53 protein-coding genes and 3 riboswitches (1 of these 56 running past the window's edge) are annotated in these 57671 nt (G+C 72.6%); of the genes, 29 read left to right on the top strand and 24 right to left on the bottom strand.

The window, feature by feature from the left end:
- Window positions 1-1494, top strand: the 3' portion of a protein-coding gene (locus RR3_RS18735; protein WP_048772142.1) for a vitamin B12-dependent ribonucleotide reductase. 1146 nt of this gene lie to the left of the window's left edge; the window shows 1494 of its 2640 coding nt (coding positions 1147-2640); its start codon lies off the left edge, out of view; its stop codon occupies window positions 1492-1494.
- Between the two features lie 27 nt (window positions 1495-1521).
- Here RR3_RS18735 and RR3_RS18730 read toward each other — a convergent pair whose 3' ends face one another.
- Window positions 1522-1902 (bottom strand): VOC family protein, encoded by a 381-nt coding sequence (locus tag RR3_RS18730; RefSeq protein WP_010593174.1) that lies wholly within the window; start codon window positions 1900-1902, stop codon window positions 1522-1524.
- Window positions 1903-1987: 85 nt separating this feature from the next.
- On the opposite strand from RR3_RS18730, the gene RR3_RS18725 reads away from it, so the two are divergent.
- Both RR3_RS18725 and RR3_RS18720 read left to right on the top strand, forming a co-directional pair.
- Window positions 1988-2368 carry a nuclear transport factor 2 family protein gene (locus RR3_RS18725; protein WP_006945477.1) on the top strand — a complete coding sequence of 127 codons (381 nt, stop codon included), beginning with the start codon at window positions 1988-1990 and terminating at the stop codon, window positions 2366-2368.
- Window positions 2369-2457: 89 nt separating this feature from the next.
- The gene (locus tag RR3_RS18720) at window positions 2458-3555 is read left to right on the top strand and encodes a CaiB/BaiF CoA transferase family protein (RefSeq protein ID WP_010593175.1); all 1098 of its coding nucleotides are present in this window, start codon (window positions 2458-2460) and stop codon (window positions 3553-3555) included.
- A 70-nt stretch (window positions 3556-3625) separates the two neighbouring features.
- On the opposite strand, the gene RR3_RS18715 is transcribed toward RR3_RS18720, so the two are convergent.
- Together RR3_RS18715 and yczR are read right to left on the bottom strand one after the other, a co-directional pair.
- The gene (locus RR3_RS18715; protein WP_017680710.1) at window positions 3626-7105 is read right to left on the bottom strand and encodes a serine/threonine-protein kinase; all 3480 of its coding nucleotides are present in this window, start codon (window positions 7103-7105) and stop codon (window positions 3626-3628) included.
- A gap of 110 nt (window positions 7106-7215) precedes the next feature.
- Entirely contained in the window at window positions 7216-8679 is a 1464-nt protein-coding gene (gene yczR, locus RR3_RS18710) for a MocR-like transcription factor YczR (protein WP_064066222.1), read from the bottom strand.
- 66 nt (window positions 8680-8745) lie between these two features.
- On the opposite strand from yczR, the gene RR3_RS18705 reads away from it, so the two are divergent.
- Complete coding sequence (locus tag RR3_RS18705) at window positions 8746-9285, top strand: methylated-DNA--[protein]-cysteine S-methyltransferase (RefSeq protein WP_064066223.1); 540 nt, start codon at window positions 8746-8748, stop codon at window positions 9283-9285.
- A gap of 19 nt (window positions 9286-9304) precedes the next feature.
- Here the strand turns inward: RR3_RS18705 and RR3_RS18700 are convergent, their stop codons facing one another.
- The gene (locus tag RR3_RS18700) at window positions 9305-10594 is read right to left on the bottom strand and encodes an adenylosuccinate synthase (protein WP_064066224.1); all 1290 of its coding nucleotides are present in this window, start codon (window positions 10592-10594) and stop codon (window positions 9305-9307) included.
- Window positions 10595-10858: 264 nt separating this feature from the next.
- Between RR3_RS18700 and RR3_RS18695 the strand changes: the two genes are divergently transcribed.
- Window positions 10859-11509 carry a hypothetical protein gene (locus RR3_RS18695; RefSeq protein ID WP_010593182.1) on the top strand — a complete coding sequence of 217 codons (651 nt, stop codon included), beginning with the start codon at window positions 10859-10861 and terminating at the stop codon, window positions 11507-11509.
- Window positions 11510-11636: 127 nt separating this feature from the next.
- On the opposite strand, the gene RR3_RS18690 is transcribed toward RR3_RS18695, so the two are convergent.
- Entirely contained in the window at window positions 11637-12587 is a 951-nt protein-coding gene (locus tag RR3_RS18690; RefSeq protein ID WP_064066008.1) for a helix-turn-helix transcriptional regulator, read from the bottom strand.
- Between the two features lie 63 nt (window positions 12588-12650).
- Here RR3_RS18690 and RR3_RS18685 point away from each other — a divergent pair, with 63 nt between their 5' ends.
- The 6 genes from RR3_RS18685 (at window position 12651) to RR3_RS18660 (ending at window position 19707) form a co-directional block, all read left to right on the top strand.
- Window positions 12651-13118, top strand: coding sequence for a pyridoxamine 5'-phosphate oxidase family protein (locus tag RR3_RS18685; RefSeq protein WP_010593184.1), 468 nt, complete (start codon window positions 12651-12653; stop codon window positions 13116-13118).
- 283 nt (window positions 13119-13401) lie between these two features.
- A complete protein-coding gene (locus RR3_RS18680) occupies window positions 13402-14460 on the top strand; it encodes a glycosyltransferase family protein (RefSeq protein ID WP_064066009.1) in 1059 nt (352 codons plus the stop codon).
- Complete coding sequence (locus RR3_RS18675; protein ID WP_064066010.1) at window positions 14457-15563, top strand: glycosyltransferase family 4 protein; 1107 nt, start codon at window positions 14457-14459, stop codon at window positions 15561-15563. The genes RR3_RS18680 and RR3_RS18675 overlap by 4 nt, the downstream gene beginning before the upstream one ends.
- Window positions 15560-16567 carry a glycosyltransferase gene (locus tag RR3_RS18670; protein ID WP_064066017.1) on the top strand — a complete coding sequence of 336 codons (1008 nt, stop codon included), beginning with the start codon at window positions 15560-15562 and terminating at the stop codon, window positions 16565-16567. The genes RR3_RS18675 and RR3_RS18670 overlap by 4 nt, the downstream gene beginning before the upstream one ends.
- A complete protein-coding gene (locus RR3_RS18665; RefSeq protein ID WP_064066011.1) occupies window positions 16564-17529 on the top strand; it encodes a glycosyltransferase family 2 protein in 966 nt (321 codons plus the stop codon). Before RR3_RS18670 ends, RR3_RS18665 begins: the two co-directional genes overlap by 4 nt.
- A 33-nt stretch (window positions 17530-17562) precedes the next feature.
- Window positions 17563-19707 (top strand): catalase, encoded by a 2145-nt coding sequence (locus tag RR3_RS18660; RefSeq protein WP_064066012.1) that lies wholly within the window; start codon window positions 17563-17565, stop codon window positions 19705-19707.
- Between the two features lie 122 nt (window positions 19708-19829).
- Here RR3_RS18660 and RR3_RS18655 read toward each other — a convergent pair whose 3' ends face one another.
- Window positions 19830-20726 (bottom strand): glucose 1-dehydrogenase, encoded by an 897-nt coding sequence (locus tag RR3_RS18655; protein ID WP_010593190.1) that lies wholly within the window; start codon window positions 20724-20726, stop codon window positions 19830-19832.
- A gap of 266 nt (window positions 20727-20992) precedes the next feature.
- On the opposite strand from RR3_RS18655, the gene RR3_RS18650 reads away from it, so the two are divergent.
- From RR3_RS18650 to RR3_RS18630, 5 genes are all read left to right on the top strand, one after another.
- The gene (locus RR3_RS18650; RefSeq protein ID WP_010593191.1) at window positions 20993-21313 is read left to right on the top strand and encodes a hypothetical protein; all 321 of its coding nucleotides are present in this window, start codon (window positions 20993-20995) and stop codon (window positions 21311-21313) included.
- Between the two features lie 61 nt (window positions 21314-21374).
- On the top strand, window positions 21375-21899 hold the full coding sequence (locus tag RR3_RS18645; protein ID WP_010593192.1) for a hypothetical protein: 525 nt from the start codon (window positions 21375-21377) through the stop codon (window positions 21897-21899).
- Window positions 21900-21992: 93 nt separating this feature from the next.
- A complete protein-coding gene (locus RR3_RS18640; protein ID WP_064066013.1) occupies window positions 21993-23429 on the top strand; it encodes a PepSY-associated TM helix domain-containing protein in 1437 nt (478 codons plus the stop codon).
- A gap of 34 nt (window positions 23430-23463) precedes the next feature.
- Window positions 23464-23976 (top strand): Rv2732c family membrane protein, encoded by a 513-nt coding sequence (locus tag RR3_RS18635; RefSeq protein ID WP_026137753.1) that lies wholly within the window; start codon window positions 23464-23466, stop codon window positions 23974-23976.
- Window positions 23977-24107: 131 nt separating this feature from the next.
- Window positions 24108-24629: a DUF6790 family protein gene (locus RR3_RS18630; protein WP_064066014.1), complete on the top strand. Its 522-nt coding sequence runs from the start codon at window positions 24108-24110 to the stop codon at window positions 24627-24629.
- Here RR3_RS18630 and cobF read toward each other — a convergent pair.
- On the bottom strand, window positions 24594-25367 hold the full coding sequence (cobF, locus tag RR3_RS18625; RefSeq protein WP_010593196.1) for a precorrin-6A synthase (deacetylating): 774 nt from the start codon (window positions 25365-25367) through the stop codon (window positions 24594-24596). The two genes, RR3_RS18630 and cobF, sit on opposite strands and share 36 nt — an antisense overlap.
- Window positions 25364-28972 (bottom strand): cobaltochelatase subunit CobN, encoded by a 3609-nt coding sequence (gene cobN / locus RR3_RS18620; protein WP_064066015.1) that lies wholly within the window; start codon window positions 28970-28972, stop codon window positions 25364-25366. Before cobN ends, cobF begins: the two co-directional genes overlap by 4 nt.
- Before the next feature lie 67 nt (window positions 28973-29039).
- Window positions 29040-29233, bottom strand: a riboswitch (cobalamin riboswitch).
- 25 nt (window positions 29234-29258) lie between these two features.
- Between cobN and RR3_RS18615 the strand changes: the two genes are divergently transcribed.
- From RR3_RS18615 to RR3_RS18605, 3 genes are read left to right on the top strand one after another with little or no spacing between them, the layout of a single operon-like run.
- Window positions 29259-30359, top strand: a complete 1101-nt coding sequence (locus RR3_RS18615; protein WP_010593198.1) for a ferredoxin-like domain-containing protein — start codon at window positions 29259-29261, stop codon at window positions 30357-30359.
- Window positions 30356-31006, top strand: coding sequence for a precorrin-8X methylmutase (locus RR3_RS18610; protein WP_017680721.1), 651 nt, complete (start codon window positions 30356-30358; stop codon window positions 31004-31006). Before RR3_RS18615 ends, RR3_RS18610 begins: the two co-directional genes overlap by 4 nt.
- Window positions 31003-32526, top strand: coding sequence for a precorrin-2 C(20)-methyltransferase (locus RR3_RS18605; protein WP_017680722.1), 1524 nt, complete (start codon window positions 31003-31005; stop codon window positions 32524-32526). Before RR3_RS18610 ends, RR3_RS18605 begins: the two co-directional genes overlap by 4 nt.
- Before the next feature lie 55 nt (window positions 32527-32581).
- Here the strand turns inward: RR3_RS18605 and RR3_RS18600 are convergent, their stop codons facing one another.
- Complete coding sequence (locus RR3_RS18600; RefSeq protein WP_010593201.1) at window positions 32582-33343, bottom strand: cobalt-precorrin-4/precorrin-4 C(11)-methyltransferase; 762 nt, start codon at window positions 33341-33343, stop codon at window positions 32582-32584.
- A complete protein-coding gene (locus RR3_RS18595; RefSeq protein WP_064066016.1) occupies window positions 33340-34542 on the bottom strand; it encodes a bifunctional cobalt-precorrin-7 (C(5))-methyltransferase/cobalt-precorrin-6B (C(15))-methyltransferase in 1203 nt (400 codons plus the stop codon). The genes RR3_RS18600 and RR3_RS18595 overlap by 4 nt, the downstream gene beginning before the upstream one ends.
- Before the next feature lie 34 nt (window positions 34543-34576).
- Window positions 34577-34773, top strand: a riboswitch (cobalamin riboswitch).
- A 35-nt stretch (window positions 34774-34808) separates the two neighbouring features.
- On the opposite strand from RR3_RS18595, the gene RR3_RS18590 reads away from it, so the two are divergent.
- From RR3_RS18590 to abmR, 5 genes are read left to right on the top strand one after another with little or no spacing between them, the layout of a single operon-like run.
- Window positions 34809-36761 (top strand): VWA domain-containing protein, encoded by a 1953-nt coding sequence (locus RR3_RS18590; protein ID WP_108754929.1) that lies wholly within the window; start codon window positions 34809-34811, stop codon window positions 36759-36761.
- Window positions 36762-37376, top strand: a complete 615-nt coding sequence (gene cobO / locus RR3_RS18585; protein ID WP_010593205.1) for a cob(I)yrinic acid a,c-diamide adenosyltransferase — start codon at window positions 36762-36764, stop codon at window positions 37374-37376.
- A 58-nt stretch (window positions 37377-37434) separates the two neighbouring features.
- Window positions 37435-39798, top strand: coding sequence for a bifunctional hydrogenobyrinic acid a,c-diamide synthase/histidinol phosphate aminotransferase CobBC (cobBC, locus tag RR3_RS18580; protein ID WP_174557586.1), 2364 nt, complete (start codon window positions 37435-37437; stop codon window positions 39796-39798).
- Entirely contained in the window at window positions 39786-40730 is a 945-nt protein-coding gene (locus tag RR3_RS18575; RefSeq protein WP_017680726.1) for a cobalamin biosynthesis protein, read from the top strand. Before cobBC ends, RR3_RS18575 begins: the two co-directional genes overlap by 13 nt.
- 51 nt (window positions 40731-40781) lie before the next feature.
- Entirely contained in the window at window positions 40782-41339 is a 558-nt protein-coding gene (abmR, locus tag RR3_RS18570; protein WP_010593209.1) for an ATP-binding transcription factor AbmR, read from the top strand.
- A 48-nt stretch (window positions 41340-41387) separates the two neighbouring features.
- Here abmR and RR3_RS18565 read toward each other — a convergent pair whose 3' ends face one another.
- Genes RR3_RS18565 through RR3_RS18550 form a run of 4 tightly spaced genes read right to left on the bottom strand, consistent with a single transcriptional unit; the run spans window position 41388 to window position 44609 of the window.
- Window positions 41388-42122: a cobalt-precorrin-6A reductase gene (locus RR3_RS18565; protein ID WP_064066614.1), complete on the bottom strand. Its 735-nt coding sequence runs from the start codon at window positions 42120-42122 to the stop codon at window positions 41388-41390.
- Window positions 42119-43612 (bottom strand): cobyric acid synthase, encoded by a 1494-nt coding sequence (locus RR3_RS18560; protein ID WP_048772122.1) that lies wholly within the window; start codon window positions 43610-43612, stop codon window positions 42119-42121. The genes RR3_RS18565 and RR3_RS18560 overlap by 4 nt, the downstream gene beginning before the upstream one ends.
- Before the next feature lie 5 nt (window positions 43613-43617).
- Window positions 43618-44433, bottom strand: coding sequence for a CbtA family protein (locus tag RR3_RS18555; RefSeq protein ID WP_010593212.1), 816 nt, complete (start codon window positions 44431-44433; stop codon window positions 43618-43620).
- An 11-nt stretch (window positions 44434-44444) separates the two neighbouring features.
- Window positions 44445-44609 carry a CbtB domain-containing protein gene (locus RR3_RS18550; RefSeq protein ID WP_003938359.1) on the bottom strand — a complete coding sequence of 55 codons (165 nt, stop codon included), beginning with the start codon at window positions 44607-44609 and terminating at the stop codon, window positions 44445-44447.
- A gap of 59 nt (window positions 44610-44668) precedes the next feature.
- Window positions 44669-44782, bottom strand: a riboswitch (cobalamin riboswitch).
- Between the two features lie 63 nt (window positions 44783-44845).
- On the opposite strand from RR3_RS18550, the gene RR3_RS18545 reads away from it, so the two are divergent.
- The gene (locus tag RR3_RS18545; protein ID WP_234420105.1) at window positions 44846-45376 is read left to right on the top strand and encodes a histidine phosphatase family protein; all 531 of its coding nucleotides are present in this window, start codon (window positions 44846-44848) and stop codon (window positions 45374-45376) included.
- 6 nt (window positions 45377-45382) lie between these two features.
- Here the strand turns inward: RR3_RS18545 and RR3_RS18540 are convergent, their stop codons facing one another.
- The 3 genes from RR3_RS18540 to RR3_RS18530 all read right to left on the bottom strand — a co-directional run bounded on the left by RR3_RS18540 (window position 45383) and on the right by RR3_RS18530 (window position 47931).
- Window positions 45383-46315: a cation diffusion facilitator family transporter gene (locus RR3_RS18540; RefSeq protein WP_059174344.1), complete on the bottom strand. Its 933-nt coding sequence runs from the start codon at window positions 46313-46315 to the stop codon at window positions 45383-45385.
- A 67-nt stretch (window positions 46316-46382) separates the two neighbouring features.
- Complete coding sequence (locus RR3_RS18535) at window positions 46383-47528, bottom strand: FUSC family protein (RefSeq protein ID WP_048772118.1); 1146 nt, start codon at window positions 47526-47528, stop codon at window positions 46383-46385.
- A complete protein-coding gene (locus RR3_RS18530; RefSeq protein WP_003938363.1) occupies window positions 47515-47931 on the bottom strand; it encodes a DUF3151 domain-containing protein in 417 nt (138 codons plus the stop codon). The genes RR3_RS18535 and RR3_RS18530 overlap by 14 nt, the downstream gene beginning before the upstream one ends.
- Before the next feature lie 80 nt (window positions 47932-48011).
- Between RR3_RS18530 and RR3_RS18525 the strand changes: the two genes are divergently transcribed.
- Window positions 48012-49013 carry an Rv0361 family membrane protein gene (locus RR3_RS18525; RefSeq protein ID WP_048772115.1) on the top strand — a complete coding sequence of 334 codons (1002 nt, stop codon included), beginning with the start codon at window positions 48012-48014 and terminating at the stop codon, window positions 49011-49013.
- A 110-nt stretch (window positions 49014-49123) separates the two neighbouring features.
- Here the strand turns inward: RR3_RS18525 and fbaA are convergent, their stop codons facing one another.
- Window positions 49124-50161, bottom strand: coding sequence for a class II fructose-bisphosphate aldolase (fbaA, locus tag RR3_RS18520; RefSeq protein ID WP_003938365.1), 1038 nt, complete (start codon window positions 50159-50161; stop codon window positions 49124-49126).
- Between the two features lie 151 nt (window positions 50162-50312).
- Here fbaA and RR3_RS18515 point away from each other — a divergent pair, with 151 nt between their 5' ends.
- Window positions 50313-51128 (top strand): VTT domain-containing protein, encoded by an 816-nt coding sequence (locus tag RR3_RS18515; protein WP_017680735.1) that lies wholly within the window; start codon window positions 50313-50315, stop codon window positions 51126-51128.
- A gap of 23 nt (window positions 51129-51151) precedes the next feature.
- Window positions 51152-51817, top strand: coding sequence for a DedA family protein (locus RR3_RS18510; protein WP_010593218.1), 666 nt, complete (start codon window positions 51152-51154; stop codon window positions 51815-51817).
- A gap of 116 nt (window positions 51818-51933) precedes the next feature.
- On the opposite strand, the gene RR3_RS18505 is transcribed toward RR3_RS18510, so the two are convergent.
- The 5 genes from RR3_RS18505 to RR3_RS18485 form a co-directional block, all read right to left on the bottom strand.
- Entirely contained in the window at window positions 51934-52980 is a 1047-nt protein-coding gene (locus tag RR3_RS18505; protein ID WP_010593219.1) for a GTP-binding protein, read from the bottom strand.
- Between the two features lie 17 nt (window positions 52981-52997).
- The gene (locus tag RR3_RS18500; protein ID WP_064066615.1) at window positions 52998-54158 is read right to left on the bottom strand and encodes a glycoside hydrolase family 76 protein; all 1161 of its coding nucleotides are present in this window, start codon (window positions 54156-54158) and stop codon (window positions 52998-53000) included.
- A 76-nt stretch (window positions 54159-54234) separates the two neighbouring features.
- Entirely contained in the window at window positions 54235-54900 is a 666-nt protein-coding gene (locus RR3_RS18495) for a TrmH family RNA methyltransferase (protein WP_017680738.1), read from the bottom strand.
- Window positions 54901-54902: 2 nt separating this feature from the next.
- Window positions 54903-55514, bottom strand: a complete 612-nt coding sequence (locus RR3_RS18490) for a hypothetical protein (protein ID WP_017680739.1) — start codon at window positions 55512-55514, stop codon at window positions 54903-54905.
- A gap of 48 nt (window positions 55515-55562) precedes the next feature.
- Window positions 55563-56330: an SDR family oxidoreductase gene (locus RR3_RS18485; RefSeq protein ID WP_010593224.1), complete on the bottom strand. Its 768-nt coding sequence runs from the start codon at window positions 56328-56330 to the stop codon at window positions 55563-55565.
- A 63-nt stretch (window positions 56331-56393) separates the two neighbouring features.
- On the opposite strand from RR3_RS18485, the gene RR3_RS18480 reads away from it, so the two are divergent.
- Entirely contained in the window at window positions 56394-56840 is a 447-nt protein-coding gene (locus tag RR3_RS18480; RefSeq protein WP_017680740.1) for a hypothetical protein, read from the top strand.
- Window positions 56841-56860: 20 nt separating this feature from the next.
- Here RR3_RS18480 and RR3_RS18475 read toward each other — a convergent pair whose 3' ends face one another.
- Window positions 56861-57604 (bottom strand): lysoplasmalogenase, encoded by a 744-nt coding sequence (locus tag RR3_RS18475; protein WP_040270637.1) that lies wholly within the window; start codon window positions 57602-57604, stop codon window positions 56861-56863.
- Between the last annotated feature and the right edge of the window lie 67 nt (window positions 57605-57671).

The raw sequence follows: 57671 nt of genomic DNA, 5'->3' as shown, positions 1-57671 counted from the left end.
GGGTTCCGGCACGCCGTCGCGGTGGTGCTGACCGGCCAGGAGATCCTCGTGAGCCGCGCCGACTACCCCACCGACCGCATCGCGGAGACGTCGCGGCGGTTCCGGCAGCTCGGCCTCGGCTACGCCAATCTCGGTGCGCTGCTGATGGCGCTGGGGCTGCCCTACGACAGTGACGCCGGCCGGGCCTACGCCGCGGCCCTGACGGCCCTGATGACCGGGCACGCGTACGCGGTCTCGGCGCGGATGGCTCGTCGGCTCGGGCCGTTCGAGGGATTCGCCGAGAACCGGGAGCACACCCTCGCGGTGCTGGCTCGTCATCGCGGCGCCGTCGACGACATCGACGAACAACTCGCGCCCGCCGGCATTCTCGCCGCGGCGCGGGAGGACTGGGACGCGGCGTGCGCGCTCGCCCAGGCACACGGGGTCCGCAACAGCCAGGTGACGGTCCTCGCGCCGACCGGCACGATCGGCCTCGCCATGGACTGCGACACCACCGGTATCGAACCCGATCTGGCGCTGGTGAAGACGAAGAAGCTGGTCGGCGGCGGGACGCTGTCCATCGTCAATCGCACGGTGCCGCGGGCCCTGTCCCGGCTCGGCTATCCCCCGGATCGGGTGGCCGAGCTGCTCACGCACATCGACACGCACCGCACGGTCGTCGGCGCGCCGCAGTTGCGGGCCGAGCATCTGCCGGTGTTCGCAACCTCCATGGGCGACAACGTGATCGAACCGCGCGGACACGTACTGATGATGGCCGCGGTGCAACCCTTCCTCTCGGGCGCGATCTCGAAGACCGTGAACCTGCCGGAGGCGGCGACCGTGGCCGACATCGAGGAGTTGTTCCTCGACGCGTGGCGGCTCGGACTCAAGGCGATCGCGGTGTATCGCGACAACTGCAAACTGGGACAACCACTGTCGGCCACGGCCGCGCCGCGCGCGACGACGGTGCCCCGGCCGCGGCGGGAACGGCTGCCCCGGTTGCGCCGGTCGCGCACCTTCGAGTTCCGCGTCGCGGACTGCAAGGGCTTCGTCACCGTGGGCCAGTACGACGACGGCCGTCCGGGCGAGATGTTCCTGCGGGTGGCAAAGCAGGGCTCGACCCTGGCCGGGATCATGGACGCGTTCTCGATGGCGGTGAGTTACGGCCTGCAGTACGGGGTTCCGTTGCGCACGTTCGTCAACGCGTTCACGAGCACCCGATTCGAGCCGGCGGGCATCACCGACGATCCGGACCTGCGGATCGCGACGTCGATCCTGGACTACATCTTCCGGCGCCTGGCGGTGGAGTACCTCGACGCGGACGAGCGGGCCGAACTCGGCATCCGCACCGGCGCCGAACGCAGCGAGCCCGCCGCCGAGGTCGTCGTGGACACGCGCCAGGGACGCGCCCGCGGCAGCGACGCGCCGTACTGCATGCAGTGCGGGGTGCAGATGCAGCGTTCCGGCTCCTGCCACGCGTGTCCGTCGTGCGGAAACACCAGCGGGTGCAGCTGACGAGGCGGCGACCCCGCCCGGGTGTGCCTAGCCGGCGACCTCCATCAGCGACAGGACGTTGCCGTGCGGGTCGCGGAACCATGCGACCCGCATGCCCTCGGGCGAGGTCCACGCGTCGTGGTCGTCCTGGTCCATTCCGTTGTAGCGGACGAACTCGACACCCTTGGCCCGCAGGGCGTCGACGGTCGCGTCCAGGTTCGGCACCCGCCACCCCAGCGCGGTGTAGCCGGTGTCGGAGCGGGACTGCACCAACGTCACCCGGACCGGTGCGCCACCGCCACCGTCGAGAATCAGCGTGAAATGGTCCCGGGACAGCTTCTCGAAACCGAGCGTGTCGACGTAGAACATCTCCGAGATGTCGAGGTCGGTACTGGGCAGGAAGCTCACGAGCTGACCGCTGATCGTCATGGGCTCCACTGTGCGCCTCGCCTCGCGGCCAGGCAAGGACGCGACAATCCGAGCGTGGCGGGCCCGGAGTACTAGCATCTGCGACATGAGCACCTCCGAGATCGCGACCGTCCTGGCCTGGCACGACGCCGTCAACTCCAACGACATCGAGACCCTGCTGGCGCTGTCGAGCGACGACATCGTGCTGCCCACCGGCGACGACGACGAGGACCAGGGCCTCGACGAGTTGCGCGAGTGGGCGACGACGGCGGGCGTGACGTTCCGGCCGGGCCGGATGTTCGTGCACGAGGGCATCGTCGTCGTCGAGGAGACCGCGACGTGGGCGGCCGATCCGGAGCACCCGCGTAGTGAAGCGATCGCGTTCCGCGTGGTGGGCGACCACGTGGTCTCGGTGTACCGGCACGACACGCTCGAGGAGGCGTTCGAGGCCACTCGCCTCAACGAGGGTGATCTGTACGAGGGATAGGGCACGCCGTGACCCTCGGCACACCCTAACGATCGCTAAGGTAGCCTCCTCGGGGAATGGTCCCAACGCACCCGAGTGAGGTTCGACGAGTGTCCGCTGAAGCTGTTGAGAAGAAGGGTCCGCTCGCGGGTATCCGCGTCGTCGAGTTCGCGGGTCTCGGTCCCGGCCCGCACGCCGCGACACTGCTCGCCGACCTCGGCGCCGACGTCGTCTGCGTGCAGCGTCCGGGTCTGATTCCGCCCGCCGGGCACCGCGACCAGATCCAGCGCGGCCGCCGCGTCGTCGAGGCCGACCTCAAGGATCCCGAGCAGGTCGAGAAGGTGCTCGGGCTGATCGAACGCGCCGACGTGCTCATCGAGGGCTTCCGCCCGGGGGTCACCGAGCGCATGGGCCTCGGCCCGGACGTCGCGCTGGCCCGCAATCCGCGCCTGGTGTACGGCCGGATGACCGGATGGGGGCAGGAGGGGCCGCTCGCCCACGCCGCCGGGCACGACATCAACTACATCTCGCTGACCGGTGTGCTGCACGCCGTCGGACGCAAGGGTGAGCGGCCGGTGCCCCCGCTTAACATGGTCGGTGACTTCGGCGGCGGCTCGATGTTCCTGATCTTCGGCATCCTCTCCGCCCTCGTCGAACGCCAGAGTTCCGGCAAGGGACAGGTCGTCGACGCCGCGATGGTCGACGGCGCGCTCGCGCTCTCGCACATGATGTGGGCGTTCCGCGGCCGCGGCGTGTGGTCGGACGAGCGCGGCGTGAACCTTCTCGACACCGGCGCCCCGTTCTACGACGTGTACGAGACCGCCGACGGCAGGTACATGGCGGTGGGCTCGATCGAGCCGCAGTTCTACGCGCTGCTGCTGCAGGGTCTCGAGCTCGACCCGGCCGAGCTCCCGCAGCAGCTCGACACGTCGGCGTGGCCGCAGATGAAGAAGCTGTTCACGGAGAAGTTCCTGTCCAAGACTCGCGACGAGTGGGCCGCGATCTTCGACGGCACCGACGCGTGCGTCTCCCCCGTGCTCACGTTCGGCGAGGCCCCGGCCAACCCGCACATCGCGGCCCGCGGCTCGCTGATCGAGCTCGACGGCGTCACCCAGCACGCCCCGGCGCCCCGCTTCTCCCGCACCCCGGCCGGCGCCCCCACCCCCCCGGCCGGCGAGGCCACCGACATCGACTCCGTCTGGCGCTAGGCAGCGAAGCTGCCGGTGTGTCCTTTGGGCGGCCCTGGCCGCCCAAAGGACACACCGGCGCCGCAGGCGCCTACAGGAGATGCACGGCGCCCGTGTCCACGGCCTCGTGCAGGAACGCCGGGGACACGTCCGGGCGGCCGGCGCGGCCCCTGCCTGCGGTGAGCTCGTCCGCGAGGCGGCGCGCGACGTCGAGTACGAGCGGGCCGCCGTCGGGCAGGAACCGGTGCAGGCCCGCTCGTTCGCATCGCGCGGCGACGGAGGCCAGCAGGGTCACCGCCTCCTCGTGCCGTCCGGCCGCGGCCAGGCACGCCACCTCGAGTCGCTCCGCGCGCAACAGCCTCCGCTCCCGGCGGCTGCCGCGCAGCAGCTGCACCCACTCGCCGGCCCACCGGCACGCCAGTTCGGTGTTCTCCGGTGTGGGGTCGGCCAGCAGCAACCGGATGGCCGTGGTCTCCTCGAACTGCGCTGTCCAGGCCGCCGTGCCGTGGTCCGGTCGCGGACGCGTGCCGTAGGACACCGGTGGCGGCGGCGCCACCCCCGGCAACGGCCCGAGCCCGAGCCGGACCCGTTCGTTCTCCACGACGGCCGCCAGCCGCTCCAGGTCCATGACGGCGGCCGCGCGGCCGCCGTCCGCCAGTCGCGATACCACCGCGTCGCGGTCGCCGCGCACGGCCTTGAGCCGCGCACCGACGACGTACCGCGAGATCTTGAAGTCCACGACCCCGCCCTCGGACCCGAGGGCGTAGCCGTCGTCGAGCAGCCGCTCGGCCTCGTCGAGTTCGCCTCGTTCGTAGAGCAGCTCGCCGAGGATCGACCCGGCCAGCATCGCCGCCGACGAGTGCCGGCCGGCGCCCCGGCGCGCCGCCCGCAGACCCGCCCGGAAGTGCTCCTCGGCGCCGGCGACGTCGAGCTGTTCGATCGCCGCGAGCCCCAGCAGGGCGCGGCCGTGCATGAGGTTGTAGGGCCCCTCGTTGAGGTCGTGATACGGCTGGGCCAGCTGTTGCAGCCGAACCACCTCGTCGTAGTCCGCGCGGTAGACCGCAGCGAACGTGGCGACGTTGAGCCCGGACGCGATCACCAGCGGCGGCAGCGTGTCGGCCCGGGCCAGGCAGTGCTCGACGAGATCGTCGGCTCGTTCCATGCGGTCGCACCGCAGGTCGACGACGCCGCGCACGACCTCCACCTCGACGGCGATGTCGGCCGCCTCCTCGGCGTCCGTGCCGGAGTCCGCGACCGCCGCCTCGACCACCTCCAGCGCGCGCAGCGCTGGTGCCGAGCGGTGCAGCAGGATGTTGGCCCACGCGATGGACAGTTGCAGGTGGATCCGGCCCGAGGCGGCCCGGCGCGGCAGCTTGGCGACGAGGCCGAGCAGGGTGGTCGCATGGCCGTGTTCGAGCAGCCGGCGCCCGTTCTCCTCGACGAGATCCGTCGCGCGGTCCTCGTCCCCCGCGGCGAGGGCATGGTCGACGGCCTCACCGACCATGGCATGGCTCTCGAACCATTCGGACGCGGTCCGGTGCAGGGCCGGGATGCGTTCGGGATGTTCGCGTTCGAGCCGTTGCCGGAGGAATTCGGCGAACAGCGGCTGATACCGGAACCAGCGGCCGTCCTCGTCGATCCGGTGCAGGAACAGATCCCGCTCCTCGATGCTCTCGAGGAGCGCCTGGCCACGTTCGTGCCCGGTGAGGGCGGTGGCGAGGCTGCCGCAGATGCGTTCGGTGATCGAGGAGGCGAGCAGGAACTCGACGTCGGCCGGGGGCAGGGAGGCGAGCACGTTCTCGGCGAGGAACTCGCCGATCGCCCGGTGCCGGCCGGACAGATGTGAGATCAGCTCCTCCGGGTCGTCGCGCCCGCGCAGCGACATCGCCGCGAGCTGCAGGGCCGCCGCCCACCCGTCGGTCGCGGCGGTCAGGTCGGCGACCTCGTCGTCGTCGAGGTCGAGGCCGGCGAGGTCGACGAGGAACACGCGGGCCTCGTCCACGTCGAAACGCAGTTGCTCGTAGTCGATCTCGACGAGTTCGTCGCGCACCCGCATCCGGCTCGTGGGCAGGCCCGAGCGGGTGCGCCCGACGACGACGAGTTGCAGATGGTGGCAGGCGTTGTCCAGCAGGAACGCCATCGCGGCGACCGTCGCGGGATCCGTCACCCGATGCCAGTCGTCGATGATGACGACGAGTCGTTCACCGGCCTCGTGGATTTCGTCGACGAGCGAGGTGAGCACGTAGCGTTCCGCCTCGTCCCCGTGTTCGTCGAGCACCTGGCCGAGTTCGCGTGCGAGCGACGGCCGGACCTGCCGGATGGATTCGACGAGATGCGTCAGGAACCACACCACGTTGTTGTCGTCGTGGTCGACGTTGAGCCAGGCGACGGGCACGTCCTTCTCGGTGAGCACGTAGCGCCACTGCAGGGCCAGCATGGTCTTGCCGAATCCCGGTGGCGAGTGGATGGCGGTCAGTTTCCGTCGCTGGTCCGCGTCGAGGATCGACAGCAGGCGCCGGCGCGGCACCAGCCGGCGCGGCGTCGACGGCGGCCGGAACCGCGTGGCCGGAGCCGGCGGGGTGGTCGCGCGCACACCGGACCGGTAGGTGCCCCGTCGCTCCGCCACGGACGGCGACGGATGGTGACCGGACTCCGAACCCGGCTCGAGTTCCCCGGCTACGGGCAGTTCGTCGACCGGCAGCCCCTCGTCCGCCTGCACCTCGCGCAGCATCTCCCCGAACTCGGCGGCGCTCGCGGGCCGGGTCTGCGGGTCCACCGACATGGCGCGTTCGATCGCCGACGAGAGCGCATCCGGGATCCCCCGCTCCCGCAGGTCCGGAACGGGCTGGGTGGTCACCCGGACGAACTGCGCCACGACCCGCTCGCCGCTGCGCCGTTCGAACGCCGCGTGTCCGGTGAGCACGCAGAACAGCGTGGCGCCGAGACTGTAGACGTCCGAGGCCGGTGTGGGCGCACGTCCGCTGAGCACCTCGGGGGCGGTGAAGGCCGGCGACCCGGTCACCTCGCCCGTCGCCGTCTCGAAGCCGCCGCTCACGCGTGCGATGCCGAAATCCGTGAGCTGCGGCTCGCCGAACTCGGTGAGCAGGATGTTGCCCGGCTTGATGTCGCGGTGCAGGATGCCGGCGCGGTGGCCCGTTTCGAGGGCGCCGGCCAGCTTGATGCCGATGCGCAGCACCTCCGGCCACGGCACGGGGCCGGTACTGCGCAGTTGCGCGTCGAGCGAATCGCGCGAGTGGTACTGCATCACGAGGTACGGGCGTCCCGTTCGGGTGGTGCCGACCTGCATGACGTTGACGATGTTCGGGTGCCCGGACAGCCGGCCCATCGCGCGCTGCTCCCGCAGGAAGCGTTCGAGATTGTCGGGGTCCATGTGGGAGGTGAGGACCTTCACCGCGACCGGACGGTCGAGTGCGGTCTCGTAGCAGCGGTAGACGACTCCGAAACCGCCGCGCCCGATCTCACGCGCGTCGTCGAATCCGGCGTCGGCCAGTTCGGCGGCGAGGTCGACCCCGACGTCGCGTTGCGTCGCGTACGGATCGTGTTCGGCCACAGTAACTCTCGCATCCGTCCGATATGGCGACTCCCAGGCGGCCACCCGTTCGTACCCCTCGAGCATAACGCCGCGGACCCGTTCCCGGTCGGGGTCCGGCCACCCCCGAATCAGACCACGAGGTGTGGTTCGACGAGGTCCCGGCCGCGGGCCAGCGCGTCGTACGCCGAGGCCACGGACGCGACCGCCCGGCGCACCTCGTCGGCCTCGCGCGCATAGGGCAGCCGCAGGAACCGTTCGAACGCGCCTTCCACCCCGAAGCGGGGTCCCGCGGCGAGGACCACACCGTGAGTGGGGGCGGTCGCCGCGAGCGCGGTCGACACCGGCGTGGGCATCCGCACCCACAGCGACATCCCGCCCGGTCCGACCGTGTACGTCCAGTCGGGCAGGAACTCGTCGAGCGCGCCGAGCATCGCCGCCCGCCGGCGGCGCAGCTGTCCGCGTCGCCGCTCGAGCAGGTCCTCGACGTCGCCGAGCAGGTGCGCCGCGGCGAGCTGCTCCATGACCGGCGTGCCGAGGTCGACGGCGGAGCGCGCCCCCACGAGCCGGGTGATCAGGGATCGGTCGGCGCGGATCCAGCCCACCCGGAGACCGCCCCAGAGGGACTTGCCGGTCGAGCCCACCGTCACGACGGAGCGGTCCGCGCCGTACGAGGCGACGGCGGGCGGCGGCGGGGTGTCCAGCCACAGGTCCACCATCGTCTCGTCCACGACGAGCGTCATGCGGGTCTCCTCCGCGATGCGGACGAGTTCGGCCCGGCCCGGCGCGCCCATGCACAGCCCGGTGGGACTGTGGAAGTCCGGGATCAGGAACGCCATTCGCGCCGCGGTCTGCCGGGCGGCGCTGCGCAGGCCCTCCAGGTCCCAGCCGTCGTCGGCGCCGCCCTCGGGCCGCACCGGCACGACGACCGGCCGCGCCCCGTGCCGCCGGATCGCCTCGAGCGCATTGGGATAGGTGGGATGGTCGACGATCACCCGGTCGCCGGCGTCGGTGAGCACGCCGAGCAGCAGGCGCAGCGCGTGCTGCGCGCCGGAGGTGACCATGATCTGGTCCGCCCCGGTCGGCAGGCCGCGGTCTCGGTAGCGCCGCGCGATCACCTCCCGCAGCAGGGCCAGGCCGATCGGTTCCATGCCGTGGGAGTCGAGGTAGGCGGGCACCGACCGCAGCGCGGCGGCGTAGGCCGACTCGATCTCGGCGGCGGGCGCCGGCATCGACGCGGAGCTGAGATCCACGGGCTCCGGCGCTTCCGCGGCGGCCGGGGCGGCGGGACGCGCCGGCGTGCCCCGTCGCCGCGGCGGCAGCGCGACGGTGCTGCGCGCACCCTGCCGGCTGCGCAGGTAGCCGGCCTCGCGCAGAGCCGTGTACGCGGACGTGATGGTGGTGCGGCTCAGCGCCAGGGCGGCGGCGAGCTCACGCTCGCTGGGCAGCGCCACGCCCAGGGGAACGCGACCGTCGTGCACCAGCAGCCGGATCCCGTCGGCGAGAGCCCGGTACGCGGGCCGCCGATCGGCGGTGTCCTGCCAGTTGCCGAGGTCGCGGGCCAGGGAACCGGCTCCGATCGCACGCGTGATCACCAGTCCAGTATCGCAGTCCAGTCGGCGAGGTGGTCACCTGTCCCCGGGCCAGTTCATACTGACGGCGTGACCACCCTCGGCTACACCCTGTTCGACACCGCCGTCGGCACGTGCGGGCTCGTGTGGTCCGCGGCCGGCGTCGTCGGCGTGCAACTGCCCGAGACCGCGCCCGAACCCACGCGCGACGCACTGCTCGGCCGGTTCCCGGCCGCGGTCGAGCGGCCCGTCCCGGCGGGGGTGCAGCCCGTGATCGACGCCGTCGCCGCGCATCTCGCGGGGGCGCCCGACGACCTGCGCCGGGTTCCGGTCGACTACCGGAACGTCTCCGAATTCGACACGGCGGTCTACGAGTTCGCCCGGACCGTCGACCCCGGCGCGGTCGCAACCTACGGCGAGGTGGCGCGCCGGGTCGGCCGGCCGGCCGGCGCCCAGGCCGTCGGACAGGCGTTGGGACGCAACCCCGTTCCGCTGATCGTGCCGTGCCACCGGATCCTCGCCGCGGGCGGCGGGATCGGTGGGTTCTCCGCGCCCGGAAGCACGGTCACGAAGCGGGAGCTGCTCGCCCTCGAGCACGCCCCCGGCTTCGGCGATCCGACCCTGTTCTGACGCGGGGCCGCAGCGGGTTTCAGCTCAGGATGTCGCGGCGCACGATCGTCTGGTCGCGGCCCGGGCCGACACCGATGCACGACATCCGCGCACCCGAGAGTTCCTCGAGCCGCAGCACGTAGTTCCGGGCGTTCTCCGGCAGGTCCTCGAAGGTGCGGGCCTCGGAGATGTCCTCCCACCAGCCGGGCATCTCCTCGTAGATCGGCGTGGCGTGGTGGATGTCGGTCTGCGTCATCGGCATTTCGTCGACGCGGACCCCGTCCACCTCGTAGCCGACGCAGATCGGCACGGTCTCGAGGCTCGACAGGACGTCGAGCTTGGTGAGGAAGTAGTCGGTGATGCCGTTGACGCGGGTCGCGTAGCGGGCGATCACGGCGTCGAACCAGCCGCAGCGCCGGGCCCGGCCGGTGGTGACACCCACCTCGCCACCGGTCTTGGCCAGGTAGGCGCCGTGCTCGTCGAACAGTTCCGTCGGGAAGGGACCCGACCCCACCCGGGTGGTGTAGGCCTTGAGAATGCCGAGGACCGTGCCGATCCGGTTGGGACCGATGCCCGAGCCGACGGCCGCGCCGCCGGCGGTGGGGTTCGACGACGTCACGTACGGGTAGGTGCCGTGGTCGACGTCGAGCAGCGTGCCCTGCGAACCCTCGAGCAGTACCGTCTCGCCGGCCTCGAGGGCCTTGTTCAGGCGCAGCCGGGTGTCGGCGATGCGGTGCCTGAACCCTTCCGCCTGGCCGAGCACCTCGTCGACGACCTGCTGCGGGTCGAGGGCCTTGCGGTTGTAGATCTTCGACAGCACCTGGTTCTTGAACTCCAGGGCGGCCTCCACCTTGTGGGTGAGGATCTTCTCGTCGAGGACGTCGGCGACGCGGACGCCCACGCGGGCGATCTTGTCCTGGTAGCACGGGCCGATGCCCCGGCCGGTGGTGCCGATCTTCTTGGCGCCGAGGAAGCGTTCGGTGACCTTGTCGATGGCCACGTGGTACGGCATGATCAGGTGCGCGTCGGCGCTGAGCAGCAGGTTCGTGGTGTCGACCCCGCGCTTCTCGAGACCGGCGAGCTCGTCGAGCAGCACGCCCGGGTCCACGACCACGCCGTTACCGATGACGTTGGTGACGCCGGGAGTGAGGATGCCGGAAGGGATCAGGTGCAGCGCGAAGTTCTCCCCGTTCGGGAGGACGACGGTGTGGCCGGCGTTGTTGCCCCCCTGGTAGCGCACCACCCACTGCACCCGGCCACCGAGCAGATCGGTGGCCTTGCCCTTGCCCTCGTCGCCCCACTGGGCGCCGATCAGGACGATTGCCGGCATTTCGCTGTCTCCTAGGGTGTCGACGTGCGGGCGCCCTCCGCCTGCAGGGTTCTGCCGTCACAGAACAGAAGCCGGGGGGACAGTCTAGCGGACCACACGTGCGGCACCGCCCCCGGCGTCCGCGCGCCGCCGTCCCGACTGTGACGGGTACCGACGATCCACCCGACTCACCGTGCCGCGTTCGAGCGTCCGGCGGTGAGGGGAGTCGTGACTAGAGTGAGTGGAGCATCGTCGCCCGCGAGAGGAGTGCTCTTGACCCCCGTTGTGCTCAAGTGCGGTGATGCCCCACTGCCGTTGACACTGACATCCCTGACCACGTTGACCGCCCCGGCTCTGCCCGGCAAGGACGACTTCGAGGACGTGTTCGCGCATCTCGAGTCGGTCGAGGACCCCCGGCTCGTGGTGGTGGGCGGGGACGCCGCCTTCGCCGCGACGCTGACCCGGATGATGCGCACCGAGCGGCTCGGCATCGAACTGGCCTACGTGCCGGAGCGGCGCACCCCGGCCGCCGAGGCGTACGGACTGCGGTTCGGATCGAAGGCCGCGACCGTCGCACTGCAGGGCACGGCACGGCCGGTGCCGCTCATCCGCGACGACGCCGGCATCGCCCTCGTCGGACGTGCCCTCGTCGAGGGCGAGGTCGGTGAGCTGGTGGGCGAGGCGTACGTCGACGACACCCGGCTGTTCAGCGGGATGACCCCGGGTGTGCGGATCGAGCCCACCGTCGACATGCCGGGACTGCGGGCCGCGATCGATCGGCCGCGCTGGTTCGGCGGCTACCGCTGGGTGACCGGCCGCGCCGTGCAGCTCGGCTCACCCGGCGCCGTGCTCACCCGCGACGGGGTCGCCAATCCGCGGGCGGTCAAGCGCTCCACCTTCTACCGGCACGAGCACAAGTGGAAGCTGGTGCGCTGAGCGGGCTGCCGTCGCGGTACGAAAGCCGTTCCGGCTGAGCGCTTGTCGCGATTTCCTCCGCCCCGCCGGACACCCGCACACCGGGCTCCGCCGCGGGCCGGGTCCGCGGGCACAGCCCTCACCGGCGTCACGCATTGCACCGGGCGAGGGCCTCGCCGGCGGCGCGCAGTGCGGCCCGCAACGACTCCGGGGCCACGACCTCGACCCCGCCGCCGAGGGCGAGGAGCTGGTCGAGCGCCACCTCCTCGGCCTCGAGCAGCAGGTCCACCCGCACCCACCCGTCCGCGTCCGGCGGTCCCGGTTCCACGTCGGCGGCGTCGGTGCCCACCACGCGGGGCAGGCGCCGCCACGCGGCCGGGCCGAGACGGAGTGTGCAGGCGAACCTGCGCAGCGCACGATCGAACTCCGCCGCGGACGCCGCCCAGTAGGCGGGCAGGTCGAATCCGTCGGGCCGTCGGGCCGGGGCGTCGAGGACGGCGGCGGACGCGATGCGCCCGACCCGGTAGGTCCGGACGTGACCGCGGTGCGCGGCGACGAGGTACCAGACCCCGGCCTTGGCGACGAGCCCGAGCGGGTCGAGGGTGCGCGCCACGGTCCGGTCGCCGCGCCGGTAGCGGATGTGCAGGCGGCGCTCGTCGAACACGGCGGACGCGACGGCCGGCAGGTGCGTGTTGTCCCCCGGTGCGGCGAACCAGCCGGGGACGTCGACGTGGACCCGGTCGCGCCAGGCCTGGGCGGCGCTGCGCAGGGTGACCGGCATGGACCCGAGCAGCTTGCCGCGGGCCGCATCGAGTTCCACACCGAGGTCGGCGGCGAGGGTGGGCACCCCCAGCAGCATCAGCGCGGCACTCTCGTCGCTGGTGAGCCCGCTGAGCCGGGACTGCCACCCGTCGAGCAGGCGGATGCCGCCGCCCGGTCCGCTCTCCGTCCACACCGGGACCCCCGCGGCGGACAGAGCACCGACGTCGCGGTACACGGTGCGCACCGAGACCCCGAGATCGTCCGCGAGCCGCTGCGCGGTCAGGCCCGCGGTGCCCTGCAGACGCAGCATCATCGCGAGCAGGCGTGCCGATCGCATGACCGCAGCCTACGCAAAAATCACTGACACTCGATGTCAGTGATACCGGCGCATCCTGACCTCATGAGTCCATGGAAAGAGTTCTCCGAGCAGGCACCGGATCTGGCACAGGCGATCGCCGCACGACTACAGGCGCACAAGCATCACGTCCTGGCGACGCTGCGGCGGGACGGATCACCGCGCGTCAGCGGGACGGAGGTGGAGATCGTCGACGGCCGGCTGGTGCTCGGGTCGATGCCCGGCGCGAGGAAAGCCCGCGACCTGCAGCGCGATCCGCGCTACGCCCTGCATTCCAATCCCGGGCACCACTCGATGACGGGCGGCGACGCGAAGGTCCGCGGCCGGGCCCGGGAACTGCACGACGACGTGAAGGCGGCCGTGCTCGCCGCCTACCCGGAGGAGGTGCCGCCGGGGCCGATGCACCTGTTCGAACTCGACCTGGCCGAGGCCGTGCTCACCACGGTCGACGAGGAACACCTGTACGTGGATCTGTGGCGGCCCGGGGCCGCCGTCGAGCGTTTCGTCCGCTGACCGGGCCCGCCGCGCGGCCCGGCACGGAGAGGTTCGGCACGGAGAGTTCGGCGCCCCGGGCTGTCGAGTTCAACCCGGGGCGCCTTGGCCGGCCCGCATCCGGACTACGGAACAGCCCCGACCGTTGTGCCCACTGCGGCGCGGTCGAAACCTCCGGACCCGAAATCGCTCCCCGCGACGCCCGAGCGGGCGAGGTGTGGACTCCCCGCCGAACGGGTAGCCGCCCCTCGGAGCCGGCCGCTCCGCGTGCGTGGCCGGTCGTTTGTCACGGGGAGGGTGAGACATGATCCGAGTGGCCTCGGTGCCCGCGTCGCACGTCTACGTCCGGCATCTGGCCGGACCGCACGGGGACGACGAGGTGGTGCGGCTTGCCGATCCGGTGCCCGCCGACGGACGCAAGGTACCGGGCGGATGGTGGCCGCCGCTGATGCTCGAGCCGGGATGGATCGCCGCCAACCACACCGAGTTCGACGTGTTCCACATCCACTTCGGCTTCGACGCGATCGAACCGGAGGCCCTGCAGGACGTGGTCGCGGAACTCGCCGACCACGACATCCCGCTCGTCTACACCGTGCACGACCTGCGCAACCCGCACCACCCCACGCCGGGCACCCACCACAAGCAGCTCGACGTCCTGATCCCCGCCGCCACCGAACTGATCACCCTCACCGAGGGCGCCGCCGGACGGATCGAGACGATGTGGGGCCGCACCCCCACCGTCCTGCCCCACCCACACGTCGTCGAACAGCCGTGGTTCGCGCGCGCGAACCGGTCCCCGGACGAGCCGTTCGTCGTCGGGGTGCACGCGAAGAGCCTGCGCGCCAACATGGACGTCTTCCCCGTCCTCGACGTCCTCTCCCACACCGTCCGTGACCTGCCGGGCGCGCAGTTGCGGATCAACGTCCACGACGAGATCTTCGATCCGGACAACCACTGGTACGCCCCCGAGGCCGGGGCGAAGATCCTCGCCTTCGGGGACCGGCCGGGCGTCGACGTGCGTGTGCACAAGTACTTCTCCGACGACGAGCTGTGGGAGTACCTGTCCTCGCTGTCTGTGTCCGTCCTGCCCTACCGGTTCGGCACCCATTCCGGCTGGCTCGAGGCCTGCCACGACCTCGGTACGGCGGTGATCGCCCCGAGTTGCGGGTTCTACCACCAGCAACGGCCCTGCCAGGTGTTCACCTACGACGAGCAGACCTTCGACCCGGATTCCCTGGCCGATTCGGTGCGCGCGCTGTACCACAGCGGTCGGCGGCCCCACAGCGACTGGGCGCAGCGCATGTTCGAACGCCGCTTCCTGTCCCATGCGCACCACGCGATCTACGAACGGGCACTGTCGTGACGGGTCGCCCACTGCGTATCGCCCTCATCGCGTCCCACCGATTTCCCGTCGCGCAGCCCTTCGCCGGGGGACTCGAGGCACACGTGTGGCACCTGACCCGCGCGCTCGGCGCCGACGGACACCGGGTGACGCTGTTCGCCGCCGCGGGTTCCGACGTCACGCTGCCCGCCTCGTTCCTCGAGGTGCGCACCTTCACGCCCAGCCCCGCCGCCCGCAGCGACGTGTCGATGCCGCCGGAAGCGTTCCTCGACGCCCACCACGCCTACCTGTCGCTGCTGCTGGAACTGGCCGGCCCGCTCGCCGACTCGTTCGACGTGATCCACAACCACAGCGTCCACTACCTGCCGCCGGCGATGGCCGCGACGCTGCGGACCCCGATGCTGACCACCCTGCACACCCCGCCGACGCCGTGGCTCGAGTCGGCGCTCACCGTCCCCGGCGGCGGCTCGGCGCACTACGCGGCCGTCAGCAGATACACCGCGGCGACCTGGGCGCACGCGGTCGCCGCGCCGATCACCGTCGTCCCGAACGGCGTCGACCTCGGGGCGTGGCCGCTCGGCCCGGGCGGGCCGTCGCTGATCTGGTTCGGACGACTGGTCCCCGAGAAGGGCGCCCACCTGGCGATCGAGGCGGCCCGGCGGGCGGGAACGTCCCTGCGGCTGGCCGGTCCGGTCAGCGACGAGGACTACTTCACCCGGCACATCGCCCCGCGTCTGGGCGACGGCGTCACGTATCTCGGTCATCTGCCGCAGCGGGAACTCGCGGCCGCGGTCGGCCGGTCGGCCGCGACCCTGGTGACGCCGCAGTGGGACGAGCCGTACGGCCTCGTCGTGGCCGAGTCCCTGGCATGCGGCACGCCCGTGGTCGCGTTCGCGCGCGGCGGCATCCCCGAGGTACTCGACCGGGGCAGCGGCTGCCTCGTCGCCCCCGACGACGTGGAGGCGCTGGCGGCCACCGTGCCCCGCGCCGTCCGATTGTCCCGGCTCGACGCCCGCCGCCGCGCCGAGACGTTCTGTTCCGAACGCACCATGGTGGACTCCTACCTCGCCCTGTACCGCCGCCTGTGTGCGGCCGGCTCCGTCGTCCGGCAGCGCCCGGCATGATCGGCTACTACATCCATCACCACGGACACGGGCACCGCACCCGGGCGGCCTCGATCTGCGCCCGCACGAGCGAACCCGTGACGGCCCTGTGCTCGGCGCCGTTGGGGCGCTTCGCCGACGTCTTCGCCGATGTCGTCGAACTGCCCCGCGACGACGAGTCCGTCGACACCGCGGAGGATCCCACCGCCGGCGGGTTGCTGCACTGGGTCCCCCGGCACGACCGCGGCCTACGCGAGCGGATGGCGGCGCTGGCGTCCTGGGTCGCCACGGCCCGGCCCCGGCTGCTGGTGGTCGACGTGTCGGTCGAGGTCGCGGTGTTCGCCCGGTTGCTGGGCGTCCCCGTCGTGGTCGTGGCCATGCCGGGCGAGCGCACCGACACCCCGCACGGGCTGGGTTACCGCGCGGCCGAGCACATCGTCGCGCCGTGGCCGCGGGAGGTGTACGAGCCGGCGTACCTGCGTCCGTACGCGGACAAGACCACCTATGTCGGCGGCATCAGCCGGTTCGACGGCCGGCCCGTCGCCGGCCCCGCCCCCGGGGGCCGGCCCCGGGTCCTGGTCCTGAGCGGCAGCGGCGGCTCGTCCCTGTCGGCCGAGCGTCTGCACGAGCTGGCCGAGCGTCATCCCGGCTACGCGTGGGACGGTGTCGGCGTGCCGGGCGGTCCGTGGGTGGACGATCCGTGGTCCGACCTGAGCCGGGCCGACGTCGTCGTCGGTCACGCCGGGCAGAACTCCGTCGCCGACATCGCCGCGGCACGGCGGCCGGCGATCGTCGTCGCCGAACCCCGGCCGTACGACGAGCAGTGCGCCACCGCCGACGCGCTGGGTCGAGCCGGCCTGGCGGTGACCCTGCCGGCCTGCCCGCATCCGGACGACTGGCCGAAACTGCTGCGCCGGGCCCTGCGGCTCGATCCCGCACAGTGGTCCCGGTGGCGCACCGAGGGGGCTGCCGGGCGCGCCGCCGCGGTGCTCGACGAGGTCGCCGCGAAGGTGGCACCGCGATGAGGACGACCGTGATCACTCTCGTCGCCGGCCGGCACGCGCACCTGCGGCTGCAGCTGCGCGGCCTGGCGCGCAGCGCACGGACCCCGGACGATCACGTGGTGGTATCGATGGGCGATCCGGCCGTCGCACCGCTGATCGAAGCGGAGGGCTACCCGGCTCATACGGTGACCCTGCCGGCGGGCGGACCGTTGCCACCGTCCGCGGGCGGACCGTTGCCACCGTCCGCGGGCAGACCATTGCCACCGTCCGCGGGCGGACCGTTGTCACTGTCCACCGCGCGCAATGTGGGCGCCGAGTGTGCCTTGGCGCGCGGCGCCGAGCTGCTGGTGTTCCTCGATGTCGACTGCATCCCGTCCGCGGGCCTCCTCGGGTTGTACGAGCGGGCCGCGAGCGATCCGCGGCACGGCAGCGCCCTGCTGTGCGGTCCGGTGACGTATCTGCCGCCGCCGGGGCCGCGCGGATACGACCTGGGCCGCCTCGAGCGGAGCGTGAACCCGCATCCGGCACGGCCGAACCCCCCGGCCGGCACGATCCGCACCGGCGACGAGTACGACCTGTTCTGGTCGCTGTCGTTCGCGGCGACCCGCGCGACGTGGACGGCCGTCGGGGGCTTCTGCACGGACTACGTCGGGTACGGCGGCGAGGACACCGACTTCGCCCAGCGCGCCGCGCACGCCGGGGTGGGGTTGCGCTGGGTCGGCGGCGCGCATGCCTTCCATCAGCACCACCCGGTCTCCGACCCGCCGGTCGAGCATCTGCACGAGATCCTCCACAACGCCGCTGTCTTCCACCGGCGCTGGGGGCGCTGGCCGATGACCGGGTGGCTGACCCGATTCGCCGAGGCGGGTCTGGCCCGGTACGACGCGGCCGCGGACCGGTGGGTCGCCACCGCGGCGCATGCGGGGAGCGGACGTGGCCGATGTTTGGACAGGGACGCGCGGGGCAACTCGGTCGGGACGTGAACGTCCCCTGTCTCGACCGAACGGAGCATCGCAGTGTTCGACAAGAATCCGCCGGTTCCCGGCTCGCCCGCCGGTTTCGAGGTTCCGGTCGAGGAACCCACGACCCCGACGGACCCGCCTCCGGCCAAACCCGACCAGCGTGAGCCCGTCCCGGTCACTGCCACCGGCACACCCGAGGACCTGCCCGACGGTGCGCGCGGTCCCCAGGGCCGCTTCCTCACCACCGCCCAGGGTGCACGGCTGACCGACACCGACCACTCCCTCAAGGCGGGTCGCCGCGGTCCGACGCTCTTGCAGGACCACCACTTCCGCGAGAAGATCACCCATTTCGATCACGAGCGCATTCCCGAGCGGGCGGTGCACGCCCGGGGCGCCGCGGCGCACGGCGTCTTCCGGGCCAACGGCGCCGCCTCGAAGATCACCCGCGCCGGATTCCTGCAGAAGGGCAGCGAGACGCGTGTCTTCGTCCGTTTCTCGACGGTGCTCGGTTCGCGTGGTTCCGCCGACACCGTCCGCGACACCCGTGGTTTCGCGACGAAGTTCTACACCGACGAGGGAACGTTCGACTTGGTGGGGAACAACATTCCGGTGTTCTTCATCCAGGACGCGATCAAGTTCCCGGACATCGTCCATGCCGCCAAGCCGCATCCGGACCGCGAGATCCCGCAGGCTCAGAGCGCGCACGACACGTTCTGGGACTTCGTCTCACTGCACACCGAGGCCACCGCGCACACTTTGTGGAACATGTCGGACCGGGGCATTCCGCGCTCCTACCGGATGATGGAGGGCTTCGGCGTCCACACCTTCCGTCTCGTCAACGCCGACGGCGAGACGTCGCTGGTGAAGTTCCACTGGAAGCCGCGCCTGGGCGTGCACTCGCTGGTGTGGGAGGAGGCGCAGCTGCTCGGCGGCATCGACCCGGACTTCCACCGTCGCGACCTCGCCGACGCCATCGAATCCGGCGCCTACCCCGAATGGGATCTGGGCGTGCAGGTCTTCCCCGACACCCCGGAGCAGACGTTCGAGGGCATCGACCTTCTCGACCCCACCAAGATCGTCCCCGAGGAGCTCGCCCCGGTGCAGGTGATCGGGACGATGCAGCTCAACGCCAACCCGACGAACTTCTTCGCCGAGACCGAGCAGGTCGCCTTCCATCCCGGCCACCTCGTCCCCGGCATCGACGTCACCGACGATCCGCTGCTCCAGGGTCGGCTGTTCTCCTACCTCGACACCCAGCTGAGCCGGCTCGGCGGACCGAACTTCGGCCAGTTGCCGATCAACCGGCCGCACGCCCCCGTCAACGACATGCTGCGCGACGGCATGCACCAGACCGGCATCCATCCGGGCGCGGCTCCCTACCGGCCCAACTCGCTCGGAGCGGGATGCCCGTTCCTCGCGGGCGTCGAGGACGCCGCGTTCATCGACGTGCCGGCGCCGATCGCCGCGGGTGTCAAGGAACGTGAGGCGCCGAGCACGTTCGACGATCACTTCTCGCAGGCCCGGCTGTTCTACCGGAGCCTGTCGGAGATCGAGAAGAAGCACGTGGCCGACGCCTACACCTTCGAACTCGGCAAGTGCTTCGAGCAGGCGATCAAGGAGCGGGCCCTGCGCGTGCTCGCGAACATCGACGCCGGACTGTGCGCCACCGTCGCGGCGGGTCTCGGCCTGCCGGCACCGGAGCCGACGGTGTCGACGGACGGTGAGCCGCTGCGCAGCGAGGCCCTGTCCCAGGTCGGTGCGACGTGGCCGGTCGAGGGGCGGATGATCGGCATCGTCGCGGACGACAGCGCCGACGTCGCCGAGGTCGCCAAGGCCGTGGCGGCGGTGGCCGCGGCGAAGGCCGTGCCGCTGGTGATCGGTCCGCACGGCGGCAAGCTCGACGGCGGCCGCAAGGAGGTGCCGATCTCGCGCACCTTCGACACGGCGCGGTCCGTCGAGTACGACGCCCTGCTGCTCGCGAGCGCCCCGGCCGATCCGCGGGTACGCATCCTGGTCGACGAGACGTTCCGGCACTGCAAGGCGATCGGCACGTGGGGCACGGGCACCGAAGCGCTCGAGCACGCAGCCGTCCATCCCGAGGCCCCCGGAGTGGTCACCGCCGACGATCCGGAAGCGGTGGTGACCGGAATCGTCGAACTGCTCGGCGCCCACCGTGTGTGGGAGCGGTCCCAGGCCTGACCCGCCCCCTGCTGCTGCGGCGGTGCGGCGGTGGTGCGGCGGTGGTGGCCGAATGTCACATCGCGTCGATCGAATCGACCGAATGTGACATTCGGCCACCGGCACCACCCCCCGCGGGTCTGTCAGGAGAAGGGCTTGCCGCCGGTGACGGCGATGACCTCGCCGGTGATGTAGCTCGACTCCTGCGAGGCGAGGAAGACGTAGGCCGGGGCCAGTTCGGCCGGCTGCCCGGGCCGGCCGAGCGGGACGTCGTCACCGAAGGATTCGAACTTCTCCCGGGGCATCGTGGCCGGGATGAGCGGCGTCCAGATCGGTCCCGGGGCGACGGCATTGACCCGGATCCCCCGCTTCGCGACGTCCGACGCCAGGCCCTTGGTGAAGTCGACGATGCCGGCCTTGGTCGTGGCGTAGTCGAGCAGCTCCGGCGACGGGCTCGTCCCCTGGATCGACGACGTGTTGATGATCGTCGAGCCCGGTTCCATCACGTCGATCGCGAACTTGCACAGCCAGAACAACGCGTACAGGTTCGTCTTCAGCACGCGGTCGAACTGCTCGGTGGTGATGTCGGCGATCCCGTTCATCTGCACCATCTGGAACGCCGCGTTGTTCACCAGGATGTCCAGGCCGCCGAGGTCACGCACGGCCGTGTCGATCAGGTGCCGGCAGTGTTCCTCGGAGCGGATGTCGCCCGGCACCGCGACGGCGCGCCGACCCGCCTCCTCGATCCACCGCACGGTTTCGCGGGCGTCGTCCTCCTCGGACTCGAGATAGCTGAGGACGACGTCGGCGCCCTCACGGGCGAACGCGATCGCCACGGCCCGTCCGATCCCCGAGTCGGCACCGGTGATCAGCGCCCGTCGGCCCTCGAGCCTGCCGCTGCCGCGATAGGTCTGCTCGCCGTGGTCGGGTGCCGACACCATGTCGGACGTCAGGCCCGGGTACTCGAGTTCGGGTTGCTGCTCACGATCCGGGGCCGGGTACTGCTCGACCGGATTCCGGGGCCGGTGCTGGTCGGTCATGGGTCCTCCCTCAGCGGTGTGCGGGCGGTTACGGAGCCGCCGTGTCCGCACGGTGCATACCCGGCGCCGGGAGCGGGTACACGAACGGCACCGGTCGGTGAATCCGAGCGCTGCAGCGCTCTCCCGACCCGACCTCTGGAAAGGATGGGGCTGTGACGGAACACGAGAGTGAGTTTCGGGGAAGCAGTGAACTTCGGAGAAGCGGTGAGTTTCGGCGAAGCAGTGAGTTTCGGCGAAGCGAGGAGACCCGCGCGGGTGCCGATCCGGTGCACAGCAGGCAGGCCCACGACCGGGACCTGACGAACGACAGCGACTTCCCGGCCGACGACGCCCGCACGATGCGCAGCCACGCCGGTGAGGCCCTGACCGATTCCCGGGGCTGGCCGGGCTACTTCTTCCTGGGCCTCGGGCTGCTGCTGCTCGGTCTGACTCTGGTGGCTGCCGGCTACGGCTTCGAGGGCTGGGCCTGGATCGCCGGTCCCGCCTGCATCGTGTCCTTCGGGATCGGTGCCCTGCTGGTCCTGCTCGAGCGCAAGCGGGTCCGCAACGTCGAAGGAACGAGCCTGCGCGAACCGCGCGGTCACTGAGCGGTGCGCCCTTTGGGCGGTCAGGGCAGCCCAAAGGGCACACCGCTGTAGGCTCCTTCGCGTGAATCCACGCCCGCCGACGTCCACGCAGCTGCGTGGCGCGTTCGTGGGCTCGACCTCCGCCGCGGTCTCCGTCGCGGCCCACGGCCTCGCGGGCGGCGAGATTCCGTCCCAGGCGTCGGTGGTGCTGATGGTCGCCGCCTGCGCCGCGTTCGGTGCCGCGGTGTCCGCGCTCCGGTCGCACCGGCCGCTGACCGCACTGGTGCTCGTCCTGGCCGCGGGCCAGACGATCGGTCACACCGTCCTGACCCTCACCGCCGAGCACGCCCACGGCCTCGGGCTCTCGCCCGCGATGCTCGGCGCCCACGCCGCGGCCCTCGTCGTCTCCGCCGCCCTGATCCGGGCGGCCGAGCAGGGTTGCGTCGCGGCACTCGGCGTGTTGCGGCACATCGTCGCCGCGATACTGACCCTGCCCCCGGCGCATGCGCCGCTGTGGGTGGCCACACCCTCGCACCGGGCACGTCTCGTGCTGCGAGTGCTCGTTTCCGCACAGGCCGGCACCCGGGGTCCGCCCCGCACCGCCTGACCCGATCCTGTTCCGCCGCGTCCGTACCCCGCGGCGGCTTTCCCACGTGTGACGACGCTGCCGTCGTCACCGACGATCGAAACGAGCATTCGCATGTCCACGACCGACCTCGGGACGGATCGTTCCGTCCCGCCCCCGACCCGCCGATCCGGCACCTCCTCCCTGCGACCACTCGTGCTGCGGCTGCACTTCTACGCCGGCCTCCTCGTCGCCCCGTTCATCCTGATCGCCGCGGTCAGCGGCGGCCTCTACGCGCTCGCGCCGACGATCGAGCAACTCGTCTACCGCGATCAGCTGCACACCGATGCCACCGGTCCCGCCGTGCCGGTGGCCGAGCAGATCCGGGTGGCCACCGGCCAGCGGCCCGATCTCACCGTCACCGCGGTGCGGCCGGCCGCGGCGCCCGGCGAGACCACCCGGGTCCTGTTCGCCGACCCGAGCCTCGGCGAGTCGCAGCGGCTCGCGGTCTTCGTCGACCCGGTCACCGCGCGGCCGCTCGGTGAGCTGGCCGTCTACGGCAGCAGCAGCGCCCTGCCGGTGCGGACCTGGATCTCGCAGCTGCACCGGCACCTGCATCTCGGCGAACCGGGCCGCCTCTACAGCGAGCTGGCCGCGTCCTGGATGTGGGTGATCGCGCTCGGCGGCGTGTATCTGTGGGTGCGCCGGTACCGGACGTTGCGGGCCCGCGACGCCGAGGCGCGCCTGCTCACCGTCGACCGCACCGCCACCGGCCGGTCCCGCACCCTCGGCTGGCACGGTGTGGTGGGTGTATGGATCGCGGTCGGCCTGGTGTTCCTGTCCGCGACCGGTCTGACCTGGTCCCGGTTCGCCGGCGACAACATCGCCGAGCTGCGGGCGGCACTGGACTGGAAGACGCCCGCCGTCGACGCGACCCTGACGGGGAGCAGCGCCGCACCCGCGACGGGCCACGAGGGGCACGGCGGCCACGGTGGGCACGCCGCCGACCCGGCACTGCTCGACACGAACATCGCCCGCATCGACTCGGTGCTGGACGCGGCGGCCGCGGCGGGACTGACCGGCGTCGTCGAGGCCTCGGTCCCCACGAAGGCCGGCACTGCCTTCACCGTCGCCGAGACCCGCCAGCCGTGGGTGTACGGCATCGACTCGGTCGCCGTCGACGGCGCGACCGGCGAGGTCGTCGACGTGCTGCGGTTCGCGGACTGGCCGCTCGCCGCGCAGCTGACGTGGTGGTCGATCACCCTGCACATGGGCATCATGTTCGGGCTGATCACGCAGGTCGCCCTGGCGCTGCTGGCGGTGGCGTTGGTCACGGTCGTGGTGCGCGGGTACGTGCTGTGGTGGCGGCGACGGCCCACCCGTGGGTCGGCGTGGGCCGTCGGCCGCGCTCCGTCCCGGGGCGCGCTCCGTCGCGTCGGCGCAGGTCCGGCGGTCGCGATCGGCGTCGCGGCCGCGGTGGTGGGGTGGTTCGCCCCGGTGCTCGGGCTCAGCCTGCTGGCGTTCCTCGTCGTCGACACCGCCGTCGGGTGGCGTAGCCGGGGACGCGCATAATGAACCCTCGTGTGCCTATCGACGAGGAGTGCCGGTGAGCGACGACCTGTCCGCATACCGTAAGGAGTTCGCCCGCATCGAGCGGAAGATCGCCGGGGAGTTCGACGCCGGCCGGCGACACCGCGTCCTCGTCGCCTGTGTCGTCGCGGTGGTGCTGGGTCTGCTTCTGCCGCAATCGGATACCGAATGGTCGTGGACGGTGCTCGGCACGTGGTTCGGGCACGAGGCCACGACGACCGTGCCGATGCGGGTCTTCGTGAGCCTCGCTGTGGTGTTCGGTGTGGTGTCGTCGACCGCGGCGCTGTGCACGCACCGCTGGCGGCTCGCGTCGGCGTCGATGCTCGGTTCCGGCCTGGCGTCCCTGTTCGGGCTGCTCGGCTACTGGTCGCAGAACGGCATGCCGGTGCAGACTCCGCACGCCCCCGGCGCGGGAATGGTGCTCGCCTGGCTCGGCATGGTGGCGCTGACCTCGCAGTGGCTGCCCGTCGTGCTCAGCCGCTCCCCCACCGACCGGCGGCCGCAGCCGGTGACCACGCCGGTGCTCTGACGCCGATGCCCGACCCGGGACATCCGCGCACCGCGCGGATGTCCCGGCGTTCCACTGCGCGACGGGCCGGGCGCGGCGTACATTTCGCCGGTGAAGCGGCCGGATGCGGCTGCCCCGCGAAGGGAGTTGCCGTGCCGACCGCCGTACTCGCCGTCGTCGCCCTCGTCGGCGCCTTCCTGCAGTCCCGCCACCGCCACGGCGCCGCTCGTATCGACACCTACCTCGTGTGGTGGCTCGTGGCGGTGGTCGGCGTCGCCTCGGTGATCGGGGCGGCGTTCCACGTCTTCGACGGTCCCGCGACCGCCGAGATGATCGGATTCACCCGCGGCGACGGAGGTTTCCAATTCGAGAACGCCATGGGCGATCTCGCGATCGGCGTGGCGGGAATCCTGTGCTACCGCTTCCGCGGCGGGTTCTGGCTCGCGACGATCGTCGTGACCACCGTCCAGTACTTCGGCGACGCCGCCGGTCACCTGTACTTCTGGCTCGCGAAGGACAACACCGAGCCGGGCAACGTCGGATTCCCGCTGTGGTTCGACATCATCCTGCCGATCGTGGCGTGGGTCCTGTACGCGGCGTCGTACCGGCGGGGCGGCGACGCCGTTCCCCTCACCCGGTCAGGAGCCGGCGCCGACGCCGTCCGCGCGACGTAGCAGGTAGGTGTCCATCACCCAGCCGCGCGCCGCCTTCGCGCGGGCGCGGGCCCGCTCGATCTCCGGCAGCACCCGGTGCAGCGGGCCGGCGACGAGTTCCTCGTCGGACGTGCCGAGGTCGGCGCCCCACCAGATGTGCCAGTCGCCGTCGAGCCGGGCGCATTCGAGCGCGCCGTCGAGCATCACGACGAGGTTGTCGCCCCCGGCGGCGACCTCGTGCGCAAGACACCGGCCCGTCGTGATCGTGATCGGGCCGCCGATCCGGTTGAGCACCAACCGGTGCCGCGCCGCGAGCAGCGACACGGCGCTCACCCCCGGGACCACGTCGTAGTCGACGTCGAGCACGCCCCGGTCGCGGATGCGTTCGACGACGCGAATGGTGCTGTCGTACAGGCTCGGATCGCCCCACACCAGGAATCCGGCGGTCTCGTCCGGCGCGACCTGCTCGCGCAGCACCGACTCGTAGACGGCGGCGCGGGCCGCGTGCCAGTCCCGCACCTCGGCGCCGTAGGCGGACGGGGCGCGGTCGCGCGGCGGGTCCGGCACCGTGATCACCCGGTAGTCGCCGGTGACGTGCCGGCGGCAGATCTCCTCCCGCACGGCGACGAGATCGTCGACGCCGCGCTGCTTGTCGGCGACGAGGAACACGTCCACCTCGTTCAGCGCCCGGACCGCGGCCACGGTGAGGTCGTCGGGACCACCCGGCCCGATCCCGATCAGCCGCAGCCGTCTTCTCATCCGCGGTCCTCGAGGTCGCCCTCCACGTCGAGGTAGGCCTGCTGCAGTTCCGCGAGCGTCGCCGGATCCGGCTCGGCCCACAGCCCGCGGTCGGCGGCCTCGGAGAGCCGTTCGACGATGCCGCGCAGCGCCCACGGGTTGGCCTCGCGCAGGAACTGCTGGTTCTCCGGGTCGAGCGCATAGGTGCGGGCGAGGGTTTCGTACATCCAGTCCGCGACGACGCCGGCGGTGGCGTCGTAGCCGAACAGGTAGTCGACGGTCGCGGCCAGCTCGAACGCTCCCTTGTAGCCGTGCCGGCGCATCGCGGCGAGCCAGCGCGGATTGACCACCCGGGCCCGGAACACGCGGGCGGTCTCCTCCGCCAGCGAGCGGGTGCGGACCTGGTCGGGGGTGGTCGAGTCGCCGATGTACGCCTTCGGGTCCGCGCCGGTGAGCGCGCGGACGGTGGCGACCATGCCGCCGTGGTACTGGAAGTAGTCGTCCGAGTCGGCGATGTCGTGCTCACGGGTGTCGGTGTTCTTCGCCGCCACCGCGATCCGCCGGTAGTTGGCGCGCATGTCGTCCGCGGCCGCGACACCGTGCAGGTGCCGCCCGTACGCGAAGCCACCCCACGCGGTGTACACCTCGGCGAGATCGGCGTCGCTGCGCCAGTTCCCGGAGTCGATGAGCGGCAGGATGCCGGCGCCGTAGGAGCCGGGCCGGGAACCGAAGATGCGCCGGACCGCGCGCTCGGGGTCGCCGTGCTCGGCCTCGTCGCGGCGGGCGTGCGCGCGCACGAAGTTCAGGTCGTCGGGCTCGTCGAGGGCGGCGACGGTGCGGATCGCGTCGTCGAGCATCGCGACGACGTGCGGGAAGGCGTCGCGGAAGAACCCGGAGATGCGGACGGTGACGTCGATGCGGGGCCGGCCGAGTTCGTCGAGGGGGATCACGGTCAGTTCGCGCACCCGCCGGGACTCGGCGTCCCATTCGGGGCGCACGCCGATCAGGGCGAGCACCTCGGCGATGTCGTCGCCGGAGGTGCGCATCGCGGAGGTGCCCCACACCGACAGGCCCACCGACGGCGGGTAGTCGCCGGTGTCCGCGCGGTACCGGTCGAGCAGGTTGTTCGCCAGGGCCACGCCGGTGTCGTAGGCGAGCCGGCTCGGCACCGCCTTCGGGTCGACGGTGTAGAAGTTGCGGCCGGTGGGCAGCACGTTGACCAGGCCGCGCAGCGGCGACCCGGACGGACCGGCGGGGACGTAGCCGCCGTCGAGGGCGTGCAGCACCGCGTCGAGTTCGTCGGTGGTGCGGGCCAGGCGCGGCACGACCTGCTCGGCGGCGAAGGCGAGCACCCGCTCGACCTCCGGATCCTGCTGTCCCAGAACCTGTTCGACGACGGTGCCGGCGCGCTCGACCCGCCAGCCGGCGTCCTCCATGCCCTGCACCAGGGCCCGGGCCTGGGACTCGACCGCGTCGGTCTCGGCGAGCGGCGCATCCGGCTTCAGCCCGAGCGCGGTGCGCAGCCCGGGCACCGCGTGCGCCCTGCCGCCCCACACCTGCGCAGCCCGCAGCACCGACAGCACCAGGTTCACGCGGGCCTCCCCGACGGGCGCGGTGCCGAGCACATGCAGACCGTCGCGGATCTGCGCGTCCTTGACCTCGCACAGCCAGCCGTCGACGTGCAGCAGGAAGTCGTCGAATTCGGCGTCGTGCGGGCGGTCGTGGAGACCAAGGTCGTGGTCGAGCTTCGCGGCCTGGATCAGCGTCCAGATCTGGGCGCGGATCGCGGGCAGCTTGGCCGGGTCCATCGAGGCGATGTTGGAGTACTCGTCGAGCAGCTGCTCGAGCCGGGCGATGTCGCCGTACGACTCGGCCCGCGCCATCGGCGGGATCAGGTGGTCGACGATGGTCGCGTGGGCGCGGCGTTTCGCCTGGGCGCCCTCCCCCGGATCGTTGACCAGGAACGGGTAGATCAGCGGGAGGTTGCCGACGGCGGCGTCGGTCGCGCAGGCCGCCGACAGCCCGGCGTTCTTGCCGGGCAGCCATTCCATCGAGCCGTGCTTGCCCAGGTGGACGACGGCGTCGGCGCCGAAGCCGTTCTCCACCCACCGGTACGCCGCGAGGTAGTGGTGCGACGGCGCCATGTCCGGATCGTGGTAGATCGCCACCGGGTTCTCGCCGAACCCGCGGGGCGGCTGGATCATCAGCACCACGTTGCCGGCCTGCAGGGTGGCGAGCACGATCTCGCCGTTCGGGTCGGCGCTGCGGTCGACGAACAGTTCGCCCGGGGCCTCGCCCCACGCCTCGGTCATCGCGCCGGTCAGCTCGGACGGCAGGTCCGCCGTCCACTCGCGGTAGCGCGCCGCGCTCACCCGCACCGGGTTGCCCGCCATCTGCTCGGCGCTGAGCCACTCCTCGTCCTGGCCACCCGCGGCGATCAGGGCGTGGATCAGCGCGTTGCCCGCCTCGGCGTCGTCGTCGGTGTCGAGGCCGGGAAAGCCGTCGCCGAGGTCGTAGCCGTGCTCGCGCAGCGCGCGCAGCAGCCGGATCGCGGAGACGGGCGTGTCCAGGCCGACGGCGTTGCCGACGCGGGAGTGTTTCGTCGGATACGCCGAGAGCATGATCGCCAGGCGCCGCCGTGCGGGTGGGATGCGCCGCAGACGGGCGTGCGCGACGGCGATACCGGCGACGCGACGGCACCGTTCGGGGTCGGTGACGTAGCGCGGCAGGCCGTCGGCGCCGAATTCCTTGAACGAGAACGGCACCGTGATGATGCGGCCGTCGAATTCGGGGACGGCGATCTGCGTCGCGGAATCGAGCGGGGAGACGCCCTCGTCGGATTCGGCCCACGCGTCGCGTCCCCAGGTCAGGCACAACGCCTGCAGGATCGGAACGTCGAGCGCGGCAAGCGCTGCGACGTCCCAGGCATCGTCGTCGCCGCCGGCGGAGACGGTGGCCGGGCGGGTACCGCCGGCGGCCAGGACCGTGACGATCAGGGCGTCGAGGGTGCCGAGTTCGGCGAGCAGGTCCGCGGGGGCCCCGCGCAGGGTGGAGCAGAAGATCGGCACGGCCACGGCGCGGCCGGTGGCGTCGACCGCCTGCGCGAGATCGCGGACGAAGCGGGTGTTTCCGCTGGTCTCGTGGGCGCGGTAGTACAGGATGCCCACCCTCGGCAGGTCGGGATCGGCCGCGGCGGGCGCGTGGCTGCCCCACTCGGGCAGCGCGGCCGGCGGATCGAAGCCCTCGCCGGTGAGCAGGACGGTGTCGGACAGGAAGGCGTGCAGCTGGGCCAGGTTGGCCGGTCCGCCCTGCGCCAGGTAGGCGTGGGCCTCGGTGGCGATGCCGACGGGGACGGTGGAGTGGCTCATCAGCTCGGCGTCGGGCAGCTGCTCACCGCCGAGCACGACGACGGGTGCGCCGTGCGCCAGGACCGCGTCGATGCCGTTCTGCCAGGACCGCACCGACCCGAGGATGCGGACGATCACCAGGTCGGCGCCGTCGAGCAGGCGCGGCAGCTCGCTGCCGACGTCGAGGCGCGACGGATTGCCCAGCGCGTATTCGGCGTCGGAGCTCAGCGCCGACAGCAGGTCGGTGTCGGACGTGGACAGCAGCGCGAGCCGCGTCACGGCCGGGTCCTGCGCAGTTCGATTCCGCGCAGCACGAATTCGGTCATGTTCAGTCTCCAAACCCTCGTGGACTTCCCGTGCCGTGGCCGGTCTCCTGGCTGACGGATCGTCGCTGCTGCGCCGACCTTCCCGGACGTGCGTCCAGTGGTCTCCGGACCGGCGGACCGGTTCGGACGAGGGCGAGCAACTACCCGCTCACAGTGGCGAGGGCCGCGCCGGTCTCACACCGGCTTCCCGAGCACCACGGCAGGTGGAGCTTAGCGCACGTGTGCAACCATGTGCCCCCATGGTCGACCTTCCCCCGGCGCCGGCCCAGGCGGCATCCCCCGTCGCTGCGCTCACCCAGGATCGGTGCCCCGGTCTGCTGCGCCCCCACCTCGCCGCCGACGGCGCGCTGGTGCGGCTGCGCGCGCCCGGCGGCCGGCTCCCGGACGGCGGCCTGCAGGCGCTGTCGGAGGCGTCGGTCGCCTTCGCGGACGGCGACGTGCACCTCACCTCACGCGGAAACCTGCAGATCAGGGGCGTCGCGTTGGACGAGTGCGGCGGGGTGCCCGCCGGCCTGGTCGAGGCGGTGACGGCGGCCGGGTTCCTGCCGGCGCCGGCGCACGAACGGGTCCGCAACGTCGTCGCCTCGCCGCTGTCCGGGATCACCGGCGGCCGCGCCGACATCCGCCCGCTGATCGGCGCGCTCGACGCCGCCCTGTGCGCCGAGCCCGCCCTGGCGCAGCTGCCGGGGCGTTTCCTCTTCGGGCTCGACGACGGCCGCGGCGACGTCACCACCCTGCGCTGCGACCTCGCCGCGGTGGCCGTCGAACCCGGACTGTTCCGCGTCACGATCGGCCGGCGCTCCGGCCCGGTGGTGCCGGCCGAGCGGGCCGTCGGGACCCTGGTCGACCTGGCGCAACGGTTCGCGGCGATCCGCGGCACCAGCTGGCACGTGCACCGACTGCCCGAGGCCGGCGCCGAACTCGGCGGTGGTGCGCCGCTGCCGCCGCCCACCCGGTACACCGCGCCGTACGGCCCCCTGCCCGGAGCCGTCTCGGTCCTGGTCCCGCTGGGCATCCTCTCGCCCGCGATGGTGGCGGCGCTGCCCGTGCCGGACGTGATCGTCACCCCGTGGCGCGGCCTGGTCCTGCCCGGCGAGCACGATCCGCAGCCGCTGCGCGACGCCGGGTTCGTCCTCGACGGCGCGTCGCCGTGGACCCGCACCACCGCATGCACCGGCGCGCCGCGGTGTAGCCTCGCCGGGGGCGACACCCGTGCCACGGCCCGGCGCGTCGTCGCCGATGCGCCGCCACCCGGCCACCTGCACGTCGTGGGATGCGAACGATCCTGCGGCGCACCGAATTTCCCCCACACGCTCCTGCTCGCGAGGAACCCGGCATGACCCTGTCCCCCCCACCCCGGCGCTACGACTACGTCACCGACGGCGCCGACATCTACGTCCGGTCGTTCGCGACGATCCGCGCCGAAACCGACCTGTCCGCGATTCCGGCCGACGCCGAGAAGGTCGCGGTGCGCATGGTGCACGCCTGCGGGCAGACCGACCTGACCCGCGACCTCGCGATCCACCCGGGCCTGGTGTCCGCGGCGCGCACGGCGCTGCGTTCCGGCGCGCCGATCCTCACCGACGCGCACATGGTCGCGTCCGGGGTGACCCGCACCCGGCTGCCGGCGGACAACGAGGTGCTGTGCTTCCTGCGGGACCCGCGGGTACCCGAGCTCGCGGCGGCGTGGGGCACCACCCGCTCGGCCGCGGCGGTGTCGCTGTGGGAGGACCGCCTCGACGGCGCCGTCGTCGCGATCGGCAACGCACCCACCGCGCTGTTCCACCTGCTCGAGCTCATCGACGCCGGCGGCCCCCGGCCCGCCGCGATCGTCGGGGTGCCGGTCGGGTTCATCGGCGCCGCCGAATCCAAGGAGGCGCTCGCCGCGCATCCGCTGCAGCTGCCCTACCTGGTGGTACGGGGACGGCGCGGCGGCTCGGCGATGGCGTCGTCCGCGATCAATGCCCTGGCCCAGGAGGCGGAGTGAACGACACCGGACGGTTCTACGGCGTGGGCCTCGGCCCCGGTGATCCCGAGCTGATCACCCGCAAGGCGGCCCGGCTGATCGCGCAGGCCGACGTGATCGCCTACCACTCGGGCACCCACGGCCGGTCCATCGCGAGGGGTATCGCGGCCGGGCTGATCCGGGAGGGGGTGCTCGAGGAGGCGCTGGTCTACCCGGTCACCACCGGCACCACCGACCATCCCGGCGGCTACGACGGGGCCATCGCCGACTTCTACGACGAGTGCGCGGCGCGCCTGGCCGCGCACCTCGACGCCGGCCGCACCGTCGTCGTGCTGTGCGAGGGCGACCCGCTGTTCTACGGCTCCTACATGTACCTGCACGACCGGCTCGCGAACCGCTATGCGACCGAGGTGGTTCCGGGCGTGACGTCGGTGTCCGCGGCCGCGGCCGCCGCGGCGGAACCGCTGGTGCGGCGCACCGACGTGCTCACCGTGCTGCCCGGCACGCTGCCCGAGCCGGAACTGGCGCGCCGTCTCGCCGACACCGACGGCGCCGCGATCATGAAGCTGGGCCGCACCTTCCCCGCGGTCCGCGCCGCGCTCGCCCAGGCGGGCCGGCTCGACGACGCGGTGTACGTCGAGCGCGCGTCGATGGGCGGGCAGCGCATCGTCCCCGTCGCCGACGTCGACGCCGATGCGGTGCCGTACTTCTCGGTGATCCTCACCCCCGGCGACCGCGCGCCGCGCAACCGGGACATCACCGACCGGTCCCGGCCCGTCGTCGCCGAGGTTCCCGACGCGGTCGCTGCCCGTGAGCTGCTCGTCGTCGGTCTCGGCCCCGCCGACGAGAAGTGGCTCACCCCCGAGGCCGCCGCCGCGCTGGCGGCCGCCGACCACGTCGTCGGGTACGGGCCCTACGTCGACCGGGTGCCGGTCCGGCCGGGGCAGCGACGGCACGCGTCCGGCAACACCGTCGAGGTGGACCGCGCCCGCGTCGCGCTCGAGCTGGCCCTGTCCGGCGAACGGGTGGCGGTCGTCTCGGGTGGCGACGCCGGAGTGTTCGGGATGGCCTCGGCGGTGTTCGAGGCCGCGCAGGATCCGCGGTTCGCGGAGATCCCGGTGCGGGTGCTGCCCGGCGTGTCGGCGGTCCAGGCCGTCGCCGCGCGGGCGGGCGCCCCGATCGGCGGCGACTTCGCGGTGATGAGCCTGTCGGACCGGCTCAAGCCGTGGGAGGTGATCGAGCAGCGGCTCACCGCCGTCGCACAGGCCGACCTGGTGCTGGGCATCTACAACCCGGCGTCGCGGTCGCGGACCACGCAGGTCGCGCAGGCGCGGGCCGTGCTGCTGCGGCACCGCCCCGCCGACACCGTCGTGGTGGTCGGTCGCGACGTCGGCCGCCCCGGCGAGTCGCTCGAGGTGACCACCCTCGAGAAGCTCGACCCGGACGCGATCGACATGAAGTGCCTGATCCTCGTGGGCTCGTCCGGCACCGCGGTCACCGCGACCGGCGCGGTGTGGACGTCGCGCTCGGTGCGTCCCTGAACATTCGCCCGGAACACCGGGATCCGCGCCCGTCACGGCGCGCGCGGATTCCGGTTCACCGTGTGAAGCCGCTGCGGTCCCGCGCCGGGTCGTAGAGGTGCGAGCACGCGACGTCCGCCGACCGCACGCCCAGGGCACGGCCGACGACGATCACCGCGGTGTGCTTCAGTCCCGCCGCCTCGACCTTGTCGGCGAGGTCGGCGAGCGTGCCGCGCAGCACCAGCTCGTTCGGGCGGGACGCGAACGCCACCACCGCGGCCGGACAGTCGGCGCCGTACTCGACGCTCAGCTCCTCGGCGAGGACGCGGATGCGGGTGATCGCCAGGTGCAGCACGAGGCTCGCGCGCAGGCCCGCGACGCGGGCGAGGGCCTCGGTGTCGGGCATGGTCGTCGAGCGGGCCTGCGTGCGGGTCAGCACGACGGTCTGCACCAGCTCGGGCACGGTCAGCTCCGCCCCGAGGGTCGCCGCGGCGGCCGCGTAGGCCGGCACACCGGGCGTGACGTCCCACGGCACTGCCGCGGCATCGAGCCGGCGCGTCTGCTCGGTCAGGGCCGAATACAGCGACGGGTCACCGGAACACAAGCGGACGACGTCGAGGCCGCGGCGGTGGGCGTCGACGAGGTGCGCGGTGATCTCGTCCAGGTCCAGGCGCTGGGTGTCGACGAGCTCCGCGTCGTCCCGGCAGTGCGCGAGCACCTCGTCGTCGAGATAGGTGCCGGCGTAGAGCACCACCGGCGCCTCGCTCAGCAGGCGCGCGGCCCGCAGCGTCAGCAGGTCGGCCGCACCGGGCCCGGATCCCACGAAGTGAACTGTCATCTCTCGCCTTTCGTCACCTGCCACTGCACCACCGGGCGCAGCGCCTGCCAGCCGCTGAACCCGCCGAGTGGTGCGGCCTGTTCCACGGTCGTCCGGGTCAGCTCCCCGCCGTGGGTCTTCCACCACTGCACCAACGTCGACTCGGTTTCGAGGGTCACCGCGTGCGCGACCAGACGGCCACCCGGACGCAGTGCCGCCCAGCAGGTCTCGAGCACTCCGGGAATCGACCCGCCGCCGCCGACGAAGACGGCATCGGGGGTGTCGAGACCGGCGAGCGCGTCGGGGGCGGCGCCGCGCACCACCACGACCGACGGGACGCCGAGCCGCGCGGCGTTGCGGCCGATCCGGTCGGCGCGCGTCTCGTCGCGTTCGATCGCCACCGTGCGGCAGCGCGGATCGGTGCGGGCCCACTCGATGCCCACCGACCCGGCGCCGGCCCCGACGTCCCACAGCAGTTGCCCCGGCCGCGGCGCGAGCGCGCACACCGCGGCGAGCCGGATCGGGCGTTTGGAAATCTGACCGTCGTGCTCGAACGCGTCGTCGGGCAGGCCGGGCGTCGCGGGATACCCCTCGGCTCCGGAGCATTCGATGCAGACGACGTTGAGCGCGGGCGCGTCGCCGGACCAGTCGTCGGCGGCGGCGGTGCGCCGCGCCTCCTCGGGCGCGCCGAGGTCCGACAGCACGGTCAGGGTGCTCGCGCCGAACCCGTCTCGGCGCAGCAGGTCGGCGACCCGCGCCGGGGTGGAGCCGTCGGAGGAGAGCACGATCAGCCGCCGCCCCCACCCGAATGCGCGGCGGACGGCGTGCACGTCCCGGCCCACCAGCGTCACCACGTCCACCGACTCGGCGCTCCACCCCATGCGGGCGCGGGCCAGCGCCACCGACGACACGGCGGGCAGCACCGTCACCGCGTCGGCGCCGAGCCGGTCGATCAGGGTGGTCCCGATGCCGGAGACGAGCGGATCGCCCGACGCGACCGCCACGATCGTGCGGCCGCGGTGCCGCGCGAGCAGCGCGTCGAGTCCGTCGCGCAGCGGGGACGGCCACGGCTCGCGGACGGCGCCGGTCTCGGGCAGCAGCGCCAGATGGCGCCGCCCACCGAGCAGGACCTGCGCGCCGAGCACCGCGTCGCGGGCGGGGGGCGGCAGGCCGTCCCAGCCGTCGGCACCCATGCCGACGACGGTGATGTGTGAGCCCATGGCGTCGAACCCTAGCCGGTGCGGTTAGACTCGGCGCCGGCAAGACAATCGAGGTGCCCCTCACGGGGATAATCGGGAAGCCGGTGTGAATCCGGCACAGGCCCGCTGCGGTGACCCGGGAGTCGTCGATCATGCGCATCACGCGCAGCCACTGGACCGCCCGGTCCGGGAAGGCGATCGCACGGCGTCCGACCGGGAAGTCCGAATACCGGCCTCGATTCCGTTTGCCGAGAAGACATCCCAGCGGGAGCCTGTGGAGGTTGAAAGTGCACGTGTATCCGTTCAGTGCCGTCGTCGGCTCCGACGACCTGGCGCTGGCCCTGTCCCTGTGCGCGGTGTCGCCGTCGATCGGCGGGGTGCTCGTGCGCGGGGAGAAGGGCACCGCCAAGTCGACCACGGTGCGCGCCCAGGCCGCGCTGTTGCCGCAGGTCACGGAGGTCGCCGGCTGCCGGTTCGCGTGCGACCCCGCCGCCCCCGACCCGTCCTGTCCCGACGGCCCGCATCCGCACGGCGCGGCGGCGCAGACGCGGCCGGCGCGGCTGGTGGAACTGCCCGTCGGCGCCACCGAGGACCGGGTCACCGGCTCCCTGCACCTGCAGAAGGCGCTGTCGGCGGGCACCGCCGAGTACGAGCCGGGCCTGCTCGCCCGGGCGCACCGCGGGGTGCTCTACGTCGACGAGGTCAACCTGCTGCACGACCATCTCGTGGACCTGCTGCTCGACGCCGCGGCGATGGGCCGGTGCTCCGTCGAGCGCGACGGGGTGTCGGTCTCGCATGCCGCCCGGTTCGTGCTGGTCGGGACGATGAACCCGGAGGAGGGGGAGCTGCGTCCGCAGCTGCTCGACCGCTTCGGGCTGACCGTGGAGGTGGCCGCGCCGCGCGATCCGCAGGTGCGGGCGGAGATCGTGCGGCGGCGCCTGGCGTTCGACGCCGACCCGGTCTCGTTCGTCGCGGGCTGGGCCGACGCCGAGGCCGAGCTGGCGCGGCGGCTCGCTGCGGCCCGCGAGCGGCTGCCGCACGTGCGGCTCGGCGACGACGCGCTGGTCGCGATCGCGGAGGTGTGCGCGGCGTTCGACGTCGACGGGATGCGCGCCGACCTGGTCACCGCGAAGACCGCCGTCGCGCACGCGGCCTGGGCGGGTCGCGACGAGGTCACGCGGGAGGACATCGCGGTCGCGGCGCGGCTCGCGTTGCCGCACCGTCGTCGCCGCAACCCCTTCGACGAGCCCGGCATGGACGAGACGCTGCTCGACGAACTCCTGGGCGACCGGGCCCCCGAGCCGGACCCGGACGATCCCGACCCGGACGATCCCGGCCCCGGCCCCGGCGGTGCCGGTCCCGACGGTCCCGGAGGCGGCGAAGCGACGCCGGACCGGGACGACCGTGCGGCGGGCGCCGGCGCGGCGACGTCCGTCGCGACCCCGGCCGAGCCCTACCGGACCCGCCTGTTCACCGCCGACCGCACGGGCCGCGGCACCGCGGGCCGGCGCTCCCGGGCGCGCACGACGGTCGGCCGCACGGTCGGCGAGCGTCGCGCCGACACCGGCCCCGTCCACCTGCCCGCCACCATCCGCGCCACCGCCGCCCACCCGTGCGCGTTTCCGGTAGCGGGAACTACCGGAAACGCGCACGGGTGGCAGGTGCGGCGGAAGGTCGTCGAGGGGCGGGAGGCCAACCTGGTGCTGCTGTGCGTCGACGCCTCCGGCTCCATGGCGGCGCGGCAGCGGATGACGCAGGTCAAGACGGCGATCCTGTCGCTGCTGCTCGACGCCTACCGGCGCCGCGACACCGTCGGTCTGGTGACCTTCCGCGGCGATCGCGCCGTGCTCGCCCTGCCGCCGACCAATTCGGTGGACGTGGCCGCGGCCCGGCTGCGGGAGCTGCCGGCGGGCGGGCGCACCCCGCTCGCCGAGGGACTGCTCGAGGCGGCCGAGACGATCCGGCGGCATCGGCTGCGCGAACCCGACCGGCGGGCGTTGCTCGTCGTGGTCACCGACGGTCGCGCCACCGCAGGTGCGGACGCGGTGGCCCGGTCCCTCGCGGCCGCCGACCGCATCGCCACCGCCGGGATCGACGCGGTCGTCGTGGATTCCGAGACCGGCCGGTTCCGCATGGGTCTCGCGGCCCGGCTCGCCGAACGGCTCGGCGCCGAACACGTTCCCGTCGGCGAGGTCCACGCCGACGCGCTCACCACCGTCGTCCGAGGAAGGGCCGCGTAGATGCCGAAGGGACAACCGGCCACCGTGCCGGACGACGGTCTCACCACCCGTCAGCGCCGCAACCGGCCGCTGCTGATGGTCCACACCGGCGACGGCAAGGGCAAGTCGACCGCCGCGTTCGGGCTGGCACTGCGCGGCTGGAACCAGGGCTGGTCGGTCGCGGTGTTCCAATTCGTCAAGTCCGCCAAGTGGCGTCTCGGTGAGCAGACCGCCTTCGAGACCCTCGGCGACCTGCACACCGAGCGCGGCACGGGCGGCCCGATCGAGTGGCACAAGATGGGCTCCGGGTGGTCGTGGTCCCGCAAGGACGGCACCGAGGAGGACCACGCCGCCGCGGCACTCGCCGGGTGGCGGGAGATCCAGCGCCGGCTCGCCGCCGAGCAGCACGGGCTGTACGTGCTCGACGAATTCACCTACCCGATCGGCTGGGGCTGGATCGACGCCGACGAGGTGGTGCGGACGCTCGCCGCGCGTCCCGGCCACCAGCACGTCGTGATCACCGGCCGCCGGGCGCATCCGGCGTTGATCGAGGCCGCGGATCTCGTGACCGAGATGACGAAGATCAAGCACCCGATGGACGCGGGCCAGAAGGGCCAGAAGGGCATCGAGTGGTGACACTCGGGTGTGGCCGCGTGGTGACACTCGGCAGCGTGGTGACACTCGGGGTGGCAGCGTGGTGACGCTGCCGCGGCTGGTGATCGCCGCGCCGGCGTCCGGGCACGGGAAGACCACGGTCGCAACGGGTCTCATGGCCGCACTGCGGTCGGTCGGGCACACCGTGTCGGGGCACAAGGTCGGCCCGGACTACATCGACCCCGGCTACCACGCCCTCGCGACGGGCCGGCCGGGACGTAACCTCGACGCGCACCTCGTCGGCACCGACCTGCTCGCACCGCTGCTCACGCACGGCGCCCGCGGCGCGGACGTCGCGATCGTCGAGGGCGTGATGGGCCTGTACGACGGGATGCTCGGCGCCGACGGTTTCGCGTCCACCGCCCACACCGCCACGGTGCTCGGCGCCCCGGTGGTCCTCGTCGTCGACGTCTCGCACGCCTCCCGTTCCATCGCGGCGGTGGTGCACGGCATGGCCACGTTCGACCGCGGTGTCCGCATCGCCGGGGTGATCCTGAACAAGGCCGGTTCGGTGCGGCATTCCGACGAGGTGGTCGAGGCCCTGGCCGCGACGGGCGTTCCGGTGCTCGGGGTGCTGCAGCGCGACGACGGGATCTCGGCGCCGTCGCGGCATCTGGGGCTGGTGCCGGCGCAGGAGCGGGCCGGGGCGGCCGCCCAGCTCGACCGGCTGGCCGCGCAGATCGCCGCGCGCGTCGATCTTGCCGAGGTGATGCGGATCGCCCGCAGCGCACCGGCTCTCGTCACCGAACCGTGGGAGCCGGGCGAGTCGGCCGAGGACGGACCGGTCGTCGCGATCGCCGGGGGTCGCGCCTTCACGTTCCGCTACGCCGAGACCGAGGAGATGCTGCGCGCCGCCGGGTGCCGCACCGTCGTCTTCGACCCGCTGCGCGACGAACGCCTGCCGGACGGCACCGCCGGAATCTACCTCGGCGGCGGGTTCCCGGAGGTACACGCCGCCGACCTGGCTGCGAACACGCCGCTGCGCGAGCATCTGCGGGCCGCGATCGCGGCCGGCACGCCCACCGTCGCCGAGTGCGCGGGCCTGCTGTACCTGTGCCGCGACGTGGACGGCGCTCCGATGGTCGGCGCGGTCGACGCGTCCGCGCGGATGACCCCGCGGCTCACCCTCGGCTACCGCACCGCCGTCGCGCCCCGCGACACGCTGCTCACCCCGGCGGGCGCTCGGGTGACCGGGCACGAATTCCACCGCACCACCGTCGATTCCACCGGCGAGCCGGCGTGGCTGCTGGGCGGTAGGCCCGACGGGTTCGCCTCCGCCACCGTGCACGCGTCCTATCTGCACACCCACTGGGCCGGGCATCCGGTCCTTGCCCGGCGGTTCGCCGAGGCGGTGCGGGCCGCGACGCCGGTCCCCCCGCCGCCACGCACGACCCGTACCGCCGCACCGGACCTGCAGCACCACGGTGACCGGGAGGCGACCCCCGGCCTGGTGGATCTGGCCGTCAACGTCGCGCGCCGGCCGCGTCCGGACTGGCTGGAGGCGGCACTGACGGGCTCGCTGGCCGAACTGGACCGGTATCCGGATCCGCGGGCGGCGCGCGCGGCCCTGGCCGCGCGGCACGGCCGCGATCCGCACGAGGTGCTTCCCACCGCCGGCGGCGCGGAGGCGTTCACCCTCGTCGCCCGCGCCCGCCGCTGGGCGCGACCGGTGGTGATCCACCCGCAGTTCACCGAGCCGGAGGCGGCGCTGCGCGTCGCCGGGCACGAGGTGACCCGGGTGCTGTTGCGGGCCGAGGACGGGTTCGTCCTCGACGCGGCGCCGGTGCCCGACGACGCCGACCTCGTGGTCGTCGGCAACCCGACGAACCCGACCGGGGTGCTGCACCCGGCTGCCGCGCTGCGGGCCCTGGCGCGCCCCGGGCGGGTGCTCGTGGTGGACGAGGCGTTCATGGATGCGGTACCGGGAGAGACCGAATCGCTTGCCGGGGAGTCGATTCCGGGTGTCGTGGTGATCCGCTCGCTCACCAAGACGTGGGCGATTCCCGGGATCCGCGCCGGATACGTGCTCGGTGACGAGTCGATCGTCGCCGAACTGGCCGCGCACCAGCCACCGTGGTCTGTGTCCACACCGGCGGCGGCGGCGATGATCGCGTGCGCGTCGGCGGCGGCCACGGTCGAGGCCGAGCGGGCCGCCGTGCAGATCGCGGCCGACCGCGCCGTCCTCGTGGACGGCCTGACCGCCCTCGGCGTCGCGGTGGCCGGACCGTCCGCGGCGCCGTTCGTGCTGGCACACGTCCCGGCCGGCACGCGGGAGCGCCTGCGGGGCCGGGGGTTCGCGGTGCGCCGCGGCGACACGTTCCCCGGCCTCGGCGCGGACTGGGTGCGCATCGCGGTGCGCGACCCGCAGACGACCGCGGCGCTGCTCGAGGCGTGGCCGACGTGAATGCCCGCGCCGCCGGCCTCGTCCTGGGCTATGCCGCCGACCGGGCGTTCGGCGATCCCCGCCGGTTCCATCCGGTGAGCGGCTTCGGCCGGATCGCGCGCGCGACCGAACGGGCGCTGTACGCGGATCACCGGGCGGCCGGGGCACTGTTCACCGTGGTGCTGGTCGGCGGCGCCACGGGGCTCGGCTACGGCGCGGACCGCCTCACCCGGCGGCGCCCGCTGCTGCGGACGGCGGTGACGGCGGCCGCGACGTGGACCGTGCTCGGCGGCCGCTCGCTGGCGCGGGAGGCCACGACGATCGACGGCCAGCTGCGCCGTGGGGATCTGCCCGCCGCGCGACGGCAGGTCACCCACCTCGTCGGCCGCGACCCGTCGCAGCTCGACGCCGCCGGCGTCGCCCGCGCCACGCTCGAGTCGCTCGCGGAGAACACGTCCGATGCGGTGGTCGCGCCGCTGCTCTGGGGTGCGGTGGCCGGGCCGGCGGGTCTGCTCGGCTACCGGGCCGCGAACACCCTCGACGCCCGCGTGGGCCACCGCACGCCCCGTCACGAGCGGTTCGGCTGGGCGTCGGCCCGGTTCGACGACGTGCTCAATCTGGCTCCGGCGCGGCTGTCGGCGCTGCTCGCGGTCGGCCTGGGCGGCCGGCCGGGTGCGGCGCTGCGGGCCTGGCGCCGGGACGCCCACCGGCACCCGAGCCCGAATGCGGGTCCGGTGGAGGCCGCGTTCGCCGGGGCGCTGGGGGTCACGCTGGGCGGGGTGAACGTCTATCACGGTGTCGTCGAGGACCGCGGCACTCTCGGTGACGGTCCGCCGCCGCAGCCGGCGGACCTGGGGCGTGCGGTGCGGCTCGCCGCGCGGGTCGGCGTGGGAGCGCTGGCGGTGTGCACTGTCCTCACGGTCGCGACCAGGGATGTGGCGCGCATCACGTAAGAGGTGTAACACTGTAATCAGTGAAACACCCTTCGTCCCGAGGAGGACGACATGCGACACACCCCCCACATGCACGGACCCCGCTTCGGACGCCCCGGCGGCTGGCAGCAGGCCGACGTCCCCGATGCGAGCGACGCCACCGAGTGGTTCTCCGGACGACTGCCCGACGACTGGTTCACCGGCCCCGCCACCATCGAGGTCGACCGCGAGGAGATCGTCGTCGTCGGGGAACTCCCCCCGCCCGAGGACGCCGGCGCCGCGGCCGTCGACGGGCGCATCGCCCGCTTCCGGGAGAGCACCCGCCCGGACCGCATGCGCATCGCCGACGAGGCCGAGGCCCGCTACGGCCGGAAGGTCGCCTGGGGCGTCACCCTCGGCGATCGCCGGGTGTTGTTCACCCACTTGGCCGTTCCGGTGATGACCCGGCTGCGCCAGCCCGAGCGCAAGGTCCTCGACACCCTCGTCGACGCCGGCGTCGCCCGGTCGCGCTCCGACGCGCTCGCCTGGTGCATCAAGCTCGTCGGCACGCACAGCGAGCAGTGGCTCGCCGAGCTCCGGGAGGCGATGCGCAAGGTCGACGACCTGCGCGCCGAGGGCCCGCAGGTCTGACGCCGCAGATCCCCGTGGCCGCGCGCGCGAAATCCGGCGCGCCGGTGTCTATTTCGTCATCGGCTCGGAGGCCCAGGCGACGGCCTCGGCGACCGTCGTCACCGTCGGCACCCCCGGCGGCGACGGCGGTCGGCGCACGACGACGACCCGCACGCCGAGTTCGGCCGCGGCGTCGAGCTTGGCGCGGGTCAGGTCCCCGCCGGAGTCCTTCGTGACGAGCACGTCGACGCCGTGGCCGGCGAGCAGCGCCCGCTCGCCGTCGAGCGTGTAGGGGCCCCGGGCGAGCAGCACCGTCCACGAGTCCGGCACGTCGAGGTCCAACGGTTCGACCACCCGCACGAGGACACGGTGCCGCGCGAGGGGGCCGAGGAAGCGGTCGAGGGTCTGACGTCCCGTGCTCAGGAACACGCTCGTGCCCCCGGCCGCTGCCACGGCCGCGGCGTCGTGGTCGTCGACCCACGTCCAGTCGGCGGTGCCGGTCCAGCCCGGCCGCGCGAGGCGCAGCAGCGGCACCCCGGCCGCCGCGCACGCGGTCGCGGCGTTGCCGCTGATCCGCGCGGCGAACGGGTGCGTCGCATCGACGACCCGGTCGATCCCGTTGCCGCGCAGGTACTGTTGCAGTCCCTCGACGCCCCCGAAACCGCCGATCCGAACCTCGCCCACCGGCAGCCGCGGGTTGCGTACCCGTCCCGCGAGCGACGACAGGTACGCCACCCCCGCGGTCTCCAGACGAGCGGCGAGCGCCCGGGCCTCTCCGGTGCCACCGAGAACGAGCACCGTCATGCCAGGCCGCCGGTCAGGGTGGGCAGCGCGGGCCGGTCCCCCAGCATCCCGAGCAGGGTGTCGACGTCGAGGTGCTCCTCGATCATGTCGGCGAGCACCTCGAGGCGGGCCTCGCGTGCGTCGTGGAAGCCGACGGTGCCGGTGGCGACGTCGCGGCCGGTGAGTGCGGCGACCTCGCGGAGCCAGGCGGTGCGCAGGGCGTCGGCCTCGAGGCTGCCGTGCCACATGGTGCCGAACACCGTTCCCGCCCGGGCGCCGCCGAGGAACTCCTCGTCGCCGCCGCGGGAGATGCGGCCGTGGTGGATCTCGTAACCCGAGGCGGGGACCCCGAGCGCCGTCCCGGTCGGCAGCCGCAGCACCTTCTCCGGTTCGAAACGGGTGTGCACGTCCAGCAATCCGAGCCCGTCCACGCACGCATCGCGCGTGCCTTCGACGCCGTGCGGATCGGCGATCCGCCGGCCGAGCATCTGGAATCCGCCGCAGATGCCGAGCACCACGCCCCCACGACGGGCGTGGTCGGCGACGGCGGTGTCGAGGCCGCGACCGCGCAGCCACGCGAGGTCGGCGAGGGTGGCGCGCGTACCGGGCAGGATCACCACGTCGGCACCGGCGACGGCGCGGGGGTCGTCGACGAACCGCACCCGCACGTCCGGCTCGAGGCACAGGGCGTCGACGTCGGTGAAGTTGCTGATCCGGGGCAGCATCACCACCGCGACGGTGAGCGCGCCGGCGCCGTCGTGGGCGGGTCGCGACGACAGGGCCAGCGAGTCCTCCGAGTCCAGCCACAGGTCGCGCTGCCACGGCAGGACACCGAGAACCGGCCTGCCGGTGATCTCTTCGAGCGTGTCGAGGCCGGGCCGCAACAGCCCGACATCGCCGCGGAACTTGTTGATCACGAATCCGCGGACGAGGGCCTGGTCGGGCGCGTCGAGCAGGGCGAGGGTGCCGTACATGGCGGCGAACACCCCGCCGCGGTCGATGTCGCCGACGAGCACCGTCGGCAGGTCGCCGTGCCGGGCCAGACCCATGTTGACGTAGTCGTGGGCCCGCAGGTTGATCTCGGCGGCGCTGCCGGCGCCCTCGCAGACCACGACGTCGAAGCGGGCGCGCAGGTCGTCGAATGCAGTGAACGCGGCGTCGGCGAGATGTCGTCGCCCGCCCGCGAACTCGCCGGCCTCGAGGTGCCCCGCGGGGCGGCCGAGCACGACGACGTGGCTGCGACGATCGCTGCCGGGCTTGAGCAGCACCGGATTCATCGCGGCCTCGGGCGTCGCGCGGGCGGCCACCGCCTGGATCCACTGCGCGCGGCCGATTTCCACGCCCTCACCGGTGTCCGGGTCGAGGGCCACCATCGAGTTGTTGGACATGTTCTGCGCCTTGAACGGCGCGACCGACAACCCGCGTCGGGCCAGCGCCCGGCAGATCCCGGTGGTCACCACGGTTTTCCCGGCGTCGGAGGTGGTTCCGGCGACGAGCAGGCCCTGTCCCACGCCGGCTACGCCACGCGGACGGGTGCGCGCCGATCGGCGCGTTCGGTGAGGAACGCGAACGCCACCCCCAGGGCGAACCACAATGTGGTCTGGATGACCACGGACGCAACGCGGAAGTCCCACAGCAGCGTCGCCGGGAATCCGGCACCGACCTCGTCGATCGTCGGCAGCACCGCATATCCGAGGCCCACCACGACGAGGAAGGCCAGGACCGGGCCTGCGAGCCGGACGGTGCGCATCTCCTGGCGGGCGAGGGCCTTCGCGACGGCGACCGCCACCGCGAGCGCGACGAGGCCGAGCACGACCGTCGCGACCCACAGGAGCGTGCGCTGGTCGATGGTGTCCGGGTCGCCCACCGCGGGCGGATTGGCCGGGTACTTCAGGAACGGCACCGCCGCGACCGCGAGCCAGCCGGCTCCGGCGCCGAGCAGTCCGAGCACCGGACCCGACAGCGTGGTGTGGCGGCGCGCGAAGTGCAGCACCGAGGCGTACAGCGCACCGAGCGCCAGCCCGCCGAGGGTGGTGGCGAGGATCAGGCCCGCCTTCTGCCCGGTGCGGCCGACGAGGGCGTCCTCGCCGTGGCTGTGACCGGCGGATCCGGCCTCGTGCGTGTGGGTGTGTGCGCCGGTGGCGGCGTGTTCGGCGGCGGATTCCTCGAGCGCGATCGCGGCCTCGATGTGCGGCTCGCCGATCACGAACGCGACGGCGCCGGCGAGCAGGCCCGCGAGGAGACCGGCGAGCAGGCCGCGCAGCAGGATCCGGGTGTAGGGACCGGCCAGTGGGACGCTGTCCGAGACGGCGGCATCCGGGTGCGGTGACACGGCCCCCGCGCTCAGTGACACGGCAGGCCGAGCAGGTGCCGGCCGTCGTGCATCAGTTCGTGCATGAACATGCCGGTGCGCGACACGGCACCCTGGTCGAACCCGACCAGGTAGAGGGTGACGAAGGCGAGCAGCACGACGGCGGTGATCGCGGCAGCCAGCGCTGCCGAACCCATCGTGGACTCGGGGGTGTGGACAGTAGCCAAAGTATCCTCCTGGGATAACGCGTCCCGTCGAAAGTTCTTGCACCGAGGGAGTTTTCTGACTCCCGGACGTCACGTCCGGTCACAGTGGCGCGACCGCTCCGGACTTGCACCGGATTGCCTGCACCTCGGCACGGGTAACGAAGGAACATTCGCACCCCCGCCTTCCCCTGTCAAGGCGAACGCGCGGGGTGTGGTTCGATGACGCCGTGGTTCGTCTCACCCTCCTGGCCCACGCCTCGACGGAGGCGCAACGCGCCGTCCGGTTCCCCGCCGACGAGCCGCTGTCGCAGCGCGGCAGGCGCGAACTCGGGCGCGTGGTGGCGCCGGTGGCCGACCGCGTCGTCGTGGCGCCGGAGCGCCGCACCACCGAGACCGCGGCCGCGCTGGGCGCGACGGCCGGTGTCGATCCCGCGCTGCGGGACCTGGACTACGGCGACTGGGCGGGGCTGGCCATGGACGAGGTGCCGGCCGCGGGTCTGCACGAGTGGCTGACCGATCCGCACGCGGCACCGCACGGCGGCGAATCCGTCGCGGCGCTGGGTGACCGGGTGGCGGGATGGCTCGACGAGCTGGCGCCGGGACGGGTCGTCGCGGTGACCCACCCCGCGGTGATCCGCGCCGCGACCGGGTACGCACTGGGCGCGGGACCGCGGTCGTTCTGGCGGATCGACGTGCGTCCGCTCGCCCGGGTCCGGCTGCACGGACGGTCGGGCCGGTGGTCGCTGCGGCTGGACTGAGCCGCGCTACCAGGTGACGTTCTCCTCGCAGCGCCGCCCGTTGACGGTCGTCTCGACCTGCACGGTGGCGTGCTCGAGCCCGTGCGAGGTGAGGACGGCGCGGGCCGATTCGAGCACCCACTGCGGGTCGTGGTCGCTGATCAGGTGCACCGTGGCGACGTCCATCCCGGTCGTCAGGGTCCACACGTGCAGGTCGTGGACGCCGGTGACGCCGGGCAGGGCGGACAGGTCGGCGCGGACCCCGTCGACGTCGAGGTGCGCGGGCGACGCCTGGGTGAGGATGCGCAGCGACGCCGCGGCCAGCCGCACCGCCCGCGGCACCACCCACAGCGAGATGAGGACGCCGACGACGACGTCGGCGAGGGTCCAGTCGAACAGCAGGACCAGGGCGCCGGCGACGAGGACGCCGACGCTTCCGACCGCGTCGGCGAGGACCTCGAGGTAGGCACCGCGGACCGCGAGACTGTCCTTGGCATCGGCGCGCAGGAGCAGCATCACGACGAGGTTGGCGGCCAGACCGGCCGTCGCGGTGAGCACGAGGGCCGTGCCGGGGATGTCGGGGGCGTCGCCGATGCGGTGGATCGCTTCGTAGAACACCCAGACCGCCACGACGAGCAGGAGTGCGGCGTTCGCCATCGCGGCGAGCACCTCGGCACGGTGCCAGCCGAAGGTGCGGGCGGCGGCGGTGCTCCCGCGCCGCGCGAGGATCAGGGCGGCCATCCCCATGGACATGCCCACCACGTCGGTGAGCATGTGGCCGGCGTCGGCGAGCAGGGCGAGCGAGTCGATCCACAGGGCGACGCCGGCTTCGAGGAGCAGGAACGCCACCAGGATCGCGAGGGCGATCGCCATCCGCCGCAGCCGCCCCCGCGACGGCCCCGCCTCGCCGGGCGCACCGGCTCCGGCGTGACCGTGCGAATGACCGTGTCCGACCCCCATGATCCTCCCTCCGAAGTTTCGGCCATCATATGCAGACATACGCATATGTTCAACGGAGGGGTGGATGTCAGGACTCGGGCGGATACGCCGGATGCTCCACGGTCGGGGGCAGGGTCGCGATCGCCGAGATCCGTTTCAGCCCCGCCACCTGGAGCAGGTCCACGATCAGCGAGCGGATCTGCGCGAATACCACCGTGGCCGACAGACCCGCACCCTGCACCTGGTCCGGCTTCATCTCCCGGGCCACACTCCGCAGCACCCGGGCCGCCTCCGCCTGGTCCGGCTTCTCCCCCGGCTCGGCGAGGACCATCGCCTTCAGCACGTCCACCGCGTCGGCCAGTTCGTCGATGCGCCGCACCAGCCGCGGATCGAGGATCTCGTCGTCGCGCACGAGCGAGAGCGACCGGCGCGCCAGCACGCGCGTGTTGCGCATGGCGTTGTCGATCGGGTCCGCCGCGGCCGTGAGCCGTTCGAGCCGCGGCCGGCTGTTCCAGTACAGCGGCGAGATGCGGCTGATCTCCTTGCCGCCGGAGATGTTGGTGCGCATCGCGTCGATCGCCGACTGCGTGGCCCGGGCCTCGCGCAGGGCCGCCTCGATCGGCTTCGGGTTGTTCTCGACCAGGCCGGTCTCGACCTTGCGCAGCACGTCCGCCGCCGTGGCCAGCACGTTCGCCGCCTCCCGGCGCGCCCGGCGAACCGGATGCGTGGGAATCACGGCGACGACGGCGATGCCGACCAGGCCGCCGACGAGGGCGTCGACCATGCGGTCGACGCCCCCGGACCCGCCGGGCGGGATCAGGGTCGCCACGAGCACCGCCGAGTTCCCGGCCTGCATGGAGAAGATCGGACCGCTGTTCAGGGCCACCGCCGTGCCCATCGCCATCGCGACGACGAGTGCGATCTGCCACGGACCGCTGCCGATGAACGAGATGATCAGGTCGCCGATGCCGATGCCCACGGTGACCCCGCAGACGAGTTCGACCGACCGGCGCATCCGCGCCCCCAGCGACAGCCCCAGCGACACGACCGCCGCGATGGGCGCGAAGAACGGCTGCTCGTGTCCGACCGGTCCCGTCGCCACCCACCAGGCGATGCCCGCCGCGAGCGCGCACTGCAGGATGGGCAGCGCCGAGGACCGCAGCCGGCGCCCCGACGCACGCAGCCGCCGGCGGACGCCGTCCCTGGTGGGCAGCCGGGGACTAATCGACGCCAAGCGCTTCGGCGGCGCGGGGATCGCAGTCCTCGAGCAGGTCGAGGCAGCGGGCGTGCTCGTCGGCCTCGCCGATCTCCTTCGCGGCGCGGGCCAGCGTGGCGACGCACCGCAGGAAACCCCGGTTGGGTTCGTGCTCGTACGGCACGGGACCGAAGCCCTTCCAGCCGTTGCGGCGCAGCTGGTCGAGACCGCGGTGGTAGCCGGTGCGGGCGTAGGCGTAGGCCGCGATCGTCTCGCCGCGCTCGAGGGCGGCTTCGGCCAGGTAGGCCCACGCGATCGACGCGGTGGGGTGGTCGGCTGCCACCTTCGCCGGATCCTCGCGGTTCAGCAGCGCCGATTCCGCCTCGTCGTCGCCGGGCAGCAGGGTGGGTTGGGGTCCGAGAAGATCACCGAAAGACGTCATGGCCACCATTGTGCCCACCGCGGGACGACGGTCGTTAGGCTGCCCGGGAGAACAGCCGTCCGCTCAGCAAGGGGGATCGCGTGCCGGATCCGAAGAACGAAGACACCACCACGTCCCCCGATCCGGCGACGGGCGCACCCGATTCCTCCGCAGCGCCCGGCGACGCCGAGGGCCCGGCACCGCACGCAGGCCCGCAAGGCGGCACACCGGCCACGGACAACCCCCGTTCCTCCACAGCGCCCGGCGACGCCGAGGGCCCGGCACCGCACGCAGGCCCGCAAGGCGGCACACCGGCCACGGGTCCCGCCGACCGCGCCGCGGACGAGCCGGCCTCGGCGAGCGAGGCGGAGACCGTGGCCATCCCGGCCGCGCGGCGCGCCGAACCGGCCCCCTCCCCCGCCGACGCGCCCACCGCCCGCATCGCCGTCACCACGCACACCCCCAAGCAGGCGCCGCAGCGGATCGTTCCCCAACGCGCCGAACCGCAGCGGGTCCCGCCGGCGGGGCCGGAACCGCACCGTGCCGAGGCCCGGCGGGTGGAGCCCCAGCGCATCGAACCCCGGCGCACCGAACCACAGCGCGTCCAACCCCAGCGCGCCCAGCCGGTCCCGGGGCCGCAGCGCATCGACCCCGTCGCACCCGGCAGGCGGGGCCGGCGAGGCTGGGTGATCGCCGCGCTCGTCGCGGGACTGCTCGTCGTCGCCGCAGTGGCGGCCGCGGCCGTGAAGGTCTACCTGGACGACCGGGCGGCGAACTCGCCGGAGGCCCGGATCCGCGCCACCGTCGAGACCTTCGTCGGTGCGCTCGCCGCCGGCGACCTGACGACGCTGCGCACCACGACGTGCGGCGGACTGCAGGAGTTCTACGCCTCGGTACCGCCCGAGCAGTTCGCGGACATCCACCGCACCGCCGTCGACCAGGGCACCGTGCCCGTCGTCACCGGCGTCGACAAGGTGCAGATCACCGACGGCCAGGCCATCGCACAGGTCACGGCGCACCCCGCCGGGACGCCGACCGACGTCACCCAGCGCACCTTCGACCTGGCCCGCGAGGGGGAGGACTGGAAGGTCTGCGGCGAATGATCCGCGACGAACGGTAGAGGGCGAACGGTAGAGGCAGAACGAAACGACGCGAGCGGTGCCGCGGGCCGGGCCCGCGTCACCGCTCGCGTCGGACGACTGCGCGGGATCGATCAGCCGGCGGACACCGAGCGGCCCGCGGACTTGAGGTCGTTGCAGGCCTCGACGACCCGAGCGGTCATCGACGCCTCGGCCTTCTTCAGGTAGCTGCGCGGATCGTAGGTCTTCTTGTTGCCGACCTCGCCGTCGATCTTCAGGACACCGTCGTAGTTGGCGAACATGTGCCCGGCGATCGGACGGGTGAACGCGTACTGGGTGTCGGTGTCGACGTTCATCTTCACCACGCCGTAGCTGAGCGCCTCGTCGATCTCGGACTTCAGCGAGCCGGAACCGCCGTGGAAGACCAGGTCGAACGGCTTCGAGCCGGCCGCCAGGCCCAGCTTCTTCGACGCGGCGGCCTGGCCGTCGGCCAGCACGGACGGCTTGAGCTTGACGTTGCCCGGCTTGTAGACGCCGTGGACGTTGCCGAACGTCGCGGCGAGCAGGTACTTGCCCTTCTCGCCGGCGCCGAGCGCGTCGACCGTCTTCTCGAAGTCCTCGATCGAGGTGTACAGCTTCTCGTTGATGGCGTTCTCCACGCCGTCCTCTTCACCGCCGACGACGCCGATCTCGACCTCGAGGATGATGTTCGCGTCCTTGGACAGCGCGAGCAGTTCCTGGGCGATCTGCAGGTTCTCGTCGATCGGGATGGCCGACCCGTCCCACATGTGCGACTGGAACAGCGGGTTCTCGCCGTTCTTCACCCGCTCCTGCGAGATGGCGAGCAGCGGGCGCACGAACCCGTCCAGCTTGTCCTTCGGGCAGTGGTCGGTGTGCAGCGCGATGGTGACGTCGTACTTCGCGGCGATGACGTGTGCGAATTCGGCGAGCGCGACGGCGCCGGTCACCATGTCCTTGACACCGAGGCCGGAGCCGAACTCGGCGCCACCCGTCGAGAACTGGATGATGCCGTCGCTGCCGGCGTCCGCGAAGCCCTTGATCGCGGCGTTGATGGTTTCGGACGAGGTGCAGTTGATGGCCGGGAACGCGAAGGAGTGGTCCTTGGCGCGGGCGATCATCTCGGCATAGACCTCGGGAGTCGCGATTGGCACGGCGGCTGTCCTCCAGATGAGAGTCGATGGGTGCCTTCCCGGGGGTGCGGGAGGGCTCCAGGGTTGTCCCTGCAGTATGTCAACTGTCGGCGCGGGGACACAGTCGGGTGCCCGCCATGATTCGGGTCACCGGCCTCCCACCGGTACTCTGGTGGCCGTGAGTGTGCTCGGAGGACTGGAGTCCGTGACCGTCGTCCCGGAGACCGTGACGAATCTGGCGTTACTGCCGGGATTCCTGGACCCGGTGAATCTGCTCAACTCCTTCGGCACCTGGGTGCTCATCGGCCTGCTGCTCGTGGTGTTCATCGAGTCGGGTCTGCTGTTCCCGTTGCTGCCGGGCGACTCGCTGCTCTTCACCGCCGGTCTGATCGCCGCCTCGAAGTCCGAGGAGATCCCGCCGTTCGCACCGCTGTGGGTGCTGATGGTGACGATCCCGATCGCGGCGATCCTGGGCGACCAGGTGGGCTACTGGATCGGCGCCAAGGGCGGTACGCGCCTGTTCAAGAGCTACGACTCGAAGATCTTCAACAAGGGCTACATCGACCAGTCCGAGGACTTCTTCCAGCGGCACGGTCCGATCACGATCGTCCTCGCCCGGTTCGTGCCCATCGTGCGCACCTTCGCGCCGGTGGTCGCGGGCGCGTCCCGCATGAAGTACCCGGTGTTCCTCACCTACAACATCGTGGGCGGCATCCTGTGGGGCGCCGGCGTGACGCTGCTGGGCTACCTGCTCGGTCAGATCACCTTCATCCGCGACAACATCGACATCATCTTCCTGCTGATCGTGTTCGCCTCCGTCGTCCCGATCATCCTCGAGGTCGGCAAGCACCTGATCGCCAAGCGCAGGGCCGCCGCCGTCGTCGAGGCCGACGCCACTGCCGACGAGGCCGACGCCACTGCCGACGAGGCCGACGCCACTGCCGACACGGTGCCGGTGCCGACGACGCGTCGCGACACCACGCCCTGAGCACGCGCGCGAACGCGTCCTCCATGATTCTCGCCGCGGAGACCTTCGGTCCGCTCGAAACCGCCGGGCCCGCCCTGGTGTGGCTCGTCGTCGTGACGTTCGTGTTCGTGGAATGCGCCATCATCCTCGGCCTGTTCCTGCCCGGGGACTCCATGCTGCTGACCGCCGGCGTCGTGCTGGCCGCCCACCATTCCGGTGCGGCGCAGGTGTGGGCCCTGTCGGTCGGGGCGATGGTGGCCGCGATCGCCGGGAACCAGGTGGGATACGTGATCGGCCACCGGCGTGGTCACCACCTCATCGCCCGCCGCAACGGCCGATACCTCAACGCGGCCAACCTGCGGAAGGTCAATGTCCTCCTCGACCGTTACGGGTTCTGGGCGGTGCTGATCGCCCGCTGGATTCCGTGGGTGCGGACGCTGTCTCCGCTGGTGGCCGGGGCCGCGCGGATGAACCACACCCGCTACACGATCGCGTCCACGATCGGCGCGATCCTGTGGGCACCGGTGCTGCTGCTCGTCGGGTTCTACTTCGGCGAGTACCTCGAGCGGGTCTCGTGGCTGCTGCCGACGGTCCTCGCCGTGATGGCCGCCGTCCTCGTCGTGGGCACGGTGCTCGGCGTTCGGCAGTACCGGATCGAGATGGCGCGGCCGGCGGTGGACGTGGAGATCGCGGACGTCGACCCCGACTGAGCGGCCGGCTGCCCCGGTCGACACGGCCTGCACGCCCGCGGCCATCGCCTGAGGCCATCGACTGAGGCCATCGACTGAGCCCGCTGTCGATGTCCGGGAGGGGTGGGGATGCGCGTTCAGACGAGGGCGGGGTCCAGGATGCGGCGCGGAGTGTCCGGATCCAGGCGCACGCCGATGAAGACGATTTCCTGCCCCGGCGTCTCGCCGGTCCGGGACCACGGCTGGGCCGGTTCGAGCACCAGATCGGGGCCGGCCTGCGACCAGACCGCCGCGGTGTCCGGGTCGTCGGCGAACCAGCAGAAGCCCTTGCTGCGCAGCACCCCGTGCAGATTCTCCACGGCCGCCTCGAGCCGGGCGCGGTCGAAGGGGCGATCGGCGCGGTAGACGACGCTGCGGATGCCGTACTCCTCGGTCTCCGGGGTGTGGCCGCCGGCGAGTTCCTCGGCCCAGCCCGGGGCGAGTGCCGCCGCCTCCGGGTCGTAGCGTCCGGTGCCGACGACCTCGCCGATCGGGACGGCGCCGTGGACGGTGCGCAGGAGCCGCGCCGTCGGGTTGAGCCGGCGCAGGGTGGCCTCGACGGCCCCGGCGACGGCGTCGCTCACCAGGTCCGTCTTGTTGAGCAGCAGCACGTCGGCGAATTCGACCTGGTCGACGAGCAGGTCGGAGATGCTGCGCTCGTCGCCCTCGCCGGCCTCGAGATCGCGCTCGTCGAGTCGGTCGCCGCGCGCGAGCTCGGCGAGGAACGTGGTGGCGTCGACGACGGTGACCATCGTGTCGAGGCGCGCGAGCTGCCCGAGGCGGAAGCCGTCGTCGAACTCCCAGTCGAACGTCGCGGCGACGGGCATCGGCTCGGAGATGCCGGTCGACTCGATCACGAGGTGGTCGAACCGGTTCTCCCGGGCGAGCCGCGCGACCGTCTCGATCAGGTCCTCGCGGAGCGTGCAGCAGATGCAGCCGTTGGTGAGCTCGACGAGCTTCTCGGTGGTGCGGTCGAGGCTGCCGTCGACGAGCGCGGCGTCGATGTTGATCTCGCTCATGTCGTTGACGACGACCGCGACGCGGGCACCGTCGCGGTTGGCGAGGATGTGGTTGAGCAGCGTGGTCTTGCCCGCGCCGAGGAAGCCGGAGAGCACGGTGACGGGCAGTGGGGTCGCGGCGGTCATGCCGTCGACGATAACCGTTATCGATAACCGTTTTCAAAATGGGTGCCGTCGGGTCGCGCAGAACTCGGTCCCGGCGCCCGCTCGGTGGCGACGGCGTACGCCGATTCCATCAGCATCCACCCGCTCAGCTGCACCGACAGGTCCCGCTCCGCCACGCCCGAGCTGCGCACCGTGCCGCCGGAGAAACGCGCGATCCCGGGTGCTGTGCCGGGCAGCCGGGCCTGCACGGACCAGTCCCGCCCGAACAACGGCAGCCCCTCGATCTGCAGGCGGTTCGCCCACGCGGCCTGCGCGGACGCGAGCACGATCCGCGCGGCGAGCCGGCGCGCGCGTTCGTCCTCCACGTCGACCACCGGCAGCGTCGTCGCGACCATCGCCAGATACCGGACGAGGATGCCGTTGAACAGTCCCCCGTCCCCACCGCCCCCGCCGGTGATCACCCCACGGTCCGCCAACTGGGTGTCCACGGCCTCGACGAGGGCGTGCACCCGCTCCCGGTGCCGCGGCTCGCCCATCCGCACCCCCAGCTCGGTCTCCAGCCCGAGCACGACGCCCTGGCAGTACGTGTAGACCGCGCGCTCGACCCGGCCACCGCGGATCCCGTCGAAGATCAGGCCGGTCTCCGGATCACGCAGCGTCTCGTGGATCCAGTCCGCCATCTCCTGGGCCCGCAGCAGCTTGCCGGTGCGGGCGAGCAGCAGTCCCGCCGGGCCGTTGGCCGGGGTGTTGTAGAAGTCGTCGCGGCGCCGCCAGGGGATGCCCCCGCCCCGCTCGGGGGCCCACGCCTCGAACAGCTCGTTCTCGAGGACGGCGATGGCGTCGCGGCGGTCGACGTAGAGGTGCCGCTGCGCGCGCTCGAGAGCGAGGCCGAGCCAGGCCATGTCGTCGAAGTAGTTGTTGGTCCAGCCGAGAAGGTTGCGAATCCGGTGCGAGCGCGTCAGCCGCAGCACCCGGCGCCGGCGCCGCGGCGTCGCCTCCCGCTCGGCGGCGTCGACCGCGAGATCGATCAGGTGCGCCTGCCACCAGTAGTGCCAGGTGAGGAAGAGTCGTTCGCGGCGCACCGCCGGCCATCCGACGACTCCGAGCGCGGTGCCGGGCAACGCCCACAACCGCCGCACGTGCCGCGACGTGACTGCAGCCTCCGCGAGATCCGCCCGCTCGGCCCACAAATCCGACATGTCGTCGCCAACCTCGTCTCACCGTCGCTACCGCTACCAGCTTTCCCCTATCGGCCGCACCTCGTCGAACGTTTCCTCACCAGGCGCGGTCGAGGTCGGCGTGCTGCCGGATCCAGGCGTGCATCGCGATCCCGGCGGCGACGCCGGCGTTGATGCTGCGGGTCGAGCCGAACTGGGCGATGGACACGGTCGTCGCGGCGACCTCCCGCGCCCGCGCCGTCACACCGGGGCCCTCCTGGCCGAACAGCAGCAGGCACGCGCGGGGCAGCCGTGCGGTCTCGAGTGGCACCGATCCGGGGGTGTTGTCCACCGCGACGATCGTCAGTCCCTGTCCGGCCGCCCAGTCCAGAAGGGAGTCGACGTCCGGATGGTGCACGAGATGCTGGTACCGGTCGGTCACCATCGCGCCGCGACGGTTCCAGCGCCGGCGGCCGACGATGTGCACGGCGGCCGCCGCGAACGCGTTCGCCGTGCGCACCACGGTGCCGATGTTCGCGTCGTGCCCGAAATTCTCGATCGCCACGTGCAGCGGATGGCGGCGGGTGTCGATGTCGGCGACGATCGCCTCGCGCGTCCAGTAGCGGTACGCGTCGACGACGTTGCGCCGGTCACCGTGGGCGAGCAGCTCCGGGTCGTAGCGCGGATCCCGCGGGGGCTCGGTGCCGTACTCCTCGACCCACGGACCGTACCCGTGCGGGTGCTCGCCCCACTCGGTGGGACCGGCAACGTCGTCGAGATGCACGGTCAGAACGTCGTGTTCGAGGCGGCAGCGATCGTGAAGCCGTGCCCGGTGGCGTCGTTGACGCAGGAGACGTCGGCGGCGGTGGTCTCGCACGTGTAGCCGAGCTTGCTCAACGTCGATCCGCTCGGCAGGACCGGGTCGTCGCCGCCGGAGGTGTAGACCGACCCACCCGAACACATGAACTCCGCGGGCCCCGCGTCCTGCACGCGAATACCGTTGCCCCAGTTGACCATGCAGTTCTCGGGCCGAGGCGGCACCGGATCCGTGACGCCCTCGCAGCCCGCCTCGGTGCGGGAGGGGAGTTTGACGATCCCGCACCGGAACCCGCCGTCGGGGCTGGTGAAGTAGTACGACTCGTTGCGCTCGTACTGCACGTCGGCCGGCGCCGCCGCAGCGCTCTCGGGCCCTGCCGGGGCGCTCTCGGGGACCGGGGTGGTCGAGGTGGGCTCGGTGGTCGTCGGGGCGGGTGCCACCGTGGTGGTGGTCGTGACGGCCGCGCTCGACGACGACGCGGCAGCCGGCTGCTCCACCCCCTCCGACGAACCTCCGCACCCGGCCAGTGCCAGCACCGCCACCGCGGCCGCACCGATCGACGACATCCGACGCACGTTCACCCGACTCCCTTCCGTCGCTGATCCGTCCGCCACTCTAGCGAGACCGCGTCAGCTGCCGGTCACCCACCGGTTGACCAGGCGATTGAGCCGGGCGGGCGTGACCTGGGCGAAGGCGGCGAACGCCTTCGCCTGCCAGCCCACGGTGTGGTGGACACCGGCCGCCCGCCGGCCCGGACGGGTCAGGTCGTACAGCGCCCGCGCGACGTCGTCGGCGTCGAGCCGGATCCCCAGCCGCCGCGACGCACCGATGTTCATGTCCCGGGTCATCGCCGTCTCGACGAACAGCGGCCACATCGCGACCACCCGGATGTCGTGCGGAGCCCATTCCAGATCGAGGGCCTCGGTCAGCCCGCGCACGGCGAACTTGGTGGCGCTGTAGGTGGCGAGCTCCGGCTGCCCGTACAGCGCCGACGCCGAGCACAGGTTGACCACCTGGGCGCCGGGCGTGCGGCGCAGGTACTCGAACGCGCTGTGGCAGCCGGTGATCGTCCCGGCGACGTTGACGTCGACCATCTGCCGGTGCCGCGCGAGCGGGGTCGTCTCGAACGGACCCGAGGCCAGGACACCCGCGTTGTTGACGAGCAGGTCCAGCGTGCCGTCGGCGCAGAACGCCTTCAGTGTGCGTTCCCAGCCCGCCGCGTCGGTGACGTCGAGGACCGCGGTGACGATGCCGGGTTGCTCCGCGGCGAGCGCCTCGAGGCCCGCGGCATCGACGTCGACGGCGGCGACCCGGTAGCCACGGCGGGCGAGGAGCAGGGCGGTGGCGCGGCCGATCCCCGCGGCGGCACCGGTGACGAAGGCAGTGGGCGAATTCATGAATGCAGCGTAGCGACGCCGAACGTGGCGCAGGTCACGGACTATCCTGGCATCGGAGGAGCAATGAGCCACGTTCGAGTCGTTCGTGCCGTCGCGTTCGTCACCGCCGGATATCTCGTCGTCCTGGCCCTGTGGCTGGGGCTGTTCGTCGGCAGCTCTCCCGAGGGCACCGTCCCCTACCAGATCATGTTCCTGCTGGCCGCGTACGGCTCGGCGCTGGGCATCGCCATGATCCTCGCCGGGCGGCCGTCGCGCGCCGACCGCCGTCTCGCCCGCCGCGGCCTCGAGGGCTGGGCGACCATCACCTCGGCTCGGCACCTCGGGCACACCGTGGACAACGGCGAGCTCACCGAGCTGGATCTCGATCTGACGGTGCCGGGTTCCGAGCCGTACCACGGACGGGTGCTCTACGAGGTCGCCCGCGAGGATCTCGACCGGTTCGAGCCGGGCCGGGTCGTGGGCATCCGCGTCGACCCGCGCGACCGGGACCGCATCGTCCTCTGCCCGTAGGCGACCGGTGTGTCCGTCGCCTACGCGGACAGCCGGGGCGCGACGGCGCCCTCCCGCCCGAGCGCGAGCTTGCCTTCGACGAGGAGCAGCTGGGCCAGCGCGTAGGTCGCGAGCACGAACCCCTCCGCCGCGGCGCGCGCCCCCTCCGAGCGCAACAGCACCCGCCGCGCGACGATGGTGCCGTCGGAGAGCGTGAACACCAGGCCGCCGAGCCCCAGCCAGCTGCGCCGGTCCCGGCCCGGGATCGGCAGGTCGGCCAGCCGGCGGGCGCCGGGGGCGAGCGACGGGTCCGCGGCGAGTGTCGCGGTGGTCCCGAGCAGCGCACCGTAGCCCGTCAACGGGGCCGCCACCCGGGGCGCCTTCACGCCGAGCAGGCCGGCGGCTCCGAGCGCCGCGACGGCCCGCGGCACCGCCGCCGACCGGGTCGGACGGGCCCCGCGACGGGCCAGCAGCGCCGAGTAGCAGACCTGCATCACGGCGAACGAGGACGCACCGCGCAGCAGCCGCGCGTCGTCGTCCGGGTCGATCATGAACACGTCGCCGACGGTCGCGCCGGTCAAGGCGAGCAGCAGCAGGGCGGTGTCCGACCGGTCGGTGTGCGGGGCGTGCCGCAGCACCCGGACCGCCAGCGACGGCCCGATCAGCGGCTTGGCGACCCGCTGCAGCCGCTCGTTCCCGAGCACGCCGCCCACGACCGTCGCCGTCGCGGCCGCGGCGAACACCGCGTGCTCGGCGTTCCACCTGTCCCGGCTGAACCATCCCATGCACGGCAGCGTACCGATCCGCGCGGCGTCACCCGGCCGGCTTTCCTCAGGCGCAGCGGCGGGCGCC

This window comes from Rhodococcus ruber NBRC 15591, assembly GCF_001894945.1.
In the GTDB taxonomy this organism is placed as follows: domain Bacteria; phylum Actinomycetota; class Actinomycetes; order Mycobacteriales; family Mycobacteriaceae; genus Rhodococcus; species Rhodococcus ruber.
Note: the sequence above shows the minus strand (reverse complement) of the source record. Positions and strands in the feature narration are given on the sequence as shown.

Coding starts and splice junctions, on each gene's coding strand:
- RR3_RS18730 (WP_010593174.1), bottom strand. CDS start 1,902: ATGACGATCAGCGGTCAGCTCGTGAGCTTCCTGCCCAGTACCGACCTC.
- RR3_RS18725 (WP_006945477.1), top strand. CDS start 1,988: ATGAGCACCTCCGAGATCGCGACCGTCCTGGCCTGGCACGACGCCGTC.
- RR3_RS18700 (WP_064066224.1), bottom strand. CDS start 10,594: ATGCCGGCAATCGTCCTGATCGGCGCCCAGTGGGGCGACGAGGGCAAG.
- RR3_RS18690 (WP_064066008.1), bottom strand. CDS start 12,587: ATGCGATCGGCACGCCTGCTCGCGATGATGCTGCGTCTGCAGGGCACC.
- RR3_RS18685 (WP_010593184.1), top strand. CDS start 12,651: ATGAGTCCATGGAAAGAGTTCTCCGAGCAGGCACCGGATCTGGCACAG.
- RR3_RS18680 (WP_064066009.1), top strand. CDS start 13,402: ATGATCCGAGTGGCCTCGGTGCCCGCGTCGCACGTCTACGTCCGGCAT.
- RR3_RS18670 (WP_064066017.1), top strand. CDS start 15,560: ATGATCGGCTACTACATCCATCACCACGGACACGGGCACCGCACCCGG.
- RR3_RS18665 (WP_064066011.1), top strand. CDS start 16,564: ATGAGGACGACCGTGATCACTCTCGTCGCCGGCCGGCACGCGCACCTG.
- RR3_RS18655 (WP_010593190.1), bottom strand. CDS start 20,726: ATGACCGACCAGCACCGGCCCCGGAATCCGGTCGAGCAGTACCCGGCC.
- RR3_RS18640 (WP_064066013.1), top strand. CDS start 21,993: ATGTCCACGACCGACCTCGGGACGGATCGTTCCGTCCCGCCCCCGACC.
- cobF (WP_010593196.1), bottom strand. CDS start 25,367: ATGAGAAGACGGCTGCGGCTGATCGGGATCGGGCCGGGTGGTCCCGAC.
- RR3_RS18615 (WP_010593198.1), top strand. CDS start 29,259: ATGGTCGACCTTCCCCCGGCGCCGGCCCAGGCGGCATCCCCCGTCGCT.
- RR3_RS18610 (WP_017680721.1), top strand. CDS start 30,356: ATGACCCTGTCCCCCCCACCCCGGCGCTACGACTACGTCACCGACGGC.
- RR3_RS18600 (WP_010593201.1), bottom strand. CDS start 33,343: ATGACAGTTCACTTCGTGGGATCCGGGCCCGGTGCGGCCGACCTGCTG.
- RR3_RS18595 (WP_064066016.1), bottom strand. CDS start 34,542: ATGGGCTCACACATCACCGTCGTCGGCATGGGTGCCGACGGCTGGGAC.
- cobO (WP_010593205.1), top strand. CDS start 36,762: ATGCCGAAGGGACAACCGGCCACCGTGCCGGACGACGGTCTCACCACC.
- abmR (WP_010593209.1), top strand. CDS start 40,782: ATGCGACACACCCCCCACATGCACGGACCCCGCTTCGGACGCCCCGGC.
- RR3_RS18565 (WP_064066614.1), bottom strand. CDS start 42,122: ATGACGGTGCTCGTTCTCGGTGGCACCGGAGAGGCCCGGGCGCTCGCC.
- RR3_RS18550 (WP_003938359.1), bottom strand. CDS start 44,609: ATGGGTTCGGCAGCGCTGGCTGCCGCGATCACCGCCGTCGTGCTGCTC.
- RR3_RS18540 (WP_059174344.1), bottom strand. CDS start 46,315: ATGGGGGTCGGACACGGTCATTCGCACGGTCACGCCGGAGCCGGTGCG.
- RR3_RS18530 (WP_003938363.1), bottom strand. CDS start 47,931: ATGACGTCTTTCGGTGATCTTCTCGGACCCCAACCCACCCTGCTGCCC.
- RR3_RS18510 (WP_010593218.1), top strand. CDS start 51,152: ATGATTCTCGCCGCGGAGACCTTCGGTCCGCTCGAAACCGCCGGGCCC.
- RR3_RS18505 (WP_010593219.1), bottom strand. CDS start 52,980: ATGACCGCCGCGACCCCACTGCCCGTCACCGTGCTCTCCGGCTTCCTC.
- RR3_RS18500 (WP_064066615.1), bottom strand. CDS start 54,158: ATGTCGGATTTGTGGGCCGAGCGGGCGGATCTCGCGGAGGCTGCAGTC.
- RR3_RS18485 (WP_010593224.1), bottom strand. CDS start 56,330: ATGAATTCGCCCACTGCCTTCGTCACCGGTGCCGCCGCGGGGATCGGC.
- RR3_RS18480 (WP_017680740.1), top strand. CDS start 56,394: ATGAGCCACGTTCGAGTCGTTCGTGCCGTCGCGTTCGTCACCGCCGGA.
- RR3_RS18475 (WP_040270637.1), bottom strand. CDS start 57,604: ATGGGATGGTTCAGCCGGGACAGGTGGAACGCCGAGCACGCGGTGTTC.